The 43,664-nt window shown below is 62.9% G+C and carries 41 protein-coding genes; 25 read left to right on the plus strand and 16 right to left on the minus strand.

Features of this window, described 5'->3' with window-relative positions:
- Positions 1–438: 438 nt before the first annotated feature.
- The 6 genes from cobA to P0D73_RS41315 all read right to left on the minus strand — a co-directional run bounded on the left by cobA (position 439) and on the right by P0D73_RS41315 (position 6,648).
- A complete protein-coding gene (cobA, locus tag P0D73_RS41290) occupies positions 439–1,194 on the minus strand; it encodes a uroporphyrinogen-III C-methyltransferase (RefSeq protein ID WP_408179450.1) in 756 nt (251 codons plus the stop codon).
- A 54-nt stretch (positions 1,195–1,248) separates the two neighbouring features.
- A complete protein-coding gene (locus tag P0D73_RS41295) occupies positions 1,249–2,565 on the minus strand; it encodes a sulfate adenylyltransferase subunit 1 (protein ID WP_116119209.1) in 1,317 nt (438 codons plus the stop codon).
- A 25-nt stretch (positions 2,566–2,590) separates the two neighbouring features.
- On the minus strand, positions 2,591–3,553 hold the full coding sequence (gene cysD, locus P0D73_RS41300) for a sulfate adenylyltransferase subunit CysD (protein WP_408179448.1): 963 nt from the start codon (positions 3,551–3,553) through the stop codon (positions 2,591–2,593).
- A gap of 110 nt (positions 3,554–3,663) precedes the next feature.
- On the minus strand, positions 3,664–4,410 hold the full coding sequence (locus P0D73_RS41305; RefSeq protein WP_408179446.1) for a phosphoadenylyl-sulfate reductase: 747 nt from the start codon (positions 4,408–4,410) through the stop codon (positions 3,664–3,666).
- Positions 4,407–4,946 carry a DUF934 domain-containing protein gene (locus P0D73_RS41310; protein ID WP_132375751.1) on the minus strand — a complete coding sequence of 180 codons (540 nt, stop codon included), beginning with the start codon at positions 4,944–4,946 and terminating at the stop codon, positions 4,407–4,409. The genes P0D73_RS41305 and P0D73_RS41310 overlap by 4 nt, the downstream gene beginning before the upstream one ends.
- Positions 4,947–4,968: 22 nt before the next feature.
- Positions 4,969–6,648, minus strand: a complete 1,680-nt coding sequence (locus tag P0D73_RS41315) for a nitrite/sulfite reductase (protein ID WP_342960081.1) — start codon at positions 6,646–6,648, stop codon at positions 4,969–4,971.
- Positions 6,649–6,884: 236 nt separating this feature from the next.
- On the opposite strand from P0D73_RS41315, the gene P0D73_RS41320 reads away from it, so the two are divergent.
- The 3 genes from P0D73_RS41320 (at position 6,885) to P0D73_RS41330 (ending at position 9,442) form a co-directional block, all read left to right on the plus strand.
- Positions 6,885–7,826, plus strand: a complete 942-nt coding sequence (locus tag P0D73_RS41320) for a CysB family HTH-type transcriptional regulator (RefSeq protein WP_132375752.1) — start codon at positions 6,885–6,887, stop codon at positions 7,824–7,826.
- 34 nt (positions 7,827–7,860) lie between these two features.
- On the plus strand, positions 7,861–9,027 hold the full coding sequence (locus P0D73_RS41325; RefSeq protein ID WP_408435631.1) for an ABC transporter substrate-binding protein: 1,167 nt from the start codon (positions 7,861–7,863) through the stop codon (positions 9,025–9,027).
- Positions 9,028–9,181: 154 nt separating this feature from the next.
- Entirely contained in the window at positions 9,182–9,442 is a 261-nt protein-coding gene (locus P0D73_RS41330; protein WP_310700318.1) for a hypothetical protein, read from the plus strand.
- Positions 9,443–9,487: 45 nt separating this feature from the next.
- Here P0D73_RS41330 and P0D73_RS41335 read toward each other — a convergent pair whose 3' ends face one another.
- The 6 genes from P0D73_RS41335 to P0D73_RS41360 form a co-directional block, all read right to left on the minus strand.
- Entirely contained in the window at positions 9,488–10,642 is a 1,155-nt protein-coding gene (locus tag P0D73_RS41335) for a Gfo/Idh/MocA family protein (protein WP_408435633.1), read from the minus strand.
- A gap of 30 nt (positions 10,643–10,672) precedes the next feature.
- Positions 10,673–11,722 (minus strand): sugar phosphate isomerase/epimerase family protein, encoded by a 1,050-nt coding sequence (locus P0D73_RS41340; RefSeq protein WP_408435635.1) that lies wholly within the window; start codon positions 11,720–11,722, stop codon positions 10,673–10,675.
- An 89-nt stretch (positions 11,723–11,811) separates the two neighbouring features.
- Entirely contained in the window at positions 11,812–12,774 is a 963-nt protein-coding gene (locus P0D73_RS41345) for a substrate-binding domain-containing protein (RefSeq protein WP_408435637.1), read from the minus strand.
- An 89-nt stretch (positions 12,775–12,863) separates the two neighbouring features.
- Positions 12,864–13,877, minus strand: a complete 1,014-nt coding sequence (locus P0D73_RS41350; protein WP_132375762.1) for an ABC transporter permease — start codon at positions 13,875–13,877, stop codon at positions 12,864–12,866.
- Positions 13,858–15,345, minus strand: coding sequence for a sugar ABC transporter ATP-binding protein (locus tag P0D73_RS41355; protein WP_408179432.1), 1,488 nt, complete (start codon positions 15,343–15,345; stop codon positions 13,858–13,860). Before P0D73_RS41355 ends, P0D73_RS41350 begins: the two co-directional genes overlap by 20 nt.
- A 3-nt stretch (positions 15,346–15,348) precedes the next feature.
- A complete protein-coding gene (locus P0D73_RS41360) occupies positions 15,349–16,428 on the minus strand; it encodes a LacI family DNA-binding transcriptional regulator (protein WP_408435640.1) in 1,080 nt (359 codons plus the stop codon).
- A 317-nt stretch (positions 16,429–16,745) separates the two neighbouring features.
- On the opposite strand from P0D73_RS41360, the gene P0D73_RS41365 reads away from it, so the two are divergent.
- The 7 genes from P0D73_RS41365 (at position 16,746) to P0D73_RS41395 (ending at position 22,379) form a co-directional block, all read left to right on the plus strand.
- Entirely contained in the window at positions 16,746–17,399 is a 654-nt protein-coding gene (locus tag P0D73_RS41365) for a protein-L-isoaspartate O-methyltransferase family protein (RefSeq protein WP_132375767.1), read from the plus strand.
- Positions 17,400–17,456: 57 nt separating this feature from the next.
- Positions 17,457–17,780: a rhodanese-like domain-containing protein gene (locus tag P0D73_RS41370; RefSeq protein WP_064269005.1), complete on the plus strand. Its 324-nt coding sequence runs from the start codon at positions 17,457–17,459 to the stop codon at positions 17,778–17,780.
- A 45-nt stretch (positions 17,781–17,825) separates the two neighbouring features.
- Positions 17,826–18,032, plus strand: coding sequence for a hypothetical protein (locus P0D73_RS41375; RefSeq protein ID WP_408435642.1), 207 nt, complete (start codon positions 17,826–17,828; stop codon positions 18,030–18,032).
- 330 nt (positions 18,033–18,362) lie between these two features.
- A complete protein-coding gene (locus P0D73_RS41380; RefSeq protein WP_408283040.1) occupies positions 18,363–18,833 on the plus strand; it encodes a DUF2844 domain-containing protein in 471 nt (156 codons plus the stop codon).
- 30 nt (positions 18,834–18,863) lie between these two features.
- On the plus strand, positions 18,864–20,183 hold the full coding sequence (locus P0D73_RS41385) for a DUF3443 domain-containing protein (RefSeq protein WP_408179424.1): 1,320 nt from the start codon (positions 18,864–18,866) through the stop codon (positions 20,181–20,183).
- 145 nt (positions 20,184–20,328) lie between these two features.
- A complete protein-coding gene (locus P0D73_RS41390) occupies positions 20,329–20,781 on the plus strand; it encodes a DUF2844 domain-containing protein (protein WP_408179422.1) in 453 nt (150 codons plus the stop codon).
- A gap of 227 nt (positions 20,782–21,008) precedes the next feature.
- Positions 21,009–22,379 carry a DUF3443 domain-containing protein gene (locus tag P0D73_RS41395; protein WP_408435644.1) on the plus strand — a complete coding sequence of 457 codons (1,371 nt, stop codon included), beginning with the start codon at positions 21,009–21,011 and terminating at the stop codon, positions 22,377–22,379.
- A gap of 76 nt (positions 22,380–22,455) precedes the next feature.
- Here the strand turns inward: P0D73_RS41395 and aptA are convergent, their stop codons facing one another.
- Positions 22,456–23,787 carry an omega-aminotransferase AptA gene (gene aptA, locus P0D73_RS41400; RefSeq protein WP_408435646.1) on the minus strand — a complete coding sequence of 444 codons (1,332 nt, stop codon included), beginning with the start codon at positions 23,785–23,787 and terminating at the stop codon, positions 22,456–22,458.
- 350 nt (positions 23,788–24,137) lie between these two features.
- Between aptA and urtA the strand changes: the two genes are divergently transcribed.
- The 15 genes from urtA (at position 24,138) to ureG (ending at position 39,950) form a co-directional block, all read left to right on the plus strand.
- Positions 24,138–25,436: an urea ABC transporter substrate-binding protein gene (gene urtA, locus P0D73_RS41405; protein WP_132375782.1), complete on the plus strand. Its 1,299-nt coding sequence runs from the start codon at positions 24,138–24,140 to the stop codon at positions 25,434–25,436.
- A 197-nt stretch (positions 25,437–25,633) separates the two neighbouring features.
- A complete protein-coding gene (urtB, locus tag P0D73_RS41410; RefSeq protein ID WP_408435648.1) occupies positions 25,634–27,295 on the plus strand; it encodes an urea ABC transporter permease subunit UrtB in 1,662 nt (553 codons plus the stop codon).
- A gap of 1 nt (position 27,296) precedes the next feature.
- Complete coding sequence (gene urtC, locus P0D73_RS41415; RefSeq protein WP_408179417.1) at positions 27,297–28,481, plus strand: urea ABC transporter permease subunit UrtC; 1,185 nt, start codon at positions 27,297–27,299, stop codon at positions 28,479–28,481.
- Positions 28,478–29,341 carry an urea ABC transporter ATP-binding protein UrtD gene (gene urtD / locus P0D73_RS41420; RefSeq protein ID WP_132375785.1) on the plus strand — a complete coding sequence of 288 codons (864 nt, stop codon included), beginning with the start codon at positions 28,478–28,480 and terminating at the stop codon, positions 29,339–29,341. The genes urtC and urtD overlap by 4 nt, the downstream gene beginning before the upstream one ends.
- Positions 29,342–29,374: 33 nt before the next feature.
- Positions 29,375–30,067 (plus strand): urea ABC transporter ATP-binding subunit UrtE, encoded by a 693-nt coding sequence (gene urtE / locus P0D73_RS41425; protein ID WP_408179416.1) that lies wholly within the window; start codon positions 29,375–29,377, stop codon positions 30,065–30,067.
- Positions 30,068–30,183: 116 nt separating this feature from the next.
- Positions 30,184–31,065, plus strand: a complete 882-nt coding sequence (locus P0D73_RS41430; RefSeq protein WP_408179415.1) for an urease accessory protein UreD — start codon at positions 30,184–30,186, stop codon at positions 31,063–31,065.
- Between the two features lie 635 nt (positions 31,066–31,700).
- Complete coding sequence (locus P0D73_RS41435; RefSeq protein ID WP_408179414.1) at positions 31,701–33,143, plus strand: hypothetical protein; 1,443 nt, start codon at positions 31,701–31,703, stop codon at positions 33,141–33,143.
- 35 nt (positions 33,144–33,178) lie between these two features.
- A complete protein-coding gene (locus tag P0D73_RS41440) occupies positions 33,179–34,282 on the plus strand; it encodes an acyltransferase family protein (RefSeq protein WP_408435650.1) in 1,104 nt (367 codons plus the stop codon).
- Positions 34,283–34,538: 256 nt separating this feature from the next.
- Positions 34,539–35,342, plus strand: coding sequence for a transporter substrate-binding domain-containing protein (locus P0D73_RS41445; protein ID WP_408435652.1), 804 nt, complete (start codon positions 34,539–34,541; stop codon positions 35,340–35,342).
- Positions 35,343–35,517: 175 nt separating this feature from the next.
- Entirely contained in the window at positions 35,518–35,820 is a 303-nt protein-coding gene (gene ureA / locus P0D73_RS41450) for an urease subunit gamma (protein ID WP_011487082.1), read from the plus strand.
- 28 nt (positions 35,821–35,848) lie between these two features.
- Positions 35,849–36,154 (plus strand): urease subunit beta, encoded by a 306-nt coding sequence (locus tag P0D73_RS41455; protein ID WP_408179412.1) that lies wholly within the window; start codon positions 35,849–35,851, stop codon positions 36,152–36,154.
- A 58-nt stretch (positions 36,155–36,212) separates the two neighbouring features.
- Positions 36,213–37,919 (plus strand): urease subunit alpha, encoded by a 1,707-nt coding sequence (ureC, locus tag P0D73_RS41460; protein ID WP_132375796.1) that lies wholly within the window; start codon positions 36,213–36,215, stop codon positions 37,917–37,919.
- 3 nt (positions 37,920–37,922) lie between these two features.
- On the plus strand, positions 37,923–38,618 hold the full coding sequence (gene ureE / locus P0D73_RS41465; protein ID WP_408179411.1) for an urease accessory protein UreE: 696 nt from the start codon (positions 37,923–37,925) through the stop codon (positions 38,616–38,618).
- Entirely contained in the window at positions 38,605–39,285 is a 681-nt protein-coding gene (locus P0D73_RS41470) for an urease accessory protein UreF (protein WP_408283448.1), read from the plus strand. The genes ureE and P0D73_RS41470 overlap by 14 nt, the downstream gene beginning before the upstream one ends.
- Before the next feature lie 11 nt (positions 39,286–39,296).
- Entirely contained in the window at positions 39,297–39,950 is a 654-nt protein-coding gene (ureG, locus tag P0D73_RS41475) for an urease accessory protein UreG (RefSeq protein WP_132375800.1), read from the plus strand.
- 36 nt (positions 39,951–39,986) lie between these two features.
- On the opposite strand, the gene waaA is transcribed toward ureG, so the two are convergent.
- The 3 genes from waaA to waaC form a co-directional block, all read right to left on the minus strand.
- The gene (waaA, locus tag P0D73_RS41480; protein ID WP_408435654.1) at positions 39,987–41,297 is read right to left on the minus strand and encodes a lipid IV(A) 3-deoxy-D-manno-octulosonic acid transferase; all 1,311 of its coding nucleotides are present in this window, start codon (positions 41,295–41,297) and stop codon (positions 39,987–39,989) included.
- Between the two features lie 70 nt (positions 41,298–41,367).
- Complete coding sequence (kdoO, locus tag P0D73_RS41485) at positions 41,368–42,252, minus strand: Kdo hydroxylase KdoO (protein WP_132375803.1); 885 nt, start codon at positions 42,250–42,252, stop codon at positions 41,368–41,370.
- A gap of 49 nt (positions 42,253–42,301) precedes the next feature.
- On the minus strand, positions 42,302–43,303 hold the full coding sequence (gene waaC / locus P0D73_RS41490; protein WP_408435656.1) for a lipopolysaccharide heptosyltransferase I: 1,002 nt from the start codon (positions 43,301–43,303) through the stop codon (positions 42,302–42,304).
- Positions 43,304–43,664 lie beyond the last annotated feature (361 nt).

The following is a 43,664-nucleotide window of genomic DNA, read 5'->3' on the forward strand; positions in this document are numbered from 1 at the left end:
TCTTTGCCTGCCGCAAAGAAAAGTAGGCAAAAGAAAACGGCTCACACCGCTAATTCTTAAGCGGGTCCGTGACACGCAAAATTAGAACGCCGCGGAAATGTCGGCGAAGAAAGAAACGAAGCGATTGTTTGCAGAACGACCGCGACGGCGCGCGCAGCGCTGCCGGAAGAATGACTGCCTTGTCACGAAAGCGGAATGTGCGAGAGCACAGGTTCCAAATGTACCACTACCGCGGCTGCGCGGGGGACGCACTTATAAGCTAGCGGTTTGAGCCGCTTTCTCTTGCTTACTTCTCTTTGCGGCGGCAAAGAGAAGTAAGTGCCGCCCCGCACAGGGGCAACGCTAATAGACCACAAACAAATCAAGGAAAGGCCACTACCTTAAGACCAACAACCAACAACCAACAACCAACAAGCGCAGAGCAAAAAACCAAGAACCTCAAGCCGCGACCAACATCCCATCCGCGGATCGAACCACGCTAACGGGCCGCGCAGCGAAAGCCTCCCCAATCATGAGCAAACTAGGCTGCGAAGCGTCAACCCACCTCTGCGCGTCGCCAGCGGCCAACTCTTCGAGAGTAAGAGAAAGCATGCGCTCACGAGCAGTAGAACAAGCCTCAACAATTGCCACGGGCGTGGCAACCGACCGCCCAGCATCGATCAACTGCTGCGCAATCTCAACCCCACTATCCCGGCCCATATAGAACACAAGAGAATCCGCATTAACCTGTTCGCGAATCTCATCAGACCCAGGCGCCCGACTAAAAGTAGCCAACGCCACACTGCGCGACACACCGCGAAGTGTCAAAGACCGTTTCAAAGAGGCAGCACTCGCCAGCGCAGCAGTAATCCCAGGCACGACCTCATACTCGATGCCAGCAGCCTCTAAAGCCCGCATCTCCTCATCAGCGCGCCCGAACAACATAGGATCGCCACCCTTGAGCCGCACGACAACCTCATGCTCCAAAGCAGCATCCACAATCTGCTTATTGATGAACTGCTGCGCCGTCGACAACTGCCCGCAGCGTTTGCCAACAGCAATCCGCCGCGCATGCGAAGGCGCATAGTCCAACATAGCCGGCTCCACCAGCGCATCATGCAGCACGACATCGGCCAAACCGAGCAGCCGCGCGCCACGCACCGTAATCAGGTCCGCAGCACCCGGCCCTGCGCCGATCAGATAAACCTTACCCATTTGCCTAAACCTGTCCGTTAGGTCGCCAGCACGACGTAATGACGTGCCAAGCACTTAAGCCGAAAACGCCCGAATCATCCCAGCCGCAACAGTATGATGCGTCGCTTCATCGATCAGCACGAACGCACCCGTCCCCTGATGCGAGTCATACACATCGCACACCAGCGGCTTCTGCAACGTCAGCGCCACGCGGCCGATATCGTTCATCGTCAGGTCCTTGCGATCGGTCGCTTGCGACAACGTATGCACGTCGAGCACTTCCTTGATCGCACCGATGCGCGCGAACACCGTATTGGTGGTCTGCTTCAACAGATACTTGCGTTGCGTCGACAGCGGCGTGTCGTCGAACCAGCACAGGTCGGCTTCCAGCTTCTTCGCCGGCTCCGGCGCTGCTTCACGCAGCACGAACGTATCGCCGCGCGACACGTCGACGTCTTCCGCCAAACGGATCGTCACCGTTTGACCAGCAAATGCGCGATCCACCGCAGCCGTGCCGCCGGGCACCGGCGCGATAATTTCGGCAACCGTCGCTTCGCGATTGGCCGGCAACACAACGATCGTATCGCCGAGCTTCACTTCGCCGGCTTCGACACGGCCCATGTAGCCGCGGAAGTCATCAGCCTGGCTGCCGTCCTGACGCGCCACCCACTGCACCGGGAAACGCAACGCCTGGCCCGTCGGCACTTCGACCGGCAACGCTTCGAGCAGGTCGAGCAGCGGCTCGCCCGCGTACCACGGCATGCTTTCGCTCGCCGTCACGATGTTGTCGCCCTTGAGTGCCGACACCGGCACGAAGCGCACATCGCTCAAGCCCAGTTGACGCGCAAGTTCGACATACGCGTCACGAATCTCATTGAAACGCTGCTCGCTGTAATCGACCAGGTCCATCTTGTTGATCGCGACGATCGCGTGCTGCAAACCCAGCAGCTTGACGATCGCGCTATGACGCTTGGTTTGCGGCAGCAGTTGCGCGACGCCATCCACAAACGTCACACGCGTTGCGTCGACGAGAATAATCGCCGCGTGCGCGGTCGACGCGCCCGTCACCATGTTGCGCGTGTACTGCTCGTGGCCCGGCGTGTCGGCGATGATGAACTTGCGCTTCGCGGTCGCGAAGTAACGGTACGCGACGTCGATCGTGATGCCTTGCTCGCGTTCGGCTTCGAGGCCGTCCGTCAGCAGCGACAGATCGATTTCGTCGCCGACGGTACGCTTATTCTTCGCGCGCGACAGTGCCGAGAGCTGATCGCTCAAGACAGCCTTGCTGTCGTACAGCAGGCGGCCGATCAACGTGCTCTTGCCGTCGTCAACACTGCCCGCAGTGATGAAACGCAGCACGCCGAGGTCTTCTGGTTGGTGAATACCGCTCATGATTGTCTTACCCTCGTCCGTGTGCTTAGAAATAACCTTGCTTCTTACGCTGTTCCATCGCGGCTTCGGAGACCTGGTCGTCCATCCGCGTCGCGCCGCGTTCCGTGATTTCGGTCACGGCCGTTTCGGCGATGATCTTCTCCAGATCATCCGCATCGCTTTCCACCGGGCACGTGCAGCTGATATCGCCCACGGTGCGGAAACGTACCAGCGCCGTTTCGCTGGTTTCGCCTTCACGCATCGGCGTGATCGGCGTAACCGGCACGAGCAAGCCATTGCGGCGCACGATCTCGCGTTGATGCGCGTAATAGATCGACGGCAGTTCGAGCTGTTCGCGAGCGATGTACTGCCACACGTCGAGTTCGGTCCAGTTCGAGATCGGGAACACGCGCAGGTGTTCGCCGTTATGCAGACGCGCGTTATACAGGCTCCACAGTTCCGGGCGCTGTGCCTTCGGATCCCATTGGCCAAATTCGTCGCGGAACGAGAAGATCCGTTCCTTCGCACGGGCCTTTTCTTCATCGCGGCGCGCGCCGCCGATCAGCGCGGTATAGCCGTACTGTTCGATGGTTTCGAGCAGCGTCACGGCTTGCGCGGCGTTGCGCGAATCCGTTTCACGACGCAGACGCACCGTGCCGCGCTTGATCGAATCTTCCACATGACCGACCACCAGTTCAGCACCGATTTCTTCCGCACGACGATCGCGGAAGTCGATCACTTCTTCGTAGTTGTGGCCCGTGTCGATATGCACGAGCGGGAACGGCAGCACGGTCTTGCGATTCGCGCCGATACCGAAGGCCTTCAGCGCGAGGTGCAGCACCACGACCGAATCCTTGCCGCCCGAAAACAGCAGCGCGGGCTTGCTGCATTCGGCGACCAGTTCGCGCAGGATGTGAATCGACTCGGCTTCGAGCCAGTCGAGGTGATCCATACGGATTGCCGTGTTGGCGAGCGGTGCGTTCACAGTGGAATCGAGCGTGGTGCTCATGTTTGGGTCCTTCGTTGGTTCGCGTCGCAAGCGGTTGCTCGCGTCGCGGAGGTATTCAAATCGGTATGTGCGGCGTTCGGGCTAAAAACCAAGGCCCGCTCACTCAACCTTCAGGCCTGGGCGTTTGCGCTGCCGCCCACCGCGATCGGCGTAATCGTCGTGATGTGCAGTCCGCATTCCTTCGTATCGCGCGACTCCCACCACCAGCGCCCTGCCCGGCTATCTTCACCGGGACGCACGGCGCGCGTACAAGGCTCGCAGCCGATGCTCGGATAGCCGCGCGCATGCAGCGGATTGACCGGCACGTCGAACGCTTTCAGGTAAGCCCACACTTCGGCCTCGGTCCAGTCGGTCAGCGGATTGAACTTGGCGATGTTGCGTGCGGCGTCATGCTCTTCCGCATGCAGTTCGGCACGCGTCACCGACTGCTCGCGACGCTGGCCCGTGACCCATGCGCTGACATCCGACAGCGCGCGATTCAACGGTTCGACCTTGCGGATTTCGCAGCAGCGCTTGCGCAGATCGACGCTTTCATAGAACGCGTTCAGACCATGCGAGCCGATGTATTCGTCGACCGCGGCAGCTTGCGGATGAAACTGTTCGATGTCATAGCCGTAACGTTCTTTCACGCGATCGAGCATGCCCAGCGTTTCCGCATGCAAACGGCCGGTGTTCAGCGAGAAGATGCCGATCTTCACGCCACGCGAGAGGATCGCATGCGTGAGCAGCATGTCTTCCGCCGCGAGGCTGCTGGCGAGCTTCACATTCTCATGGCGCGCGGCGATCGAATCGAGCAGCGCATCGAGGCGCTCAACCTTCGCAGCAAGTTCCGGCGTGAGGGCTTGAACTTCGCTCATGCCGATGCCTTGGCCAGTTCGCCCGCTTCACGGCGGCGGAACAGCGGCGACGAGTTCACCGCGCCCTGATAGTTGAAGCTGAATTCGTCGAAGGCTTTGAGCGCGTCGTCGAAGTCTTTGTCGGCGCGCAACGCGTATGCGTCGAAGCCGCAACGGAACATGAACGCGAGTTGATCGCGCAGCACGTCGCCGATCGCGCGCAGTTCGCCCTTGTAGCCATAACGCTCGCGCAGCAGGCGGCCGATGCTATAGCCGCGGCCGTCGCGGAACACCGGGAAGTCCACGCCGATCAGCGCGATCTTGTCGAAGTCGGCGACGATATCCGCCGGCTCGCTATCCGCCGCGAGCCACACGCCGATTTCAGCGGCACCGCGCGAAGCGATCAATGCGTCGCGGGAAGCCTGCCACAACGCGAGCGGCACCAGCACCTTGCCTGCGGGCAATTCGTTCACCGCGGGCAGCGAGCCATCTTCCGCCGGGCGCACGACCGTCCAGTCATCGTTGACGATCGCGCGATTCTTGATGATAGAAGCCATCTGTTCAGTATCCTTTTCGCGGTTACGCGTGAGCCGGTTGACGCGAGGCGTACACACGTTCCTTGAACGGGGTGATGCCGATGCGGTTGTACGTTTCGATGAAGCGCTCGCCTTCGTGGCGGTTTTCCACGAACGTATCGATCACCTTGCTCATCACGTCCGGCATTTCTTCCGCCGAGAACGACGGGCCGATCACGCGGCCGAGATGCGCGCCGGTGGCGCCCGTGCCCTGCTCGCCGCCGAGTGTCACCTGATACCACTCCGAGCCGTCCTTATCGACGCCCAGAATGCCGATGTTGCCGACGTGGTGGTGACCGCACGCGTTGATACAGCCCGAGATGTTCAGCGACACATCGCCGAGGTCGTACACGTAGTCCAGATCGTTGAAGCGTTCCTGAATGGCCAGTGCGATCGGAATCGACTTCGCATTCGCGAGCGAGCAGAAGTCGCCGCCCGGGCACGCGATGATGTCGGTCAGCAAGCCGATATTCGGCGTCGCGAAACCTTGCGCCTTGGCCTTTTCCCACAGCGCGAACAGGTCGCGCTTCTTCACGTTTGCGAGGATCAGGTTCTGTTCGTGCGATACGCGGATTTCGCCGAGCGAGTACTCGTCGGCCCAATCGGCGACCGCTTCCATCTGCGCATCCGTTGCGTCGCCGGGAGCGATCGTGGTCGGCTTCAAAGACAAGGTGACCGACGAATAGCCCGACACCTTGTGCGGACGCACGTTGCGCTCGACCCAACGGGCGAACGCACGGTTTTCCAGCAGATGCTTTTCGAACGAAGCGTCCGTGTCGGCGAGCTTTTCGTACACCGGCGGCTGGAAGTACTGCGATACGCGATCCACTTCGGCTTGCGTGAGCGTCGAAGGACCGTCCTTCAAGTGTTGCCATTCTTCTTCGACTTGCGCCGAGAATTTCTCCGGGCTCAACGCCTTCACGAGAATCTTGATGCGCGCCTTGTACATGTTGTCGCGGCGGCCGTAGCGGTTGTACACGCGCAGCACGGCTTCGCAGTACGTCAGCAGATGTTGCCAAGGCAGATCCTTACGGATGATCGCGCCGATGATCGGCGTACGGCCCATGCCGCCACCGGCCAGGATATCGGCCACCAGCTCGCCCTGCTCGTTCTTCCTCAGATACACGCCCATGTCGTGAATCTGCACGGCGGCGCGGTCTTCCTTCGAACCCGACACGGCGATCTTGAACTTGCGCGGCAGCCACGCGAATTCCGGGTGGAACGTCGACCATTGACGCAGGATTTCAGCCCACGGACGCGGATCGACCACTTCATCCGGCGCCACGCCGGCGAACTGGTCGGCCGTGATGTTGCGGATACAGTTGCCCGAGGTCTGAATGCCGTGCATCTGCACTGCCGCGAGCTTGCGCAGAATTTCCGGCGTTTCTTCGAGCTTGATCCAGTTGTACTGGATGTTCGAGCGCGTCGAGAAATGGCCGTAGCCGCGGTCGTGTTCACGCGCGATCTGCGCGAGCACGCGCATCTGGTCGCTGCGCAGGTTGCCGTACGGAATCGCAATGCGGTGCATGTACGCGTGGCGCTGATAGTACAGGCCGTTCTGCAGGCGCAGCGGACGAAACTCCTCTTCGCTCAATTCGCCCGACAAGCGGCGGCGAACCTGATCGGCGTACTGCGCGACCCGTTCATCGACGATGGTCTGGTCGTACTGATCGTATTGGTACATTCGGGGACCCCAATTTTTTTGCAGTGATACACGGCGATCCGGGGGCCGGCCACCCGGTTTCGCCGCGCCTTGGATACCTCCCTTTGTCACCATCCGCTTATGAACGTTTAGACCCATCGCTCATTTGCTTATGACAAATACAGATATCCATATTGAAAAAGATGGACAGATCGTAATAAACTCGCCTTATATTTCAAACGACTAAAAAATTCTTTTGATATGCGGAGAGGTTATATATGAACCTGCACCAATTCCGCTTCGTCCGCGAGGCTGTGCGGCAGAACTTCAACCTGACGGAAGCGGCCAAAGCCCTGTTTACAAGCCAGCCGGGCGTTTCCAAGGCGATCATCGAGCTGGAAGACGAGCTGGGCGTGGAAATCTTCACACGACACGGCAAGCGCGTGCGCTCGCTGACCGAGCCGGGACGCATCATTCTGCAGTCGGTCGAGAAGATTCTGCAGGAGGTTGAGAGCCTGAAGCGGGTCGGTAAAGATTACGCGGCGCAGGATCAGGGCAATCTGGTGATCGCCGCCACCCACACGCAGGCGCGCTACTCGCTGCCGGCGGCCATCGCCGAGTTCAAGAAGCGCTTTCCCAAGGTTCACCTTTCGATTCTGCAAGGCAGCCCGACCCAGGTCGCCGAAATGGTGCTGCACGATCAGGCCGACCTCTGCATCGCCACCGAGGCGATCTCCAACTATAAGGAACTGGTTTCGCTGCCGTGCTTCCAGTGGCACCACGTCGCGGTGATGCAACCGGATCATCCGCTGCTCGACCGCAAACTTTTGTCGCTGGATGATCTGACCCAGTATCCGCTGATCACTTACGACAACGCGTTCGCCGGCCGCACCAAGATCAACGAGGCGTTCCGCCTGCGCGGGCTGCATCCGGACATCGTGCTGGAGGCGATCGACGCCGACGTGATCAAGACCTATGTGGAATTGGGCCTGGGCGTCGGCATCATGGCGGATATCGCGTTCAACGCCGAGCGCGACCGCCATTTGCGCGCCATGCCGGTCGGCCACCTGTTCGGCAGCAACGTGACGCGGGTCGCGCTGAAACAGGGCGCCTATTTGCGCAGCTATGTGTATACGCTCGTCGAACTGCTGTCGCCGAGCATGAACCGCAAGCTGATCGAACAGGCGCTCAAGGGCGAACACGAAACCTACGAACTTTGATATCACCATCGCTTCTTGCTACGGAGACCTCTCGATGACGTCGTATAAGAAAAAATTCAGCGGCCTCGCCGCTTTTGGTTTTGGCGCGCTCCTGCTCGCCACCGCTGCACACGCCGATATCAAGGTCGGCATCGATCTGTCGAGCACCGGCCCCGCGGCCGTGATCGGCATCACCAGCAAGAACGCGATGCTGATGTGGCCCGCCACGATCGCCGGCCAGAAAGCCGACTACATCTTCCTCGACGACGCCTCCGACCCCGGCGCCGCCGTGCGCAACATCCGCAAGCTGATCAACGAAGACCACGTGGACGTGATCGTCGGCCCGAACATCACGCCGGCCGCAATGGCCGCGCTCGATCCGGTCGCCGAGAGCCAGACCCCGATGATCACGCTGATCGGCTCGGCCAGCGTGGTCGAGCCGCAGGAAGGCAAGAAGGTGTGGGCCTACAAAATGGCGCAGACCGACAGCGCAATGGCCGACGTGATGACGCGCTACATGTCGAACCACAACGTGAAGACGGTGGGCTTCATCGGTTTCGCGGACGGCTACGGCGAAAGCTGGCTCAACGAATTCAGCAAGTTCGCGGCGCTGCGCCATATTCAACTGGTCGCCACCGAGCGGTATAACCGCACCGACGCGAGCGTCACCGGCCAGATTCTGAAGCTGATGGCCGCCAAGCCCGACGCGATCCTGATCGCCGGCGCCGGCACGCCGACCGTGCTGCCGCAACGCACACTGATCGAGCGCGGCTTCAAAGGCCCGATCTACCAGACGCACGGTATCGCCACGCCGGAGTTCATCAAGCTGGGCGGCAAGGACGTGGAAGGCACGCTGTTCCCGACCCAGCCGGTCGTGGTGGCGCGCACGCTGCCGGCCGATCATCCGGCGAAGAAGGCGGCGCTCGCCTTTACGAACGAATATGAAGCGAAGTACGGCGCGGGCAGCGTGACGCAGTTCGCGGGCGATGCAGCCGGCGTGTACCCGCGCTTGCAGGACGCCGTGGCGCGCGCGCTGAAGACGGCGCAGCCGGGCACGCCGGCCTTCCGAGCCGCGCTGCGTGACGAACTGGAGCATGCGAATGAGTTGGTCGTGCCGAACGGCGTGGTCAACACGAGCCCGAAGGATCACGTGGGGCTGGATCAGCGCGCGAGCGTGATGGGCACTATCAAGAACGGCAAGTTCGTTTATTTGAGCCAGTAAGCCAACTCGCCCACATTCGGCGTTCGTCGTTCTTCCCGATGTTTTGTTCGGGGTGAACGTTCTTACTGGTTCCTGATCAGTTCGAACGCCGACAGTCAGGCGCGCGGCGTATTACTGTTAAAGTGGATAGCTTCAATTAGCCGTATCCCCCACCATGCGCACCACCCGAGCCATCCACGCTGTCGAGCGGTTGAAAACCCGCAGCGGCAATCCGCAGTTCGCCGCGATCAGCCTGTCCGGCGGCCTGTTTTACCTGGTCGACAAATCGAGTGGCACGGATAAAAAAGTCTCCGATCCGCTGACGCTCGACGACTTCGTCAAATTCGTCGACGCTTTCGGGCCGCCGAAGCCACGCAAAGCGAGCAAGCTCGATATCGCGTTCGAAGAGCAACTCAAGAAGAGCAAGGGCGGTTGAGCGACGCGGCGAATCCCACTCTTCCCGCCACGACATACAGCCGCCTCAAGCGCTACGCGCTATCTCGCGCCATTGCCCATCCGCCGCGCTGCTCGCGAGCATGGCGTCGATAAACCGCAGCCCCGCCACACCGTCCTCCACCGTCGTGAGCAACAGGCTTTCGGCGGGCAACGCGCGACCTTCATTCAATGCTTCGATCTGCAACGCCGCGTCTTTGTATAACTGGGCAAACGCTTCCAGATAGCCTTCAGGATGTCCCGACGGCACGCGCGTCGCATGGGCCGCAATCGCGCTCGTCACGCGCCCTCGTGTCAGGCGCACAGCCGAACCACCCAATGGTGTGAACCACAATTCATTGGGATGCTCCTGATCGAAGGTCAGGCTGGCTTTCGTCCCATACACCCGCAAACGCAAGGCGTTTTCCGCGCCGCTCGCCACCTGGCTTGCCCATAGCATGCCGCGCGCGCCATTCGGATAACGCAGCATCGCCTGCACATGATCGTCGATGCGCCGCCCCGGCACAAAGGTATGCACTTCCGCCGCGAGTGTATTCGGCGTCATACCCGTGACGAACGCAGCAAGGTGATACGCATGCGTGCCAATATCGCCGAGACATCCTGCCGGACCCGCTAACGCGGGATCCGTGCGCCAGCCTGCCTGCTTGTTCGTGCCGCTCGTTTCGATCGGCTCCGCCAGCCAGTCCTGCGCGTATTCGACCTGCACGACGCGTATCTCGCCCAACTCGCCGCTTTCGATCAACTCGCGGGCATGACGCACCAGCGGATAGCCGGAGTACGTATGCGTCAATGCGAACAACCTGTTCTTCTCGCGAGCCAGCTTCGCCAGCGCCTCGCCTTCCGCCAGCGAGATCGCCAGCGGCTTGTCGCACACAATGTGAATACCGGCTTCGAGAAACGCCGTCGCGACCGGCGCGTGCAGATGATTCGGCGTGACGATCGCCACCGCGTCGATGCCGTCGTCGCGCGCGGCCTCGGCGCGCGCCATCTCGCGCCAGTCCGAATAGCTGCGCGCAATCCCGGCCTCATCGGCACTCGCTTGCGCGCGCTGCGGATCGGACGACAGCGCGCCCGCAACCAGTTCGAAACGGTCGTCGAGCCGTGCCGCGATCCGATGCACCGCGCCGATGAACGCGCCCTGTCCGCCGCCGACCATGCCCAGCCTGAGCCTTCGTTGTGGCATCACCCTCACTCCTTTTGCGATCGCTCGCCGTCAGATGCCGAGCACGCGCTTTAACTGCGCGGCGTCGACGCCGCTGCCGGCGAAATCATCGAATGCATGCTCGGCCACGCGGATGATGTGCCGGCGAATGAACTCCGCGCCTTCGCGTGCGCCATCGTGTGGATGCTTCAGCGCGCACTCCCATTCGAGCACCGCCCAGCCGGGGAAATCGTACTGCGCCATCTTCGAGAAGATCGCGCCGAAATCGATCTGCCCATCGCCGAGCGATCTGAAGCGCCCCGCGCGTTCGACCCAGCCGCTGTAGCCGCCATACACGCCTTGCTTGCCGGTCGGACGAAACTCCGCATCCTTCACGTGGAACGCCTTGATGCGCTCGTGATAAATGTCGATGAACGCAAGGTAGTCGAGCTGCTGCAAAACGAAATGACTCGGGTCGTACAGGATGTTGGCACGCGCATGCTGCTTCACCGCGTCCAGAAAACGCTCGAAGGTCACGCCGTCGTGCAGGTCCTCACCGGGATGCAGTTCATAGCACACGTCGACGCCAGCGGCGTCGAACGCATCGAGAATTGGCGTCCAGCGGCGCGCGAGTTCGTCGAACGCGGCCTCGACCAAACCTGCCGGACGCTGCGGCCACGGGTACAGATACGGCCACGCCAGCGCCCCCGAAAACGACACGTGCGTGCTCAATCCCAAACGCTGCGAAGCCTTAGCCGCCAGCTTCATCTGGTCGATCGCCCACTGCGTGCGCGCGGCCGGATCGCCTCGCACATGCGGCGCGGCAAAGCCGTCAAACAAGGTGTCATAGGCCGGATGCACGGCGACGAGTTGCCCTTGCAGATGCGTCGAGAGTTCGGTGATCGTCACGCCCGCGTCGTCTGTGACCTCGCGCAACTCGTCGCAATACGTCTGACTCGCCGCCGCCTGTTCGAGATCGATCAGGCGGCTGTCGCACGGCACCTGAATCCCCTTGAAGCCAAGACCCGCGGCCCACTCGGCAAGATGCGCGAGGTTGTCGAACGGCACCTCGTCGCCCATGAACTGGGCGAGAAAGATCGCCGGCCCTTTGATGGTTTTCATTGTACGGTTCCTCGAACGAGGGCGCGCTCGCCGTGCCGCTGCCGCAGAAAGTCCGGCTCAGGCCCGGTGGCGCGCCCCGGATGCTCAGGTCAGAACGGCGAGTCCGGGAAATAGAACTGCTGCGCGTTTTCCTTCGTGATCAGCACCGACGGAATGATCGTGGTGGCCGGCAGCTTCTCGCCCTTCAGACGCGCTTCGGCGGTGAGCTTGATGGCGTCGTAGATGAACTTCGGCGAGTAGGACACGTCGGCCTTGATCATCGGCGCGCCGTCCATCACATTCTTCACCATGCCCTTCGACCCCGCGCCGCCGAACACGATCTTGATGTCGGTGCGCTTGGCCTGCTCGATCGCCTTGATCACGCCGACGGCCATGTCGTCGTCCGCGGCCCAGACGGCGTCGATATGCTTGAAGCGCGTCAGGTAATCCTGCATGACCTTGAAGGCGTCGTCACGATTCCAGTTCGCGTACTTGGCGTCGAGGATCTTGATGTTCGGATACGCCTTCAGCACGCCGGTAAACGCGGTCCAGCGTTCGTTGTCGAGCGTCGTCGGAATGCCTCGCAGTGCAACGATGTCGCCCTTGCCGTCGAGCGCTTTCGCCAGATACTCGGCGGGAATCTTGCCGAACGCGGTGTTGTCACCGGCCACGTACGCATCCTGCGCGCTGGTGTCGGTCAGGCCGCGATCCACCACCGTCACGTACACGCCCTTCTTTTTCACCTGCGCAACCGGCTGAGTGAGCGAGGCCGATTCGAACGGGAAGATCACGAGCGCATTGATCTTGTTGACCGTCACGAGATCCTGCAACTGGTTCGCCTGTTCGGGCGCGCCGGCCGCGGTCTTGACGATCACTTTCAGATCGGGATGCGCCTTCTCCAGATCAGTCTTGGCCTTGTTCGCCCACCAGACGATGCCGCCCGTGAAGCCGTGATCGGCTGTCGGAATCGCAACGCCCAATACGACTTTTTCATCGGCACGCGCAATATTCGCCGTGCCCAGTATCCCCAACGCCAGCATGCCGGCGCCGACCGCTCGAATGACCTGCTTCATGGTTGTGTCTCCTTTTGTGAGGCGTTCATGCGCCCCGATTTTCAACTCACCGTGATTGCAAATTTGAAGCGCAATTTGAAGCGCCACCGCTACCGCCGTCCACGTTGTACGAACGCGACGAAGATAATCACCACACCCTGCACCGCCGCGTTCAGATACACGCTGATGATGCTGGTCAGATTCAGAATGTTCGCGATCACCGAAAGCAGAATCGCGCCGATCACCGTGCCGATCACGCGGCCTTCGCCGCCCTTGAGCGCGGTGCCGCCGACCACCACCGAGGCGATCGCCTCGAGTTCCCACAGCAAACCGGTCGTCGGCGTGGCAGAGCCGAGCCGCGGCACGTACAACACGGTGGCGACGCCCACGCAGATGCCGAGCAGCACGTACGTGACGATCTTCACGGTATCGACGCGAATTGCCGCATAACGCGCGACCTGTTCATTCGAACCAATCGCCTGCACGTGACGGCCGAACGCGGTGCGGTTGAGAATCAGCGCGCCGCCCGCCGCCACCACGAGGAACACCCAGATCGGCACCGGCACGCCGAACAGGCTCGCGTAATACACCGGGCCGTACAGATCGGATAACGAGTTATCGAGCGTCAGCGCGCCGCCGTCGGCAAGCCAGGTGAGCACCGCGCGAAAGATGCCCAGCGTGCCGAGCGTGACGATGAATGGCTCGATCCGTCCTTTGGTGATCAGCAAGCCGTGCGCACAGCCGAACAGGCTGCCGAGCACCAGCGCGCCCACGATGCCGAGCGTGAGAATCATCAGCGGAGGAAACGAGTGTCCGCCGACGCCCGCCGCGAGTCCGTTCATCAGCCAGATCATGCTGCCCGCGATCAGCGCCGCCATCGAGCCGACCGACAGATCGATGCCACCCGAAATGATCACGAAGGTCATGCCGACCGCGATGATGCCAATGAACGACGTGCGCGTGAGCACGTTCATCATGTTGTCGAGGGTGGCGAAATCGCGGTTGAGCAGCGTGCCGATCACGCACAGCGCGATGAGTCCAACGAGCGGCCCGAGCGCATACAGTCGATGCGCGAAGCGCAACGCGCGGCCGGATTGCACGGCTTCAGTGGGTGCCGGTCGCATGGGCGATCAACTCCTCTTCGGTCAGATGCTCGAGCGTGAGCGTGGCTTGCAGGCGTCCCGCCCGCATCACGGCGACGCGGTGGCACAGGCCGATCAGCTCGATCAGTTCGGATGAAATGACGATCACCGCGCGGCCCTGCGCGGCGAGCCGATGAATCAGAAAATAGATGTCGCGTTTCGCGCCGACATCGACGCCGCGCGTCGGCTCGTCGAGCACGATCACGTTCGGGTCGGGTTGCAGGAATTTGGCGAGCGCGAGCTTCTGCTGATTGCCGCCGGATAGCATGCGCGCGCGGCTCGACAGGTCGCCGGTGCGGATGCCGAATTCGCTCACGGCTTTGGTCAGCGCGGCGCGCCCCGCTTTCATGTCGAGCAACGGATGCGCGTAACGTTCGAGCGTCATCAGCGTGACGTTGTCCTGCAGGCTCAGGTTCACGTGCAGGCCTTTGCCCTTGCGGTCCTCGCTGAGGTACGTGATGCCGTGGCGCATTGCGTCGCGCGGGCTTTTCAGATCGGCGGGACGGCCGGCGACTTCAATGCGGCCCGCCGTGCGCTTGCGCAAACCGATGATCGCTTCGAACGCCTCGGTGCGGCCCGCGCCCACCAGTCCCGCGAAGCCGAGCACTTCGCCGGCGCGCACGTCGAAGCTCAGGTCTTCCACCCAATCCGGCACGGCGAGGCCTTCCACCTTCAACGCGAGCGGCGCGTCGGCGGACACGGTGATCTTGTCGGGGAACATGTCCGACAGCTCGCGCCCGACCATCAGGTTCGCCATCTGCTGCCGCGCGAGTCCCGCGGTTTCGCCGCGAGCGACGAAACGGCCGTCGCGCATCACGATCACCTCGTCGGTGATGCGCTCCACTTCGTCCAGCTTGTGCGAGATGTAGATGATGGTCACGCCGTCGGATTTGAGCTTGGCCATCAGTGTGAAGAGGCGTTCGGTCTCGGACGGCGTGAGCGTGGCCGTCGGCTCGTCCATGATGAGCAGCCGCGCGCGGCGCGACAGTGCCTTGGCGATCTCCACCATCTGCTTTTCCGCGACGATCAATTCGCGCACCTTCCTGTCCGGCGCTTTTTCCAGACCGACTTGCGCAAGAAAACGCGCGGCCTCGGTATTCATCGCGGCGTCGTCGACGAACCAGCCGCGCTTTTTTTCGTGACCGAGATACATGTTCTGCGCGATCGTCAGATGCTCCGCGAGATTGAACTCCTGGTGGATCAGCACGATGCCTTGCGCTTCGGCGTCGCGCGAACCGATGAACTGATGCGCGCGGCCATCGACCAGCAAGGTGCCCGAGGTTGCGGTTTCGTAGCCGGCGAGGATTTTCATCAGCGTGGATTTGCCGGCGCCGTTCTCGCCCAGCAGACCATAGATGCGCCCCGGCGCCAGTTCGAAGCTCACGCCGTGCAGCACGCGCACGGGCCCGAAGTCTTTGCGGATGTCGTCGAAACGGATCGCGAGGCTCATGGTTCAGGCGCTCCCGCGAATCACGAGCCGATGCGGCAGCAGCACGCCCGGCACGTTCGCCAACGGATTGGCGAGCCGCTGCAGCAACAGGCGCGCGGCGGTTTCGCCCAGCTCGCGCATGGGTTGCGCGATGGTGGTGAGCGGCGGATCGATCTGCGCGGCGAGCGAGATATCGTCGAAGCCGACCACCGCGATGTCGTCCGGCACGCGCTTGCCGACGCTGCGCAAGCCGTGGATCACGCCGATCGCGAGCGTATCGGAGACCGCGAAGATCGCGCTCGGCGCCTGCGGCTGATTCATCAGCGTGGCCGCGGCCGACGCGCCCGCCTCATAATCGAGGCTGTTCAGGTTCATGCGCCAGCGTTCGTCCGGCGTGATGCCCGCTTCGGTCAATGCGTCCAGATAGCCCTGCTGACGCTGCCGCGCATAGAGGTAATCGACATCGGAATTGATGAGGCCGATGCGGCGATGGCCGCGCGCGAGCAGATGGCGGACGGCGTCGCCCGCGGCGCGGTAGTTGTCGATGCCCACGTACGGCACGCCCATCGCCGGGTCGAACTCGCAGCACGCGACCCACGGCAGCGCGCTGGAGGCCTCGCCGAGCGCCTGCTGGATGGTGGCCGGGTCGAGACAGATGGCGCCGTCCGCGCGGCGCCGCCGCAGCAGATCGAAATAGCTGCGTTCGCGGCCCGGATCGGCTCCGGTGTCGCACAGCAGCATGAAGTAGCCGTGCTGGCGCGCCACGCTGTCGATGCCGCGCACGATTTCCGCATAGAAAGGATTGCCCACGTCTGGGACCATGGTCAGCAGCAGCCGGCTCTCGGCAGTGCGCAGGTTGCGCGCGAGTTCGTTGACGCGATAGCCGCTCGCATCGATGGCGGCCAGCACCTTGTCGCGCGTGGCGGGCCGCACGTTCTCGTGGCCGTTCAGCACGCGCGACACCGTGGCCACCGAGACGCCCGCCTGCTCGGCCACGCCGGCAATCGAAATGCCATCGGCCGCGCCGCGCAACGGCTTGACGCCGGGCTGGGGATGCGCCGCGGACACCGCTGACGGAACCTTTGTGGACGACGATCTGGACAAGTGAACTCGCCTCGAAAATGTAATCGATTACATTTTTGAGCGATAGACAGCGGAAGCGCAAGGACAGATCGCTAGGGATTAACACGGGGGGCGACGTGATCCGGCTGGTGACACGCTCCGGCCTGGGGATGGTCTTCCCTGCCCGCGAGGGCGCGGATCGGCACCGTCATTTGGTACAATCCCGCAGTTACCCTGACGGGCCTTGCGCGCTGAGTCGTGCTGCGAGGCCGACGTTAGTGGCTGATAGCAAACCCAGCAAACCCAGCAAACTCAGCAAAACCCCGCAAAACTCGCCAAACCATACAGCCGAACCCACCATGAACATCGAGCAAGCGCGTTTCAACATGATCGAACAGCAGATCCGCCCCTGGGAAGTGCTCGACCAGGACGTGCTGAATCTGCTCTCGATCGTCAAGCGTGAAAACTTCGTCCCCGCCGTGTATCGCGAGCTGGCCTTCGTCGACTTCGAAGTGCCGCTGCCGGCCGGCCAGCACATGCTGGCCCCGCGTGTCGAAGCGCGCGTGCTGCAGGAACTGGCGGTGAAGAAACACGAAAGCGTGCTCGAAATCGGCGCGGGTTCGGGTTACATGGCCGCGTTGCTCGCGCATCGCGCACAGCATGTGCTGACGGTCGACATCGAACCGGAACTGGCGGAACTGGCGAAGACCAACCTGATCGCCAACGGCGTGCTGAACGCCGAAGTGACCACCGGCGACGCCGCGCGCGGCTGGGCCGGCGCCGCGCCGTACGACGTGATCTGCGTGTCGGGCGGCCTGCCGGTGCTGCCGCAGGAAATGCTCGACCATCTGAAGATCGGCGGCCGTCTTGCGGCGTTCGTCGGCACCGCGCCGGTCATGAAGGCGCAGATCATCACGCGTATCGACGAGAAGCAATACCGCATTGCCGACGTGTTCGAAACGTATGTCGAGCCGCTCATCAACGCCGTGCAGCCGTCGCGTTTCAAGTTCTGATTCACACGCTCCGGACGGGCGGCACGCCCGCCGTCCTCTGAACTGGATGTTCTGCTGATGCAAAATCTGACCGCTCCGGCGCTCGCCGAATGGCTTGCCGATACTTCGCGTCCCGCGCCCGTGCTGCTCGACGTGCGCGAGCCGTGGGAAATCCAGACGGCGTCGATCGCCGGCGCCGTGTTGATTCCGATGCGTGAGATTCCCGCGCGCAGCGAAGAACTCGACGACGACGCGCAAATCGTCTGCGTCTGCCATCACGGCGCGCGCAGCGCCCAGGTCGCGATGTTCCTCGAGTCGCGCGGCCATACCAACGTCTTCAATCTGCAAGGCGGGATCGACGCGTGGTCGCGTCAGGTCGATCCGTCCGTTCCGACCTACTGATCGCCCGGCGGCAATGACGGGCCAGCAGGCGCTGGTCCTCATCTCATGGCCGCTCTGGCGTTCGCCTGCCGCACGCTTCGCACACTAGCCGCGCAGGCCGTGGGCTTCCGCCAGCTCTACGACGAAGCCTTCTCCAACGACGCGCAACTGCAAAGCGCACGCGCTTCGCTCGCCGCCAACAGCGAAGAGTTGTCGCTCGCGCGCGTCAAACTGCTGCCGCAAGTCTCGGCGTCATCCAGGTGTTGCGGCTAAAGGCGCTGCGGGCAAGGTTGGGCGGCAAGTGATGTCGGATGGGGGTCGTGCGGTAGGTGCTGTGCGCTTGCGGCCTTCGCTTCTCTTCCTGGCTTTTGTTTCCTGCTTTCCGTCCTTTGGCTCTCAGGCGCTTTTTTCGCTCCGGACGCTCCGGCGCCAGGTTGCGGCGCGGCTCGCACCCAGTTCAACTAGCGCCTCTGCACGCCCCTTCAGCAGAACACTAACGGCCAGCTTTCGTTGCGCCGCTTCTCGCCTTCGCTTCCGAAATTTCATACGGTTTCCTGCGCATCGCACAGGCACCATGCTTCCGACCTTTTGGGGAGCCATGTGATGAGATTTTTGAAGATCGCGATGCTGGCCGCAACCTTGTTGCCGCTCGCGTCGCATGCAACCCTGGGCCGTGCGCCGTCCACAGGCGCATCGTCGGCGACCCTGCTGCGCGCCACGCCGCAATCCGCCGCCGCGACGCCCGCGGCTCAACCCGCGAACGCAGCGCCCTACTCCATGCGCCAGTCGGTCGACGCCAACGGCGTCACCATCCGCGAATACGTGCTGCTTCAGAACGTCGTGTTCGCGGTCAAGTGGAACGGACCGATCCGTCCGGACATGACGGCGCTGCTCGGCAGCTACTTTCCCAACTTCGTGAACGCCGAGCAGAGCCATACCGCCGGTACAGGGCCGCTTATCGACGGCAACGACGACTTTCGCATCGAGTCCGCCGGCCGCATGGGACGCTTCAGCGGCATGGCGTGGCTGCCGCGCCTGATACCCGCCGGCGTGCGGCCTGGCGATCTGAAATAAGGCCTGCGTCGAGCGATGAGACAACGGAACATGAAGACATGGAAAAAGACGCTATGGGTCGCCGCGGCCTTTGCGGGCATCGCGCTTTCCGCATGCGGCGGTGGCGGAGGCTCGAGCGGCAACCAGGGCGGCAATTCCGTCGGCTGGAACGCCACGCCAGACTGGATCCCGCCGCCGGGTGGTTCCGGCGATTCCGGTAGCTCGACCAATTCATCCACTCCTGCTACCGGCGAGAACACCGTGCCGGTCCGCGTCGATAAGTCGACGGGCAACGTCAACCGGCTTCTCGCGTCAATCAAGGTTTGCGTGCCGGGCACACAAGGCGCGCCCCAGTGCGTGACCGTCGACAACATGCTGGTGGACACCGGCTCGACCGGCGTGCGCATTTCAGCCCGCGCGATACCCACGCTGGCCCCTCTGCTGCTTACCCAGGCCGGGGCGGTAGACGACAAGGTCGGCTCGGCGCCGATTGCCGAGTGCGCGCCGTTCGCGTCGGGCTATACGTGGGGTTCGGTCAAGCGCACCGATATCACGATCGGCAGCAAGACAGCGAGCAATATTCCGATCCAGGTGGTTTCCGATGGCGCTTTCTCCACGCCGCCCGACTGCATTGCGCACAACGGCGGCGACCTGGGCAGATCCCTTGACGTGATGGGAGTGAGCGGCATTCTCGGCATCGACAACTTCACGGGCGATTCCCTGGATGCCCTGACCAAGGCGGTGCCCGGTCTTTACTACTATTGCCCTTCGCAAAATAGCTGCGTCAGCACGCGCATGCTCGCGAGCAAAGAGGTTATGAATCCGGTCGCCGCATTCGCCACGGACAACAACGGCATGGTCATCCGTCTGCCGGCCGTGCCGGCCGCTGGCCAGGCAAGCGTGACGGGCCAGTTGGTGTTTGGCGTCGGCACCCAGCAGAACAATACCTTGCCGGCAAATGCCACTGTCATTGCGTTGGACAAGTACGGTGCGTTCACGACTCAGTACAAGGGGCAGGTGTTCAACCAAAGCGTGATCGATAGCGGCACCCTCAGCTACGCGTTCCCGGATAACACGATTCCATATTCCGTTCTCGACCTGTACACGCCGGCGAGCTCGTTGAATCTGAGCGCGACGATCGAGCCGAACAACGGATCAAACGCGCCGCTGCAGATGCCCTTTTCGATCGACAACGCCAACACGCTGATGGCAAGCGGAAATGCCGCGTTCATCAACATCGGCCAGTACTTTTCGAATGGTGAAGACAACATGTTCCTGTGGGGACTGCCGTTCTTCTATGGCCGCGATGTCTACAACGTGATTGGCAATGCCAAGGTCGGCAAACTAACCGGACCATTCGTCGCGTTCTGACGACTGGCCGCATGGCCGGGCCAGGAGACGCAGCACACCAGCAGCGTCTCCTCAAGCCATTTCCGATTTTTCATTGAGACTTTTCCGGCACTCCCAATAAAGCCACGCTGGCACCATGTTCCGACCTGTTTTCTGGAGCATCGTGATGAATTTTGTGAAGGTCGCGTTGGGCATTGCGAGCATGTTGCCACTCGCTTCTTATGCGGCATTGGGCGGTGCGCCGGGTATGGGCGCGGCGTCGCAGTCGTTGCTGCGATCGGCGGTTTCTCTCGACACGCCCGCAGCTGCCACGCCGTATACGATGCGCGCGACGTATGGCGCAGGCGGCGTCACGATTCATGAATACGTCCTGCCCAGCAATGTGGTGTTTGCCGTCACCTGGCAAGGTCCGGTGCGCCCGGACATGAGCGCGCTGCTCGGCAGCTACTTTCCCAATTTCACGAATGCCGCGGCTGAGCGTGCGCGCGGTGTCGGCCCGATGATCGAACACAACGGCGATTTCCATATCGAGTCGGCTGGCCGAGCCGGCCGCTTTTTCGGCAAGGCGTATCTGCCACGCCTGGTTCCCGCCACCGTTCGCGTGGAGCAACTGCAATGAAGCGGCGCGCGGATTTATCCAACTCACTAAACATGACAACTTTGAACAAGACGCTTTGCTGCGCGCTTCTGGGTGCCAGCGTGGTGCTGTCTGCTTGTGGTGGCGGTGGTAGTGGCGATGATGGCAGCGCCAATGCGGCGAAGAATAGCGATAAGCCGGCAGCGGGGTCGATAGGGATACCGCCGGCTTCTCCGTCGGGCGCGAGTGGTGCGTCTACGTCTACGTCTATGCCTACGTCTACGCCTACTCCAACTCCGGCGCCAACGGCGGCTCCGACGCCTGCGCCGAGTCCTGCGCCTACACCTGCTTTGAATCCTAAAGCGACGCCAATTCCAACGCCGACTCCGACTCCGACTCCGACTCCGACTCCGACTCCGACTCTGACTCCGACTCCAACTCCAACTCCAACTCCAACACCGACGCCAACACCGATTCCAACCCCAACACCAACTCCAGCACCGACTCCGACTCCTGCACCGACTCCAGCTCCCACCTCCAACACCGTCCCCATCACCATCGAACGATGGACGGGCAACAACGCGAACATGCCGTACGTAACCGCCACGATCTGCTTCCCCGGCGTTCAGGGCAGCAATCAATGCGCGACGGTCGATCACCTGCAACTCGACACCGGCTCGGTCGGCGTGCGCGTGCTCGGCAGCGCGTTGGGTTCCACGCTCGCCGCCCGCCTGCCGACGCAAACAGGCGCCACCGACGACCCAACCGGCAACGCGTCGATCGCCGAATGCGCCGTGTTCGGCTCGGGCTACACGTGGGGATCCATCAAGCGCGCCGACGTCACGATCGGCGGCAAGACAGCAGGCAACATGCCGCTGCAAGTGATTGCCGACGGCCAGTACTCGACGCCGTCGGACTGCCAGTCGCGCGGCGTCTATAACCTCGGTTCGGCAACGGCACTCGGCGCCAACGGCGTGATCGGCATCGGCCCTGCACAGCGCGATTTCCCCGCGGCGGCGCAGACCGTACTGCCATCGGCTTACTACTACTGCACGTCGGCGACGTCATGCGCGAATACACGTGTTCCGCTCGACACGCAGGTCATGAATCCAGTCGCCGATTTCACGTCCGACAACAACGGCACGATCATCCGTCTGCCTGCGCTACCCGCGGGCGGCCAGGCAAGCGTCACGGGTGAACTGGTGTTCGGCATCGGCACGCAGAAGAACAACGCCATGCCCTCGCAGCCGAACATTCTCGCGCTCGACCAGTACGGCTATTTCTCGACCACGTACAAGGGCAACACGTTCAGCAGCGCCATCGACAGTGGGTCGAACGCGAACATCTTCGCGGACTACACGGTTCCCTTTTCCGGCGACTGGTACGTGCCGGCCACCACGCTCAGCCTGTCCGCGATTTTGACAGGCGTCGACAAGGCCGCCCCGTCCGTCAACGTGCCATTCTCACTGGCTAACGGCTGGAATCTGATGGCAAATCAGTACGCGGCCTACGACAGCCTCGGTTCGCCATCGGCCGGCATGTTCATCTGGGGCTTGCCGTTCTTCTTCGGCCGCAGCGTGTACACCGCGATCAACAACGTGATGATCGGCAAGCAACCGGGGCCATTCATCGCTTTCTGATCGAACGCACGCTCAGCAAAAAAGCCGGCGTCTCACGACGTCGGCCTTTTTGCGTTCCGAACAAAAGCGCTGCTATTTACTCCACCTCTTTCAACACCTCCGCCACCGTCCCAAAGATCTCCTCGATCTGCGCTTCATCGACGATCAGCGGCGGCGAGAACGCCAGAATGTCGCCCGTATAGCGCGTCAACACGCCCTTCTCAAAACAGCGCACGAAGACATCATAAGCGCGAGCCCCAGGCGCACCTGAACGCGACGCCAACTCCACCCCACCCACGAGCCCAAGATTGCGCACATCGATCACATGACGCTCGCCTTGCAGCTTATGGATCGCCCTCTCAAACACTGGCGCCATCCGCGCGGCCTGTTCGAACAATTGATCACGCTCATACAGATCGATCGTCGCGCACGCCGCGGCCGCGGCGATCGGGTGCCCTGAGTACGTGTAGCCGTGAAACAGCTCGATGCCGGCCGGCGCGCCGTTCACGATCGAATCGTGAATCTTCGTGCTCGCCGCCACCGCGCCCATCGGCGCGGCCGCATTGTTGGTGCCCTTGGCCATGGTCAGCATGTCGGGCGTGACGCCGAAGTACTGCGCGGCGAACGGCGCACCCAGCCGTCCCCAACCGGTGATCACTTCATCGAAGATCAGCAGGATGCCGTGCTTGTCGCAGATTTCCCGCAGCCGCTGCAAATAGCCTTGCGGCGGAATCAGCACGCCGGTGGAACCGGCCACCGGCTCGACGATCACTGCGGCAATCGTCGACGCATCGTGCAGCGTGACGAGCCGCTCGAGTTCATCGGCGAGATGCGCGCCCCAACTTGGCTGTCCTTTCGAAAACGCCGCTTCCTTGATGTTCAGGGTATGCGGGAGATGATCGACCGATGGCAGCAGGCCGCCCGAAAACGCCTTGCGGTTCGGTGCGATGCCACCCACCGAAATGCCGCCGAAGCCCACGCCGTGATAACCGCGCTCGCGTCCGATGAACCGCGTGCGCTGCCCTTCGCCACGCGAGCGGTGATACGCCAGCGCGATCTTCAGCGCGGTATCGACGGCTTCCGAGCCCGAGTTCACGAAGAAGATGTGCTTGAGATCGCCCGGCGTATGCCGCGCGATTTTTGTCGCGGCCTCGAAGGCCTTCGGATGCCCCATCTGAAAGGTCGGCGCGAAGTCCATTTCAGCCGCCTGCGCCTGCACGGCGGCCACGATCTCGTCGCGGCAATGGCCCGCGTTGACGCACCACAGCCCCGCCGTGCCATCGAGGATGCGCCGCCCATCGTGCGACGTGTAGTACATCCCCTTCGCGCTCGCCAGCAACCGTGGCGCGCTCTTGAACTGGCGGTTCGCCGTGAAAGGCATCCAGAACGCGGACATATCGGGTGGCTTGACGCCGGCGCGCTCATTCATGTCGTGTCTCCTCGCGTGAGTGGACTTTCAGTGTAGGCACAGCGCGGCCCATGCACAAAGGGGCGGCGGCCATGCACCGCTGATGCCCGCTGGCGGACACGCGCGCTTCGTTGCGGCGCGGCACGCACCCGAACGATGCGAAGCGGCCCGTCCTGCACCAATTCTGCGCCGCATTACGCATAAGCCGGCCGAGTCACAGCCGCGCTGCAGCATGCACCGCACGCCGTTCACGTCGAATTTACTGCATGGCATGTGCCTTGCAGTACACAAGCGGCAAGTCATGCGGGATAAGCCCTGCTGACCGAAATCGACGCCCATAAACAGTCACCATCAATGGCAAGGGGATATACATGAAACGTCGCAGTCTGTTGAAGTTCGGCTCCATGTCGGGCGCACTGGCGCTTGCAGGTCAGGTTCCTTTTGCGCAGGCGCAGTCCGGCAGCGGTCCGATCAAGGTGGGTATTCTGCATTCGCTATCGGGCACGATGGCGATCTCGGAGACCTCGCTCAAGGACACCGCGTTGATGACCATTGCGGACATCAACAAGAACGGCGGCGTGATGGGCCGTCAACTGGAGCCGGTGGTGGTCGACCCGGCGTCGAACTGGCCGCTCTTCGCTGAGAAAGCGCGTCAGCTGATCACGCAGGACAAGTGCGCCGTGGTGTTCGGCTGCTGGACCTCGGTGTCGCGTAAATCGGTGCTGCCGGTGTTCGAGGAACTGAACGGCCTGCTGTTCTACCCGGTGCAATACGAAGGCGAGGAAATGTCGCGCAACGTGTTCTACACGGGCGCGGCGCCGAACCAGCAGGCGATTCCGGCGACCGAATACCTGATGAGCGCGGAAGGCGGCGGCGCCAAGCGCTTCTTCCTGTTGGGCACCGACTATGTGTACCCCCGCACGACCAATAAGATCCTGCGCGCGTTCCTCAAGTCGAAGGGCGTGCAGGAAGCCGATATCCAGGAGGTCTACACGCCGTTCGGCCATAGCGACTATCAGACCATCGTCGCCAACATCAAGACGTTCTCGCAAGGCGGCAAGACCGCGGTGATCTCGACGGTGAACGGCGACTCGAATGTGCCGTTCTACAAGGAGCTGGGCAACCAGGGGCTGAAGGCGTCTGACGTGCCGGTCGTCGCGTTCTCGGTCGGCGAGGAAGAACTGCGCGGTATCGATACGAAGCCGCTGGTCGGCAACCTGGCCGCATGGAACTACTTCATGTCGCTGCGCAACCCGGCCAACGAGAAGTTCAAGAAGCAATGGGCCGCATGGGTCGCGCAGAACAACCTGCCGGGCGGCACCAAGCGCGTGACCAACGACCCGATGGAAGCGACCTTCGTCGGCATCCATTTGTGGAAGCAGGCGGTCGAGAAAGCGAAGAGCACGGACGTCGACAAGGTGCGCGTGGCGATGGTCGGTCAAAGTTTCGCAGCGCCGTCGGGCTTCACGCTGGAAATGGACGGCAATCACCACCTGCACAAACCGGTGATGATCGGCGAAGTGCGTGCCGACGGTCAGTTCAACGTGGTGTGGCGGACCAAGACCGCGATCCGCGCGCAGCCGTGGAGCCCGTTCATTGCCGGCAATTCGAGCAAGCCGGATGTGGTCAGCTCGATCCCGGCGTTCCTGAAGCGCTCGCGCGTCGCCTGACAGGAAGGCGTGCCGCGGCGGCAAAGCCGCCGTGACATGCCGATGCCATCCCGCGACGGGCGTGCCCACCGCGCCCGCGTTCGTGCCGTGATCCGGCGGCCCGGCGGCACGGCCTTCGCGCGCAGCAACCCGACGGCGCGGCAACGGCGCTTGCCCACATACCGCGCCGCTCCGCCGGATTTTCTTCAAAGGCCACCATGGCGTTTTCGATCCTCACCTTCACACGACAACGCGCACGAACACTGGCACGACGACTCGCGCGGCTCGGCGTCGCCGGCATCGCGCTCGTGCTGCTCGCGGGCGCGCCGCTGGCCGCCTTCGCGCTGACGCAAGCCGATGTCGCGCCGCTCGCCGGCGACGATTTCGATGCGAAATCCGCAGCCATCGACAAACTGATCGCCAATCACGACAAGGAATCGATGGCGGTGCTCAAAGCGCTATCCGAAGACAGCGCGCTCGCCACCGACGCGGGCGCCGTGCTGCTGCAGGACGGCGACACCGCGCACGATGCCGTCACCGGCAAGACCATCGCCGCGGGCGACGCCCAGCCGATCACGCTAAACAACCTGCTGCGCTCGAAAGTCGCCGGCGCGTTGTCCGGTCTGCAACTCGATGCACCGGACGTGGCGACGCGTGCCGCCGCAGTCACGGCGTTGCTGCAGAACCCCGATCCGTCGATCAAACCGCTCGTCGACGCGGCTCGCGCGAAGGAAACCGATCCCGCATTGAAGAAGCGCCTCGACACGCTGTGGGCGATGACGGCCCTGCACGACGCCGATCCGGCCAAGCGCCTCGAAGCCGTGCAACTGGTCGCCGCGCGGCACGACCTCGACATGAACGAACTGCTGCGGCCGCTCGTCGCGAAGAAGCCCGACGGCACCTTCGTGGAAGCCGACGACCGCGTGCGCGCCGCCGCGCAAAGCGGCATCGACGAACTCGATGCGATCCAGCGCCGCAGCCAGATCGCCGGCACGCTGTTCGCGGGCCTGTCGCTCGGCAGCGTGCTGCTGCTCGCCGCGCTGGGTCTCGCCATCACGTACGGGCTGATCGGCGTGATCAACATGGCGCACGGCGAATTTCTGATGATCGGCGCGTACGCGACCTATGTCGTGCAGAACCTGTTTCAGCGCTTCGCGCCCGGCGCATTCGACTGGTATCCGCTGCTCGCCATTCCAGCCTCGTTCGTCGCCGCGGGACTGGTGGGCATCGTGCTCGAACGGCTGGTGCTCAAGCATCTGTACGGCCGTCCGCTCGAAACGCTGCTAACCACGTTCGGCATCAGCCTGATCCTGATTCAGGCAACGCGCATGCTGTTCGGCGCGCAGAACGTGCAGGTGGTCAACCCGGCGTGGATGAGCGGCGGCGTCACCGTCTTGCCCAATCTGATCCTGCCGTACAACCGGCTCGCGATTCTCGCGTTCTCGCTGATCGTGGTCGGCATCGCATGGGCCGTGCTCACGAAGACGCGTCTCGGTCTCTTCGTGCGCGCCGTCACGCAGAACCGGCGCATGGCGGCCTGCGTCGGCGTGAAGACCGCACGGGTCGATTCGTATGCGTTCGCGTTCGGCGCGGGCATCGCGGGTCTGGGCGGCTGTGCGCTCTCGCAGATCGGCAATGTCGGACCGGACCTCGGCCAGAGCTACATCATCGATTCGTTCATGGCCGTGGTGCTGGGCGGCGTCGGTCAACTGGCCGGCACGGTGATCGGCGGCTTCGGGCTCGGGCTCATCAGCAAAGCGATCGAACCGTTCTGGGGCGCGGTGCTCGCGAAGATCGCCGTGCTCGTGCTGATCGTGTTGTTCATCCAGAAGCGTCCGCAGGGCATGTTCGCCCTCAAGGGCCGCAGCGCGGAGGCATGAGATGACATCGGCAACCTCATCGGCTCACGTCGGCGCAACGAGCGGCGGCGCACTAGCCGGCCGCGACCCGCAAGCAGGTTTCGCACTCGGCCTGCCGCCGCGCCCCGCGCTGTTGTCGCGGCGCGCATGGCTCGCGCTGATCGCGTTGATCATCGTCTTTGGCCTGGGCGTGCCGTTCGCCACGCTGGTGGTGCCGGAGACGAGCGCGCTGCATCTGTCCGCCTACGCGACGACGGTCACCGGCAAGTTCATGTGCTACGCGATCGCGGCGCTCGCGCTCGATCTCGTGTGGGGCTACTGTGGCATTCTGAGCCTCGGACACGCCCTGTTCTTCGCGCTCGGCGGCTACGCGATCGGCATGTACCTGATGCGCTCGATCGGTCACGAAGGCAAATACGGCAGCGACCTGCCCGACTTCATGGTGTTTCTCGACTGGCATCAACTGCCGTGGTACTGGCAAGGCACGCAGCATCTCGGTTACGCACTGCTGCTGGTGGTGCTGGTGCCGGCCGTGGTGGCGTGGGTGTTCGGCTTCTTCACGTTCCGCTCGCGGGTGAAGGGCGTCTATCTGTCGATCATCACGCAAGCCATGACCTTCGCCGCGATGCTGCTGTTCTATCGCAACGAAACGGGCTTCGGCGGCAATAACGGCTTTACCGACTTCAAGCGCATCGGCGGCTTTCCGATCACGCATCCCGGCACGCGCACCGCCCTCTTGCTGATCACCTTCGCGGTGCTGATCCTCGCCTTCCTCGGCGCGCGGGCGATCGTCACTTCGAAGCTCGGCCGTGTCGTCACCGCAGTGCGCGACGGCGAAACGCGTTTGATGTTCCTCGGTTACAGCCCGCTCGCGTACAAGCTGTTCGTGTGGACCGTGTCCGCCGTGTTGTGCGGCATCGCCGGCGCGCTGTACGTGCCGCAGGTCGGCATCATCAATCCGGGCGAGATGTCGCCGGGCAACTCGATCGAAATGGCGATCTGGGTCGCCGTGGGTGGACGCGGCACCTTGATCGGCCCGATCATCGGCGCCTTCGCGGTGAATGGCGCGAAGAGCTTCTTCACGGCGAACTTCCCTGAATACTGGCTGTTCTTTCTCGGTCTGATTTTCGTGCTGGTCCCGCTGTTCCTGCCGAACGGCATCATGGGACTGATCGAACTCGTGACGCGCAAGAGGAACCGCTCATGAACGAAAACCCGATGGTTCCTGATCTGGCTTTACCGGAAGAACCCGCTGAAACTTCGTTGAGCGGTGTCGCGAGCATGGGGCATGCGGTCGTGCCCGGCGAGATCGACGTGTCGCACGGCACGATCCTGTACCTCGAAGACGTGACCGTGAGCTTCGACGGCTTTCGCGCGCTGAATGCGCTGACCCTGCAGATCGATGCCGGCGAATTGCGTTGCATCATCGGTCCGAACGGCGCCGGCAAAACGACGATGATGGACGTCATCACCGGCAAGACGGAGCCGGATTCCGGCAAGGTGTATCTCGGCCAGTCGATCGACCTGACGCGCATGAACGAGCCGTCGATTGCGCGTGCTGGCATCGGCCGCAAGTTTCAGAAGCCCACGGTGTTCGAACAGCATCCCGTGTGGGAAAACCTCGAACTGGCGATGAAGGCCGACAAGGGCTGGTGGGCCTCGTTACGCGCGCGTCTGGATCGCGAGGCGCAAGCACGCATTGAAGAGACGTTGGCGCTGATCGGTCTGGAGAGCGAAGCGCGACGTCTTGCGGGCGAGCTGTCGCACGGTCAGAAGCAACGGCTCGAAATCGGCATGTTGCTGATGCAGCAGCCGGCGTTGCTGCTGCTCGACGAACCGGCCGCCGGCATGACCGACGACGAAACCATGCAGCTCGCCGAGCTGCTCAATCATCTGCGCGGCACCTGTTCGATGATGGTCGTCGAGCACGATATGGAGTTCGTCGCAGCGCTATCAGGCGAAGCCGGCAAGGTCACGGTGATGGCCGAAGGACGCGTACTCGCTCACGGCACGCTCGACGAAGTGAAGCGCGACGAGACGGTCATCGAGTCTTATCTGGGCCGGTGAAACGGGTCGGTGTAACAAAAGGGTCGAACGGACATGCTAGAAGTAGAAAACCTGAACCAGTACTACGGCGGCAGCCACATTCTGCGCGATGTGAAGCTCACCGTGCCCGACGGCAAACTCACCGTTCTGCTCGGCCGCAACGGCGTGGGCAAGACCACGCTGCTGCGCTGCCTGATGGGCGTCGTGCAAACGAAGAGCGGGTCCATCGCCTGGCGCGGTGCGTCGATCACCAAACTGCCCACCTACTCTCGCGTGGAAAAAGGCCTCGCTTATGTGCCGCAGGGGCGCGATATCTTTCCGCGGTTGACCGTCGAAGAAAATCTGCTGGTGGGCGCCGCCAGCAAGAAAGCGCCCAAGAAGATCCCGGATCGTATCTACGAACTGTTTCCGGTGTTGAAGGATATGCGCAGCCGCCGCGGCGGGGATCTCTCCGGCGGTCAGCAGCAGCAGCTTGCCATTGGGCGTGCGCTGATGAGCGATCCGCAATTGCTGATTCTCGATGAACCCACTGAGGGTATCCAGCCGTCGATCATTCAGGATATCGGCCGCACGCTGCGTCAACTGGTCGAGGAAATGGGCATGACGGTGCTGCTCGTCGAGCAGTACTACGACTTCGCCAAGGACATCGCCGATCGGTATTGGGTGATGAGCCGCGGCGAGATCATCGCGGGCGGAGAAGGCGCCAATATGGATGCGGATGGCGTGCGGACGTTGATCGCCGTGTGAGCGGCACCTGCGAGCCGGCGTGCTATTCTCACCGCATCCTGTGGCAACGCCGTTGAGCGTTGCCTGACGTGCGCAGGCACGATTTGCTTTTCTCCGTCTGGTCGCATTCCATTCGCATGTCGCTTCACGAAAATCACGTTACGCTCGCTGCCGCTCAGGCCGGTGCGCATTCGCTATGGCGCGCGCGTCTTGAACTTGGGTTCGTCAAAGATGGCGAACGGACTACGCTCAAGCACCGGTTGCATGATGGGCCGTTGCGGGTTCAAAGGGCGCTTTATCCTGAAGGACATGGCGTCTGTCATGCGGTGATCGTGCATCCGCCTGGAGGGATCGCGGGTGGGGATCGGCTTGCTATTGATGTCGATGTCGGTGACGGGGCGCATGCTGTTATTACCACGCCGGGGGCGACCAAGTGGTACAAGTCCAATGGACGTGAAGCGCAGCAGCATATCGCCGTGCGCGTCGGTGAGCGGGCTAAGCTCGATTGGCTGCCGCAGAATAATATCGTTTTCGATCAGGCGAATGCGAAGCTCGATTTTTCGTTGACGCTTGGTGAAGGCGCGACTGCGATCGGGTGGGATGCGACGCAGCTTGGGCGGCAGGCTGCTGGTGAACGGTGGTCCGATGGCCGCTTGTGTGCGGTGTCGCGGATTGTTGGGGCTAACGGGGAGTTGCTCTGGTTTGAACGGGCCAGTCTCTCGGCAAATGATTCGCTGCGCGATGCTGCTCAAGGGTTGGCAGGGTTTCCTGCCTATGGGACGCTTTGGGCCGTTGGGGATGCTTGTGATGATGCGCTTGCTGAAGCGTTGACTGCTCAACTGCCGTTTGATGATTCTGTTCGGGTCGCCGCTTCTTGTGTGACTTCTCGAGTGCTCGTCGTGCGCGGGGTTGCGAGGTCGATGGAGATGCTGCAGCGGGCGCTTATCAAATGCTGGATTCAGTTGCGGCCGGTTGTGCATGGGGTTGAGGGGGTGCCTTTGCGGATTTGGGCTACTTGAGGTTGGCCTTTCCTTGAAGTCACGGTGGTCTATTGGCGTTGCCCCTGTGCGGGGCGGCACCTACTTTCTTTGCATGCCGCAAAGAAAGTAGGCAAAGAAAGCGGCTTCACACCGCTAGCCCATAAGCGGGTCCCCCGCGCAGTCGCGGTAGTGGTGCATCTGGAATCCGTGCTCTCGCCCATTCCGCGTTCGTGACACAGCCGTCATTCTTCCGGCGGCGCTGCGCGCGCCGTCGCGGTCTTCGTACATGCATGTCTTGAAACGTCTGGACATTTAGATCGTATGGCCTAGCCTGGGTCCGTGCGGCCATTTACGTGCGAGGTCGCACATAACGCATTCCGCGATCCCCTTACAATCGTCCAGCGCAGATGAACGCTAAGGATCACCGAATGCGTTTCGTATACCTCGTCTTACCGGCCATCGTATGCTGCGCGTGCTCGCAGCATGATAGTCGCGCGGCCTTTTCTCCAGAGGATCGCGGTATCGAAAGCGCTGTGCACGAATGGAGAGACAAGTTCGACCCGCTGTGGCGATTTAACCGCACAACGTGCGGAGCCGGGAGCGTCGCGCTCGCTGATGTTAAAAGTCTGGTCCAGCAGCTCCTGCATGTGTCGACGGCGACTGCCTGCGATCGCTTGACAGCGCTGCCTGAAACCTACAACACGCAAGTCGACGGCAACCACGCGAACGTGGTGGTGCAAAACGTCGACGGCCGGCCGGGTAGTCGGATCCAGTTCGTTCTTGCTTCGTCGGCCGGCGGCTGGGCGGTGCAGAAAGTGTCGGCGGCAAGCCCGCTGTTCGCGACGACTATCTTCGACGCATCACAGGCAGGTTCTGGCGATGGGCGCATCGAGCCGGCTTATTCGGCATGGATTCCGCACGGCGCAGCGCCTTGGGACATCACTCACGTCATTAGCTACGGCCAATCGCTCAGCCAAGGGTTTTTTAATAAACCCGTGCTGTCCAACCGTCAGCGTTATTCCTCGTTACGATTCAACGGCGGCGTGCGGGCTCAAGACGGCGTGCAAAGCGAAGGCGTCGAAGTGGCGTACAAGCAGTTCGTACCGTTAGTCGAGACTCAATGGGGGGACAAGGCCGAGACGCCGACCAGCGGGACGCTGAATATGGCCATGCAATTGATCGAGCAGGAGAACCTGCAAAGTCATACGGAACTCCCCTACCGGTTCATTGGATCGGCACCGGGTGAAGGATCGATGGACATTGCGACGCTGTCGGCACCAGGGCGCTATTACTCACAGTTGCTGCGAGACATCGCCCAGGGAAAGCGGCTCGCAGACGCCCAAGGCAAGACTTACGGCGTCGGCGCAATCACGTGGACGCAAGGGGAAGCCGACGATTCCAGCCAGACATCGATTCCGACTTACATTGCGAAGCTAAGGAGCTTGCGGGCCGACGTCGATCGCGATGCCAAGGCATTGACGGGACAGAAACAGGACGTCGAGATGATCACCTATCAGGTGGCCACGCATCGCCATTTCGATCAGCGGTATCCGCACATCGCGCTCGCGCTGCTGGAAGCCAGCCACGAAGATCCACACATTCATCTGGCTGTGCCGATGTATCTCTTTCGTTACGTGGACGGTGGACATACCGACAATCGCAGCACCGAATGGATGGGCGCCTACTATGGGCTGGTCCTGAAGAGGATTCTGATCGACAAACAGACGTGGACGCCTCTCGAGCCGTTGAACTGGCGACGCGAGGGCACGACGGCCGTGCTGCGCTTCAATGTCCCCGCCCCGCCTCTCAGATGGGACACGACGCAGGTTGCGGGCAATTCGGACTATGGTTTCTCGTTGCGCCTGCCGTCCGGCGAGTTGCTGCCGATCCAGTCGGTATCGATCACCGGACCCGACGAGGTGAGCATTACGGCTAAATCGCCTATCCCTGCCGGTACGCACATTGAGTACGCATTCAACGGCGTTGGCGTCGCGGGAAGCCGTTATGGTCCGCGTGGCAATCTGCGGGATTCACAGGGCGACGCGATCCGCTTCAATGACGGACGCGAATCGATGCGCCTCGACAACTGGTGCGTGATTTTCGATGTGCAGCTTTAGCACTACATGAAGGCCCGGCCGCATCGCATGGCAACATGAACCCGAACGAGGGAATGGTGAAAGAAGAACGCATCAGAGGCGGCCTGGCAATTTCCATCATTGCGATCGTGTGCGCCGAAGTGCTGCACCGGATCAGCGACGCCGGTTTCCTGCAAGATGGTCACGTGTCTCGCGTCCTGAAGATTCTTCAGTACGCCGCAAGCACGTTGGGATACCCGACGGTCTTCTTCCTTCTCGGCATGAGTACGCTAGCGTGTTTGCAACTCTCTCGCGCTGCGCTGCTGAAATCAATCGCCCTGGCCGTGCTCTATCCCTATCTGCTGTGGTCGATATTGCAGATGGCTGTGCAGTGGCTCGTCGCGGACTATAAAGACTACGCCGCCGAGCAGTTCGAATTGACTCGTCTGGCATCGGCACCCGTTGGGCAATTCTGGTTTCTTTACGCGCTGTTCATCTGTCAGATCGTCGCGTGCATCACCGTATGGCCACGGCCCACAAAGGTCCGATGCGCGTTGACGGTGGCAAATCGCGGCCTGATCGCCGCGATGATCCTCGTCAGCGCCACCGTCGCGATACGGAGCCACTGGGGCGTCGTCACGATGACGTGTTGGGGCCTTGTCTTCTTTCTGTCCGGCGTGCTGCTCGCCTCCCGGTCGGACCGGCAAAGCGGCAACGCCTCTGGCCTTCGCGTCGCGTTGGTAGCGGGAATCGCGTTTGCAGCCGCCGCGATCGTGGGGCAACGTTCAGGCCACTATCTGGACTTATATTCTCTACTGACAAGTTTTCTGGGTATCGCGGCGGCCCTTTCGGTTGGACGGTGCCTGCCGATATGGCGAACGTCGCGCTGGATCGCGTCGATCGGCTCCTCGTGGAAGCCGGTCTACCTCCTGCATGTGTTCGCAACCGCGTTGGTCTGGAATGCGTTGCTGGCCCGCGGCATCAGTCAGCCACTTGTCCACTTCGTGCTCGGGAGTGCGGCCGGTTTGGCGTTACCGATAGCGATCTATCTGATAACGAAGCGCCTTGGAATCGCGAGTTGGGCAGGCTTCGATGAGCTTGCGGCAGTGCGGAGCGAAGGCACGCCGTTTTCAGGCGCCGCTCCGCGGAGTCCTGACAAGGCCGCAAAGTCACGTGCGTGACTTTGGCCATCGGGAGTCGTGTCGGCGTCAAGCATGAGCGCTGCTTCACTGGCACGGTGTGGCCTTTCACCGGCGTAAGACAGGGCGTGCACCAATCCGGCGCATGTCGACGCCTCAACTGAGTGCATCGCTCGTCCTTCCGTGCCGCCAGCCCATGCTGCACCGCCATGGCACATACCTTGCGTCGCCATTCCCCACGATGCTGCCGCGTCCTGACGGCAGCCGACCGGCTCGTCGCCACCACCGCTCACAGAACATGACTCGATCGACTCTTCGCCCCGCGCGTCGCGCCTGGCTCGCCGCACTGCTGCTCTCGCCCGTCCTCGCCGTCAATGCGGCCGCCGCTCACGCGGATACGCTCGATAACATCGCCAAGGCGGGTGTGCTCAAAGTCGCCGTGCCGGAAGACTATCCGCCGTTCGGTTCGGTCGGCGCGGACATGAAGCCGCAAGGTTACGACATCGACACCGCCGCCCTGCTCGCGAAGTCGATGAACGTGAAGCTCGAACTCGTGCCGGTCAATAGCGCCAATCGCATCCCCTATCTGCAAACCGGCAAGGTCGATCTGGTGATCTCGTCGCTCGGCAAGACGCCGGATCGCGAGAAGGTGATCGATTTTTCGACCGCCTATGCGCCGTATTACCAGGGCGTGTTCGGTCCCACCGATATCAAGGTCAGCGGCCCCGCGGATCTGACCGGCAAGACGGTCGGCGCAACCCGCGGCGCGCTGGAGGAAATCGGTCTCACGCAAATGGCGCCGAACGCGACCATCAAGCGCTTTGAGGACAACAACGCGACTATCGCCGCGTTCCTGTCGGGCCAGGTGCAGTTGATCGCCGCGGGCAACATCGTCGCGGCCGCGATCCTCGCGAAGAATCCGCCGCGCCGTCCGGAACCGAAGTTCGTCATCAAGAATTCGCCGTGCTTCGTTGGCATGAACAAGAACGAACCACGCCTGCAGCAGAAGGTGAACGCCGCCATCGTGCAAGCGAAGCAGGACGGCACGCTCAACACGATGTCGAAGAAGTGGTTCAGCGCGCCGCTGCCGGCTGATCTGTAAGCGCGCCGTTAGCCGAACTTGATACCGTGACTGGCTTATCCGGCATTGCACTCGTCATGGACACATCCCGTGCAGCGCACGCGATCGCGGCCATGACGCGCAGCGTCTATCATTGTCGCGGCCGGTCCCGCCCGGGATCGTCACAACGACCGTTGCAACCCTACGCACTCATTCGATGAAGCTGACACCTCGCGAGAAGGACAAGCTGCTGATCTTCACCGCCGCGCTGCTTGCCGAACGGCGCCGTGCGCGCGGCCTCAAACTGAACTATCCGGAAGCGATCGCCTTCATCACCGCCGCGCTGATGGAAGCGGCTCGCGACGGCAAGACCGTCGCCGAGGTGATGCACTACGGCACCACCCTGCTCACCCGCGACGACGTCATGGAAGGCGTGCCGGAGATGATTCCCGACATTCAGGTCGAAGCCACGTTCCCAGACGGCACCAAGCTCGTCACCGTTCACCATCCGATTCCCTAATCACCGAAATCACATAAGGCAGCCCCAGATGATTCCCGGCGAACTCCTCATCGACGACGGCGAACACGAACTCAACGCGGGCCGCGCCACCGTCACGGTGGTCGTGTCGAATACCGGCGACCGTCCGGTGCAAATCGGCTCGCACTATCACTTCTATGAAGTGAACGAGGCGCTCGCGTTCGATCGCGAAGCCGCGCGCGGCTTCCGGTTGAACATCGCGGCGGGCACCGCCGTGCGCTTCGAACCCGGCCAGGAGCGCACCGTCGAACTGGTTGCATTGGCGGGCGATCGCGTCGTCTACGGCTTCAACGGCAAGGTGATGGGCAAGCTGTGAGGCCCCGCCCTCTCTCGTCACGAGCCCAGATCGCCCTGTTCATTTCCGGACCCACACCATGACCTTACGCATTGGCCGCCGCGCGTACGCGGAAATGTTCGGCCCCACCACCGGCGACCGCGTGCGCCTCGCCGACACTGAATTGCTGATCGAAGTCGAGCGTGACTTCACCACCTACGGCGAAGAAGTGAAATTCGGCGGCGGCAAAGTGATTCGCGACGGCATGGGCCAGTCGCAGCGCGTGCATGCCGACGTGGTCGATACCGTCGTGACGAATGCCGTGATTCTGGATCACTGGGGCATCGTCAAGGCCGACATCGGCATCAAGGACGGCCGCATCGCCGCGATCGGCAAAGCGGGCAATCCCGACATCCAGCCGAACGTGACGATCGCGATCGGCGCCTCCACCGAAGTGATCGCGGGCGAAGGCCTGATCGTGACGGCGGGCGGCATCGACACGCATATTCACTTCATCAGCCCGCAGCAGATCGAGGAAGCGCTCGCGAGCGGTGTGACCACCATGCTCGGCGGCGGCACCGGTCCGGCCACGGGCACGAACGCCACCACCTGTACGCCGGGTCCGTGGCATCTCGAACGCATGCTGCAAGCGGCTGACGGTTATCCGATGAATCTCGGCTTTCTCGGGAAGGGCAACGTGAGCCAGCCGCAGCCGGCGCTGGAGCAGATCGCCGCGGGCGCCATCGGTTTGAAGTTGCATGAGGACTGGGGCACCACGCCGGCGGCGATCGACAACTGTCTCTCCGTCGCCGACGACACCGACACGCAGGTCGCAATCCACACGGACACGCTGAACGAAGCGGGTTTTGTCGAAGCGACCGTGGCCGCGTTCAAGGGCCGCACGATCCACACGTATCACACGGAAGGCGCGGGAGGCGGCCACGCGCCGGACATCATCAAGGTGTGCGGCGAAGCGAACGTGCTGCCCTCCTCGACCAATCCGACGCGCCCGTACACCGTCAACACGCTCGAAGAGCACCTCGACATGCTGATGGTGTGCCATCACCTCGATCCGTCGATTGCGGAAGACATCGCGTTCGCCGAATCGCGCATTCGCCGCGAAACGATTGCCGCCGAAGACATCCTGCACGATCTCGGCGCGCTGTCGATGCTGTCGTCGGATTCGCAGGCCATGGGCCGAGTCGGCGAAGTGATCATCCGCACGTGGCAGACGGCGCACAAGATGAAGGTGCAACGCGGCGCGCTGCCAGAGGACAATGCGCACCACGACAACTTCCGTGCGAAGCGCTACGTCGCCAAGTACACGATCAACCCGGCGATCACGCACGGCATCGCGCATGAAGTCGGCTCGATCGAGCCGGGCAAGTGGGCTGACCTGGTGTTCTGGGAACCGGCGTTCTTCGGCATCAAGCCGTCGCTGATCCTCAAGGGCGGCATGATCGCCATGGCGCAGATGGGCGATCCCAACGCGTCGATTCCGACGCCGCAGCCGGTGCATTATCGCGAGATGTTCGCGACGCGCGGCGGCGCATTGGGACGCACGTCGCTGACCTTCGTCTCGCAGATCGCCGCCGATGCCGGCGTCGGCGAACGCTACGGCCTGAACAAGCGTATCGTTGCGGTCAGGAACTGCCGCAACATCTCGAAGGCAGACATGATCCACAATGCGTGGCGCCCGGCGATCAGCGTCGATCCGGAAACCTATCAGGTGATCGCCGACGGTCAGTTGCTGACCTGCGAACCGGCCACCGTGCTGCCGATGGCGCAACGCTACTTTCTGTTCTAAATCATGCGCACCATCGACAAACTCATCGCGCCGCATCTGAAGCTCGCACCCGTGCTGGTCAAGCGCGCACCGACCCTGACGCTGGCGTTCGACGACCGGCGCAAGAGCCGGCTCGCGGCCACGCTCGATAGCGGCGAAGAAGTCGCGCTGCTGCTGCCGCGCGGCACTGTGCTGCGTGAGGGCGACGTCCTGGTCGCCGACGACGGCGGCCTCGTGCGCGTCGTCGCCGCGCCGGAAACGGTGCTCTACGTGCGCGCGAAAGATGCGTTGACGCTCACGCGCGCCGCCTATCACCTCGGCAATCGCCACACGCCGGTGGAAGTCGGTGCGGACTATCTGAAGCTCGAATACGATCCGGTGCTGGCCGACATGCTCAAGCGCATCGGCGCGACGGTCGATCAGGTCTCGATGCCGTTCCAGCCGGAATCCGGCGCGTATGGCGGCGGCCATAAGCATGGTCACGACGAAACCTTCGCCGAAGACTATGCGCTCGCGCAGCAGGTGTTCGGCGAGCATCATGGGCATGAGCATTCGCATGACCATGAGCATGGGCATAGCCACGCGGCGCAAGGGCATGCGCATTCGCACGGCCATGAGCACGGCCATGAGCACGCGCACGATCATGACCACGATCACGGCGATCACGTCCACGACGAATCGTGCGGTCACGGGCATCACCACCATCATGCGCATCGCTGAACTGACGGCGCTGCTGCATCTTGCGTCGCCGGCGCTGCCGATTGGCGCTTTCAGCTACTCGCAGGGTCTCGAAGCGGCCATCGAAGCACAACTGATCACCGATGCCGACTCCGCCCGCGAGTGGATCGCCAGCGGCTTGACCGACGTGCTCGCGCACGCCGAACTGCCTTTCCTTGCGCATCAGATGGAACGCTGGCGCACGCATGACGCCTCGGCCCTCGCGCACGCCAACAGCGAATTCCTGGCGAGCCGTGAATCCGCGGAATTGCGCCGCGAAACGGAACAAATGGGCTGGTCGTTGCGGCAGCTGTGCGTATCGCTCGAATGGGGCGATGCCGAGCGACGCGCGACGCTCGCCTCGATGACGCCGCTCGCTCAACCCACCGCGTTTGCCTTCGCCGCCTACGCCCACGACGCAGCCGTCGACGCCGCCCTCGCCGCCTACGCCTTCAGCTGGGTGGAAAACCAGGCGGCCGCCGCGTTGAAGGCCGTGCCGTTGGGCCAGCTCGCCGGTCAACGCATCATCGTCGCGTTGCGCGAGCCGATCGATGCCGCCGTCACGCGCGCCATGGCCACGTCGCCCGAAAACATCAACACCTTCGCGCCGCAACTCGGCATTCTCTCGGCGCGTCACGAGTCGCAGTATTCGCGGCTCTTTCGCTCATAACACGAACTACCATGAACGCACCTCATCATCCTGCCCATTCGTCCGTCCGCACGAAGAAACTGCCGCCGCTGCGCGTGGGCGTCGGCGGCCCGGTCGGCTCGGGCAAGACCACGCTGCTCGAAATGCTCTGCAAGGCGATGCGCGAACAGTACGACCTCGTCGCCATCACCAACGACATCTATACGAAAGAGGACCAGCGTCTGTTGACGGTAGCGGGCGCGTTGCCGGCTGAACGGATCATGGGCGTCGAGACGGGCGGCTGTCCGCACACGGCGATTCGCGAGGACGCGTCGATCAATCTCGAAGCCGTCGACCGCATGCTGACGCGTTTTCCCGATGCCGACATCGTGTTCATCGAATCGGGCGGCGACAACCTCGCGGCGACGTTCAGTCCGGAACTGTCGGACCTGACGATCTATGTGATCGACGTGGCGGGTGGCGAGAAGATTCCGCGTAAAGGCGGCCCCGGCATCACGAAGTCCGATCTGCTGGTGATCAACAAGACGGACCTTGCGCCGATGGTCGGCGCGAATCTCGAAGTGATGGCGTCGGACGCGAAGAAGATGCGCGGTGAGCGGCCCTTCGTGATGTGCAATCTGAAGGCGCTCGACGGCTTGGATGTGGTGGTGAAGTTTATCGAGGAGAAGGGGTTGTTGAAGGTGTAAGGCGCGGGCGCGCGTGCCGCGTTTGCGCCCACGCTCTCACTCCCCCTCCGGCAACAACGCCATCAACACATCCACGGTCCGCGCCGTCGCGCCGCGATGGCGCGCCGCGAACGCCGACGCTGCGCCGCCCATAGCCAGCCTGCGCGCCTTGTCGCCAAACAGTTCACGCAACGCGCGCCCCAGATCGGCCGGATCTTTCACCTGCACGGCGGCGCCCGCCGCCACGGCATCCGCGGTGGCTTGCGTAAAGTTGAATACGTGCGGGCCGATCAGCACCGGGACACCGACCGCACACGCCTCGATCAGGTTCTGCCCGCCCAACGGCAACAGACTGCCGCCGATGAACGCCAGATCCGAAGCGGCATAGTAAGCGCCCAATTCGCCCATCGAATCGCCCAGCAGCACGTTCACGCGCGCAGGCAGCGCAGGCACGCCGCTGCTTGCCGCCGATGCCACGTTCGCATCCGGCGCCCACGCCGAGCGGCGCTCGAGCCGTAGCCCGGCCTTCTCGACCAGCCCCGCCACTTCGTTGAAACGTTGCGGGTGACGCGGCACGAGAATCAGCAGCGCGTTGTCGATACCGAGCGCCGCGAACGCCTGCAGCACCAGTTCCTCTTCGCCTTCGCGCGTGCTCGCCGCGACCCACACTGGACGCGCGCCGATCGCCGCGCGCCATGCATGCCCGCGCGCCGCCAGCTCCGGCGGCGTGCTCATGTCGAATTTCAGATTGCCGAGCACGGCGGCGTTGCGCGCGCCGAGCGCGGTCAGCCGCTCGGCATCCGATGGACTCTGCGCCAGCACGCGCGCAAAGCCGCCGAACACGTCCTTGGTCGCACTGCCGAACTTGGCCGCGCGCTTGTACGAGCGCGCCGACATCCGCGCATTGGTGAGCACCAGCGGCACATCCGCGCGACGGCATTCGTCGATCAGCGTCGGCCACACTTCGGTTTCCATCACCAGACCGAGCGACGGCCGCCACGTCCGCAAAAACCGCCGCACGGCATGCGGCATGTCGTACGGCAGATAGCTGCGCAACACGCGTTCGCCGAAAATCTGCTCGCCGGTGGCGCGCCCGCTCGGCGTCATGTGCGTCAAAAGAATGCGTGCGTCGGGACGCGCCTTCATCAACGCGTCGATCAGCGGTTGCGCGGCGCGCGTCTCGCCCACGGACACCGCGTGCACCCAGATCAGCGGCGCATCGTCTTCAGGCAACCTGCCACGCGAGTAGCCGAACCGCTCACCGATATGCTCGCGATAGCCGCGTTCCTTGCGCGAGCGGATCAACAGGCGCAATACCGCCAGCGGCGCGATGATCCACCAGAGCGCGTGATAGATCGCCCTCAGCATCGGCGCTCCGTCCGACTGAAGGAACCAGCCAACGCGCAGAGCGGAACCGGCAAATAGAGGAGCGCGGCGCTCAAACCAGCGCCCTGCCCTTCAGGCGCTCGAGAATGCCGAGCGGCGCGCATTCCGGTTGCGCCATCGACTTGACCGGCAGGAAGAAGGTCTGCTCCAGCATGAACTGGCCGGACATCACCGCGTGCGAAGTCTGATCCGAGAAACACACCCACACGCTGCCGGGCGGAAACGGCATGGTCTCCTGCGGGCTCGACTTCTGATAGTCGAGATCGGCCTTCATGCCGTCGTGCAGATGCAGCATCAGATGGTCGTACTCGCTGCGCGGCGACTTGGTCACGTGCAGCAGGTTCAACAGCCACGCCGCGCCCGGCATCTGCGGCTTGATGCGCGGCAGGAAGCGTTTGGCCATGTCCTCGAACGGTTCGCCGACACGCCACACGCGCGGCGCGCCATGCGGATTGACGTTGGTGAACACGCGCAGAATGCGCTCGCCATAGTTCGGCCGCGAAGGAAAGGCGTCCACATGCAGACGGCTATCGTCTTTGCGCCATGACGTCTCGCGCGTTTCCACCTGATGCAGCCGCAGGCTGGTCGGCGCCACGCGCAGCCTGCCGTTGTATTCGGGAAAAAGCCCGTCGACCAGCGTGCGCGCATTGGTCTGATAACGCGCGATCAACGCGCGCACGGCGGATTGGGTAACGGCGTCGCCGGCCACGCCGTGCAACGCGCCGCCATTCGGTTCGAGGCTGATGTTCTTGCGGCTCGGATCGGCGAGCGCGGGGTCGAGCAGCGCCTGTTCGCCACCTTCGATCGCGAAGCGCAGATTGGGGAAGTACAGCACTTTGCCGCGTTCGACGCCGGCAAGCAGCGTCTCGCGCGGCACGGACAGATTGCGTCCGTGCCAGTCGGCGTTCGCTACTTCGATGATCTGGGTTTCGTTCATGGTCGCCCTTGAAAACGGTTGGAGCGCAAGGCGAAGCGCCCCGGACGTGTCATAGCAGGCCGAAGCCCGCGAGTGCCGACTTCACCTGTTGCAGCGTGGGCGGCTGTCCGGCCGTGCCGAGATTGACGACGTTCGGCGACCAGTAGCCGCCAGTACGCCACGCAGTGGCGAAATTGTACAACTCGACCGTGGGCCGCTTCAGCGCCGCGGCGATGTGAACCAGACCTGTGTCAACTCCAACCGTGGCGGCCGCGCCTTCGATCAACCCTACCACCGCCGGCAACGAGAGCTTTGGCGGCACGATGGCCGCCGCACCGAATTCCTTGGCGAGGCGCTCGCTGGTGGCGCGCTCCTCCTCGCTGCCCCACGGCAGCACGATCGACGCGCCGCGCCGCACCAGCGACTGCCCCAGTTCGATCCAGGCGGTGTCGGGCCACTGCTTGTCGGCGCGCGACGTGGCGTGCACGAACACGACGTACGGCACCGGCAGGTTCAGATTCGCCTCCGACAAAGCCAGCGCGGCGCGCCCGGTGTCGATGCCGAAGTCGATGTCGTCGGTGGGTTGCGGCGGCGGGTCGTCCAGCGCCGCGGCCACCAGTTGGCGCGTGCGCTCGACCACATGGGTGCGCGGCTCGATCGGCACGCGCTTGTCGTAGAAGAAGCGCACCGGCCATTCGAAGCCCGCGCCGTCGGTGCGGTTCGCAAGGCCGGCCAGCGGCCCGCGCGCCATGCTCGCGACCCACGCGGTCTTGATGAGCCCCTGGCAGTCGATCACGAGGTCGTAGTGTTCGGCGGCAAGCGCGCGGCGGAAAGCGCCGATCTCGCGCCAGTTGTCGACCGACAGAATGCGCTTGCGCCAGCGCCGCAGGGACACGGGAATCGCCCGCCGCACGCCGTTCACGAGTTGCACGAGGCCCACGAAGCTTTCTTCGACCAGCCAGTCGATCTGGGCGTCGGGATGGCGGCGTCGGATGTCGGCGATCACCGGCATGTTGTGAACGACGTCGCCCAATGACGACACCCTCACGATCAGTATCTTTTGCACACTCAAGAGTGGGAAAACCGGCTATCCGGCCCGAAGATGCGTTGAGAGAGCCCCCGAACCCCGGTGGGCGATGAGAAAACCTGGGGCGGCCCGGCGTTCTGTTAAAAGCGCCCCCACCCCCGAGGGGTGAGAAAACTTGGGGCGGCCCGGCGTTTTGTTAAAAGTGCCCCCACCCCCAAGGGGTGAGAAAACTTGGGGCGGCCCGGCGTTTTCTCGCGAGGACGGCAATTCTAGCGCGTTACATGTAAATGGCATGAAAAAACGCGGCGCGGTAAGAGAAACCCGCGCCGCGTTCGACGGCCGCCGCGGTTCGAACCGAACCCCCGCGCCCCCCCCGGGGTTTTTTAGGGCCCGGGGGGGGCCGGGG

The organism is Paraburkholderia sp. RL18-101-BIB-B (genome assembly GCF_046026985.1).
Classification (GTDB): Bacteria; Pseudomonadota; Gammaproteobacteria; order Burkholderiales; family Burkholderiaceae; genus Paraburkholderia.

What these genes read in the sequence shown, in the direction of transcription:
- urtE (WP_408179416.1), top strand. Translation starts at nt 29,375, where the DNA reads ATGCTAGAAGTAGAAAACCTGAACCAGTACTACGGCGGCAGCCACATT.
- ureE (WP_408179411.1), top strand. Translation starts at nt 37,923, where the DNA reads ATGCGCACCATCGACAAACTCATCGCGCCGCATCTGAAGCTCGCACCC.
- P0D73_RS41365 (WP_132375767.1), top strand. Translation starts at nt 16,746, where the DNA reads ATGAACATCGAGCAAGCGCGTTTCAACATGATCGAACAGCAGATCCGC.
- P0D73_RS41390 (WP_408179422.1), top strand. Translation starts at nt 20,329, where the DNA reads ATGAATTTTGTGAAGGTCGCGTTGGGCATTGCGAGCATGTTGCCACTC.
- P0D73_RS41305 (WP_408179446.1), bottom strand. Translation starts at nt 4,410, where the DNA reads ATGAGCGAAGTTCAAGCCCTCACGCCGGAACTTGCTGCGAAGGTTGAG.
- ureA (WP_011487082.1), top strand. Translation starts at nt 35,518, where the DNA reads ATGAAGCTGACACCTCGCGAGAAGGACAAGCTGCTGATCTTCACCGCC.
- P0D73_RS41315 (WP_342960081.1), bottom strand. Translation starts at nt 6,648, where the DNA reads ATGTACCAATACGATCAGTACGACCAGACCATCGTCGATGAACGGGTC.
- P0D73_RS41340 (WP_408435635.1), bottom strand. Translation starts at nt 11,722, where the DNA reads ATGAAAACCATCAAAGGGCCGGCGATCTTTCTCGCCCAGTTCATGGGC.
- P0D73_RS41455 (WP_408179412.1), top strand. Translation starts at nt 35,849, where the DNA reads ATGATTCCCGGCGAACTCCTCATCGACGACGGCGAACACGAACTCAAC.
- P0D73_RS41440 (WP_408435650.1), top strand. Translation starts at nt 33,179, where the DNA reads ATGAACCCGAACGAGGGAATGGTGAAAGAAGAACGCATCAGAGGCGGC.
- kdoO (WP_132375803.1), bottom strand. Translation starts at nt 42,252, where the DNA reads ATGAACGAAACCCAGATCATCGAAGTAGCGAACGCCGACTGGCACGGA.
- P0D73_RS41380 (WP_408283040.1), top strand. Translation starts at nt 18,363, where the DNA reads ATGAGATTTTTGAAGATCGCGATGCTGGCCGCAACCTTGTTGCCGCTC.
- P0D73_RS41445 (WP_408435652.1), top strand. Translation starts at nt 34,539, where the DNA reads ATGACTCGATCGACTCTTCGCCCCGCGCGTCGCGCCTGGCTCGCCGCA.
- aptA (WP_408435646.1), bottom strand. Translation starts at nt 23,787, where the DNA reads ATGAATGAGCGCGCCGGCGTCAAGCCACCCGATATGTCCGCGTTCTGG.
- P0D73_RS41395 (WP_408435644.1), top strand. Translation starts at nt 21,009, where the DNA reads ATGCCTACGTCTACGCCTACTCCAACTCCGGCGCCAACGGCGGCTCCG.
- ureC (WP_132375796.1), top strand. Translation starts at nt 36,213, where the DNA reads ATGACCTTACGCATTGGCCGCCGCGCGTACGCGGAAATGTTCGGCCCC.
- P0D73_RS41335 (WP_408435633.1), bottom strand. Translation starts at nt 10,642, where the DNA reads ATGCCACAACGAAGGCTCAGGCTGGGCATGGTCGGCGGCGGACAGGGC.
- P0D73_RS41310 (WP_132375751.1), bottom strand. Translation starts at nt 4,946, where the DNA reads ATGGCTTCTATCATCAAGAATCGCGCGATCGTCAACGATGACTGGACG.
- urtA (WP_132375782.1), top strand. Translation starts at nt 24,138, where the DNA reads ATGAAACGTCGCAGTCTGTTGAAGTTCGGCTCCATGTCGGGCGCACTG.
- urtB (WP_408435648.1), top strand. Translation starts at nt 25,634, where the DNA reads ATGGCGTTTTCGATCCTCACCTTCACACGACAACGCGCACGAACACTG.
- P0D73_RS41295 (WP_116119209.1), bottom strand. Translation starts at nt 2,565, where the DNA reads ATGAGCGGTATTCACCAACCAGAAGACCTCGGCGTGCTGCGTTTCATC.
- P0D73_RS41430 (WP_408179415.1), top strand. Translation starts at nt 30,184, where the DNA reads ATGTCGCTTCACGAAAATCACGTTACGCTCGCTGCCGCTCAGGCCGGT.
- urtD (WP_132375785.1), top strand. Translation starts at nt 28,478, where the DNA reads ATGAACGAAAACCCGATGGTTCCTGATCTGGCTTTACCGGAAGAACCC.
- P0D73_RS41345 (WP_408435637.1), bottom strand. Translation starts at nt 12,774, where the DNA reads ATGAAGCAGGTCATTCGAGCGGTCGGCGCCGGCATGCTGGCGTTGGGG.
- P0D73_RS41370 (WP_064269005.1), top strand. Translation starts at nt 17,457, where the DNA reads ATGCAAAATCTGACCGCTCCGGCGCTCGCCGAATGGCTTGCCGATACT.
- cobA (WP_408179450.1), bottom strand. Translation starts at nt 1,194, where the DNA reads ATGGGTAAGGTTTATCTGATCGGCGCAGGGCCGGGTGCTGCGGACCTG.
- P0D73_RS41375 (WP_408435642.1), top strand. Translation starts at nt 17,826, where the DNA reads ATGGCCGCTCTGGCGTTCGCCTGCCGCACGCTTCGCACACTAGCCGCG.
- ureG (WP_132375800.1), top strand. Translation starts at nt 39,297, where the DNA reads ATGAACGCACCTCATCATCCTGCCCATTCGTCCGTCCGCACGAAGAAA.
- urtC (WP_408179417.1), top strand. Translation starts at nt 27,297, where the DNA reads ATGACATCGGCAACCTCATCGGCTCACGTCGGCGCAACGAGCGGCGGC.
- P0D73_RS41385 (WP_408179424.1), top strand. Translation starts at nt 18,864, where the DNA reads ATGAAGACATGGAAAAAGACGCTATGGGTCGCCGCGGCCTTTGCGGGC.
- P0D73_RS41470 (WP_408283448.1), top strand. Translation starts at nt 38,605, where the DNA reads ATGCGCATCGCTGAACTGACGGCGCTGCTGCATCTTGCGTCGCCGGCG.
- P0D73_RS41330 (WP_310700318.1), top strand. Translation starts at nt 9,182, where the DNA reads ATGCGCACCACCCGAGCCATCCACGCTGTCGAGCGGTTGAAAACCCGC.
- cysD (WP_408179448.1), bottom strand. Translation starts at nt 3,553, where the DNA reads ATGAGCACCACGCTCGATTCCACTGTGAACGCACCGCTCGCCAACACG.
- P0D73_RS41325 (WP_408435631.1), top strand. Translation starts at nt 7,861, where the DNA reads ATGACGTCGTATAAGAAAAAATTCAGCGGCCTCGCCGCTTTTGGTTTT.
- P0D73_RS41350 (WP_132375762.1), bottom strand. Translation starts at nt 13,877, where the DNA reads ATGCGACCGGCACCCACTGAAGCCGTGCAATCCGGCCGCGCGTTGCGC.
- P0D73_RS41355 (WP_408179432.1), bottom strand. Translation starts at nt 15,345, where the DNA reads ATGAGCCTCGCGATCCGTTTCGACGACATCCGCAAAGACTTCGGGCCC.
- P0D73_RS41320 (WP_132375752.1), top strand. Translation starts at nt 6,885, where the DNA reads ATGAACCTGCACCAATTCCGCTTCGTCCGCGAGGCTGTGCGGCAGAAC.
- waaA (WP_408435654.1), bottom strand. Translation starts at nt 41,297, where the DNA reads ATGCTGAGGGCGATCTATCACGCGCTCTGGTGGATCATCGCGCCGCTG.